A 56,944-nucleotide genomic window follows, 5' to 3' on the forward strand; every position below is an offset into this window, starting at 1 on the left:
GCACGCTTCCCGCGTTGTCGTCGGTCGACGACGCTCCGCGTCGCCTCCCTCCTCCGCCTTGGAACCGCACGCACCAGACCGCGTCCGCTTTTCCGGTCCGAGGTCACCCGACAGCCTCTAAGGCGTGGGGTGCGTCTCGTCGTAGTGCTCACGGGCCCGGAGCACCTCGGGCATCCGGCCCTCGACGAGCTCGATCAGCGCGAGCAGCCGCTCGGCCACCTGCCGGCCCAGCGGCGTCAGCTCGTAGTCGACGCGCGGCGGATTGGTCGGCTGGGCCTCGCGGTGGACCAGACCGTCCCGTTCCAGGGCGTGGAGCGTCTGGGAGAGCATCTTCTCGCTCACCCCGTCGACCCGGCGACGGAGCTCGTTGAAGCGGAAGCCGCCTTCGTACAGCGCTCCCAGCGTCAGGCTGCCCCAGCGCCCGGTGACATGCTCCAGCGTGCCGCGTGAGGGGCACTGTCTGGAGAACACATCGAAGGCGAGCGCGTCCAGACGGGTCTTCTCGTCCATATCGAGCAGCGTACGCCCGCACAGCGCTCACCGCAGGAGCGCGCTTTCCCCGGGTGAGCGCTGTCCGGGGTGCGGGTCAGAAGCCGAAGTCCTGGGTCCACCAGGGGCCGCCGGAGCCGTAGTGCACACCGACGCCGAGCGTCTTGTAGTCGCAGTTGAGAATGTTCGCCCGGTGGCCGGCGCTGTTCATCCAGGAGTCCATCACGGCCTGCGCGTCGGCCTGGCCGCGGGCTATGTTCTCGGCGGCGAGGCCCGGCATACCGGCCTTCGAGGCGCGGTCCCAGGGGGTCCGGCCATCGGGGTCGGTGTGGTCGAAGAAGCCGCGGGCGGCCATGTCCTCACTGAAGTCCTGGGCGAGCGAGGCGAGCGAGGCACTGGCGGTCAGCGGGCTGCAGCCGACCTTCGCGCGCTCCTGGTTGACCAGGGCGAGCACGGCGGACTGGGTGGTCGGGGCCGCGGCGCTGCGAGTGGCGGGAGCCGAGGAAGGGGCCTTCGGCGCGGCCGACGACGTCTCGGCGGCGGGGGCGGTGCTCTTCCCGGTCCCGGCCGAAGCCTGCTCCGACGGTGTCGAGGGGGACTGCTTCGTTCGCTCGGCCAGCCCGGACGTCTTCGAAGGGGACGCGGGGGAACCGGTGGGGGACTCCGCCCTCGTCGGGCCCTCGGCCCGTCCGATGCCGCGGCTGGCCGGGGCGGACGCGGTGCCGCGATCGGCCGGGGCGGTGGTGGAACCGCCCTGGGTCAGCAGATCCGGTGAGCCCTCGGCACGCACCTGGTCGGCGGCGCCACCGCCGCCCGTGAGGGTGTCGCCGCCGGGCAGCAGGCCGGAGGCCACCGCCACGGCTCCCACGGCAAGGGCCGCGGAGACGCCGACCAGTCCCGTACGGACCGGTGCCCCGGACCGCTTCCGGCGGTGCCCGCCCTGGTTCCGGCCCGCGCTCCCCGCCGCGTGGTCCTCCGCGGCCGGAGCTGCGGCGGAGCGTCGGTGGCGTCCCATCTGCTGAGCCCTTCTGACGGTCTGGGCGCCTCTTCGGGCGTCAACACGCCTCACCCGTTCGAGTGAGGCCATTGCGTCGGGACTGTACGCCATGGCCTCACGGCAGGAAGTGCTCCCAGAGCAATTGGCCGGTTAGCGTTCGGGCATGAACGAAGAAGTACGACTCACCGCCTGGGTACGCGGCCGAGTGCAGCAAGTGGGGTTCCGTTGGTTCACCAGGGCAAACGCTCTGGAGATCGGTGGCCTCACCGGCTTCGCCCTCAATCTCGACGACGGCAGGGTGCAGGTCGTCGCCGAGGGGCGGCGGGAGAATTGCCACCGTCTGCTGGACTGGCTGCGCTCGGACGACACACCCGGACGCGTCGACGGAGTCACTGAGATATGGGACACCCCGCGCGGTGGTTACGAGGGCTTCGCGATCCGCTGATCCAGGTCCCGCCCGGGGGTGCGAAACAGGCCGTGTTCGGACCGTGTTCGAAGTGTGGCGAGGCGTTGCCGGGCGGGGCGCTCATCTGCGTACACATGAAATGACCTGCGGAATGACCGGGTGGTTGCCAAGATTCGGTTACCGTGCCAGGCTGCGGCAGTAAGGATGATCTCCACGCCCCGCAGGGCCCCCGCAGGAGAGTCGCGCCGCATGATCGTCGAGCCGCGCGCCCCTGGGCTGCCCGCCTCTACAGGGCGTGATCGTGTTGACCGTCAAAGTTTTTGGTGAGACGCTGAAATCCCCGCGCACCTTAGCTGTTTGGCAGAGCTGTTTGGCAGCAGAACAGCAGTGACGACAGAGCACTGCCGAGCACCGCGGGTGCGATTCCCTCACGACCCACACCGCATCGGTCGGTCACTCAGTGTGGAGGACCATCCATCATGGCAAAGGCGCTTCTCGGTTACGTCGGCGGTTCCGACCCGCGACTCCTCGCCGAGATGCGACGGCTCCAGCAGCGCGTCCAGGATCTCGAATCCGAGCTCGTACGGATTCAGGACGAGAACGACGCGCTGAACGCCGCCGCCCAGCACCAAGAGTCGCTGCTCGACAGCATCGACATCGACGTACCTCAGGCGGAGCCTGCGCTGACCTGACCGATGGCCCCAGGGGCCGGTCGGGCTGTACGCGTCAGCCGTCCGAGATCATCACCCGGATCGTCGCCGGATCATTGAAGATCACTGCTCTTGATCTGTCACCTTCGTGACATGTCCTTGATCCGTCATGCGCAGCTGCACCAGCAACACCGCACGTAACGTAACACCGCACAAGATTTACAAGGGGCGCTTCGGCGTCCCTTCTTTCTTTTCCCGTCCGGATTCTTTACCGCCCGGACCTGTGTGGGACCCGCCCCCGGCGTACACCCCTTCCCTTAACGTCTGATGTGCCCTGCACCTTCATCAGCGAAACCGAGAGCGAAAGGTAGAGTCCGGCGGCGTGCACCTCAAGGCCCTGACCCTGCGTGGTTTCAAATCGTTCGCCTCCGCCACGACGCTGCGGTTCGAACCCGGCATCACTTGCGTCGTCGGCCCCAATGGGTCCGGCAAGTCCAATGTGGTGGACGCGCTCTCCTGGGTCATGGGGGAACAGGGCGCCAAATCCCTGCGCGGCGGCAAGATGGAAGACGTGATCTTCGCCGGTACCACCGGGCGGCCGCCGCTCGGCAGAGCCGAAGTATCGCTGACCATCGACAATTCCGACGGCGCACTGCCCATCGAGTACGCCGAAGTGACGATCACTCGGATCATGTTCCGCAATGGCGGCAGCGAGTACCAGATCAATGGCGACACCTGCCGGCTCCTGGATATCCAGGAACTCCTCTCGGACTCCGGCATCGGCCGCGAGATGCACGTCATCGTCGGTCAGGGGCAGCTGGACTCCGTGCTCCACGCCGATCCGATGGGCCGTCGCGCGTTCATCGAGGAAGCCGCGGGTGTGCTCAAGCACCGCAAGCGGAAAGAGAAGGCGCTGCGGAAACTGGACGCGATGGGGGCCAATCTCGCCCGGGTCCAGGACCTCACCGACGAATTGCGGCGGCAGCTGAAGCCGCTCGGCCGGCAGGCGGCCGTGGCGCGCCGGGCCGCCGTCATCCAGGCCGATCTGCGCGACGCCAAGCTGCGGCTGCTCGCCGACGACCTGGTGCGGCTGCGCACGGCGCTGCGCAGCGAGATCGCCGATGAAGCGGCGCTCAAGCAGCGCCGGGAGGCCGCGGAGGCGGAACTCAAGGCGGCCCTGGCGCGCGAGGCGGAGCTGGAGGACGAGGTGCGACGGCTGGCACCGCGGCTCCAGCGGGCACAGCAGACCTGGTACGAGCTGTCCCAGCTGGCCGAGCGGGTGCGCGGCACGATCTCGCTGGCCGACGCCCGGGTGAAGAGCGCCGCCGCTCCTGAGGAGGAGGAGCGGCGCGGTCGCGACCCCGAGGACATGGAACGCGAGGCGGCCAGGATCCGTGAGCAGGAGGCGGAGCTGACGGCCGCACTGGAGGCCGCGGAGCACGCGCTGGAGGACACCGCGGCCCACCGCGCCGATCTGGAGCGGGAGTTGGCGGCCGAGGAGCGCAGGCTCAAGGACGCCGCCCGCGCCATCGCGGACCGCCGTGAAGGGCTCGCCCGGCTGAACGGCCAGGTCAACGCGGCCCGCGGCCGGGCCGGTTCGGCGCAGGCCGAGATCGACCGGCTGGCCGCCTCCAGGGACGAGGCGCGGGAGCGGGCGGTCGCTGCCCAGGAGGAGTACGAACAGCTCAAGGCCGAGGTCGAGGGCCTGGACGCCGGGGACCAGGAGCTCGGCGAGCAGCACGATGCCGCCAAGCGGGAGCTCGCGGAGGCGGAGGCGGCGCTCTCCGCGGCCCGGGAGGCGGTCACCGCCGCAGAACGGAAGCGGGCGGCGGTCGCGGCCCGGCGTGAGGCGCTGGCCCTCGGCCTGCGCCGCAAGGACGGCACGGGCGCGCTGCTCGGCGCGCAGGACCAGCTGTCCGGCCTGCTCGGCCCGGCCGCGGAACTCCTGACGGTGGCGCCGGGGCACGAGGTGGCGGTGGCGGCGGCACTGGGCGCGGCGGCGGACGCGGTCGCGGTGACGGACCCGGCCACGGCGGCGGAGGCGATCCGGCTGCTGCGCAAGCAGGACGCGGGGCGGGCCGCGCTGCTGCTGGGCGGGGTGCGGCGCGCCGGAGTCCCTGATCAGGGAGGTGCCCATGGTGCCGGTGTTGCCGCCGTTGTTGGTGGTGGCGCTGGTGGTGGTACGGATGCGTCTGCTGGTGGTACCGATGCGGCTGCTGTGCACGTACCCGGACAGGTGCAGGGGTCGGGCGAGGTGGATGGGGCGCTCGTGTCCGCTCATGCCGCGGCCGTTGCCGTGAGCGGGGGGCCCGCAGCAGGACCGCCCGCCGTGGCCGATCTCGTCCGCGGGCCCGTCGAACTGATGGGCGCCGTACGCAGGCTGGTGCGGGACATGGTGGTCGTCGGCACCCTGGAGGACGCCGAGGACCTCGTCGCCGTACACCCGGAGCTGACGGCCGTGACCGTCGAGGGGGACACCCTCTCGGCCCACTTCGCACACGGCGGTTCCGCCGGGGCACCGAGCCTCCTCGAAGTACAGGCTTCGGTCGACGAGGCCGCCGCCCAGCTGGAGGAACTGGCCGTGCGGTGCGCCGGGTTGACCGAGGCGCAGCGACTCGCGGGGGAGCGGCGCCGGGCCGCTGCCGGGCTGGTCGAGGAGCTCGGGGAGCGGCGCCGGGCGGCCGAGCGGGAGAAGTCCGGGGTGTCCCAGCAGCTGGGGCGGCTGGCCGGGCAGGCCCGTGGCGCGGCGGGCGAGGCCGACCGGACGACCGCGTCGGCCGCCCGTGCCCAGGAGGCCCTCGACCGGGCGACCGAGGAGGCCGAGGAGCTGGCCGAGCGGCTGCTCGTCGCCGAGGAGATGCCGGTCGAGGAGGAGCCGGACACCTCCGTGCGGGACCGGCTCGCCGCCGACGGTGCCAACGCCCGCCAGACCGAGATGGAGGCCCGCCTCCAGGTGCGTACCCACGAGGAGCGGGTCAAGGCGCTCGCGGGCCGGGCGGACTCCCTCGACCGGGGCGCCCGCGCCGAACGGGAGGCCCGCGCCCGCGCCGAGCGGCGCCGGGCCCGGCTGCGGCACGAGGTGGCGGTGGCCACCGCCGTCGCGTCCGGTGCCCGTCAGCTGCTCGCGCATGTCGAGGTGTCCGTCGTACGGGCCGAGCGGGAGCGGGTCGTGGCCGAGGCGGCGAAGGCGGAGCGGGAACGGGAGCTGGCGGCCGAGCGCGGCCGGGGCCGCGGGCTCAAGGGCGAGCTGGACAAGCTCACCGACTCCGTCCACCGCGGCGAGGTGCTCGGTGCCGAGAAGCGGCTGCGGATAGAGCAGCTGGAGGCGAAGGCGCTGGAGGAGCTGGGCGTCGAGCCGGCCGGGCTGGCCGCCGAGTACGGCCCCGACCAGCTCGTACCGCCGTCACCGGGCGCGGAGGGCGAGGAGCTGCCGCAGGACCCGGAGCATCCGCGCAACCGGCCGAAGCCGTTCGTCAGGGCCGATCAGGAGAAGCGGCTGAAGTCGGCCGAACGGGCGTATCAGCAACTCGGGAAGGTGAATCCGCTCGCCCTGGAGGAGTTCTCGGCGCTGGAGGAGCGGCACAAGTTCCTCTCCGAGCAGCTCGAAGACCTGAAGAAGACCCGCGCCGATCTGATACAGGTCATCAAGGAGGTCGACGAGCGGGTCGAGCAGGTGTTCACGGAGGCGTACCGGGACACGGCCCGTGAGTTCGAGGGCGTCTTCTCGCGGCTCTTCCCGGGCGGCGAGGGCCGGCTCGTCCTGACCGACCCGGACAACATGCTCGCGACCGGTGTGGACGTCGAGGCGAGGCCGCCCGGCAAGAAGGTCAAGCGGCTCTCGCTGCTGTCCGGCGGCGAACGCTCGCTCACGGCGGTGGCGTTGCTGGTCTCCATCTTCAAGGCCCGGCCGAGCCCGTTCTATGTGATGGACGAGGTCGAGGCGGCGCTCGACGACACCAATCTGCAGCGGCTGATCCGGATCATGGAAGAGCTCCAGGAGAGCTCGCAGCTCATCGTGATCACGCATCAGAAGCGGACGATGGAGGTTGCCGACGCGCTGTACGGCGTCTCGATGCAGGGCGACGGTGTCTCCAAGGTCATCAGCCAGCGCCTGCGCTGAAGCCTTACTCAATCTTCAAGATTTCAACGTACTTTTTGGGTATCTCTGAGTGAATGTGCGAAAGGTCCCGGATATTGACTTCGGAACATGAATGAATAGTGTCTGCGACGTCGTTTTTACCTTCAAGTGGTGGCAGTAGAGAAGTTATGCGCCACTTGGAAGAGTTCGCCCCCCGCACCTGACGACGCGGCCAGGCATCAGGAGTTCATGTGACCAGCACATCGCAGGGACCGCCGTCCGGAGCCCGAGCGGCCCACCCGGACCACCTCGGCCATGTCATCTTCATCACCGCGGCCGCCGCCATGGGCGGCTTCCTGTTCGGTTACGACAGCTCGGTCATCAACGGCGCCGTCGAGGCGATCCGCAGCCGCTACGACATCGGCTCGGGAACGCTCGCCCAGGTCATCGCCATCGCCTTGATCGGCTGTGCGATCGGCGCGGCCACCGCGGGGCGCATCGCCGACCGCATCGGCCGTATCCGCTGCATGCAGATCGCCTCCGTGCTCTTCACCATCAGCGCCGTCGGCTCCGCGCTCCCGTTCGCGCTCTGGGACCTGGCGATGTGGCGCATCATCGGCGGCTTCGCCATCGGGATGGCCTCGGTGATCGGCCCGGCGTACATCGCGGAGGTCTCGCCGCCCGCCTACCGCGGCCGGCTCGGCTCCTTCCAGCAGGCGGCGATCGTCATCGGCATCGCCATCTCCCAGCTGGTCAACTACGGCATCCTGCAGCTCGCCGACGGCGACCAGCGCGGCAAGATCGGCGGCCTCGAAGCCTGGCAGTGGATGCTCGGCGTGATGGTCGTCCCGGCCCTCCTGTACGGGCTCCTGTCCTTCGCGATCCCCGAGTCGCCGCGGTTCCTGATCTCGATCGGCAAGAAGGACCGGGCCAGGAAGATCCTGGAGGAGGTCGAGGGCAAGGGCATCGACCTCGATGCCCGGGTGGCCGAGATCGAGACCGCCATGCACCGCGAGCACAAGTCCAGGTTCGCGGACCTGCTCGGCAGCCGCTTCGGCTTCCTGCCGATCGTCTGGGTCGGTATCGGTCTGTCGGTCTTCCAGCAACTCGTCGGCATCAACGTGGCGTTCTACTACTCGGCGACGCTCTGGCAGTCCGTCGGCATCGACCCGACCGCCTCGTTCTTCTGGTCGTTCACCACGTCCATCATCAACATCATCGGTACCGTCATCGCGATGGTCCTGGTGGACCGAGTGGGCCGCCGGCCGCTCGCGCTGGCGGGCTCCACGGGTATGGCCATCGCCCTCGCCTTCGAGGCCTGGGCCTTCTCCGCGGACCTGGTCGACGGCAAACTGCCCAGCACCCAGGGCGTCGTGGCGCTCGTCGCGGCCCATGTGTTCGTGCTCTTCTTCGCCCTGTCGTGGGGTGTCGTCGTCTGGGTCTTCCTCGGCGAGATGTTCCCCAACAAGATCCGCGCCGCCGCGCTCGGCGTCGCCGCCTCCGCGCAGTGGATCGCCAACTGGGCGATCACCGCGAGCTTCCCGAGCCTGTCCGACTGGAACCTGTCGGGCACGTACATCATCTACGCGTGCTTCGCCACGCTCTCGATCCCCTTCGTGCTCAAGTTCGTGAAGGAGACCAAGGGCAAGGCGCTGGAGGAGATGGGCTAGAGCCGGCGCACCCTAAGGGCTGTCCCGACCGCCTCGCAGAACAGCCGCAGACTGCGCCACCCCTCCTCGACCGGCATCCCGCCGCACAGCGGATGCAGCACCAGGCTGTCCAGCTCCGCGACCGCCGCGGCGCACTCGTCCGGGGTGAGGACCCGGTAGACCCCCTCGGCCCGCAGCTCCGTCACCGTCGTTGCCGCCGAACGTACGGCGGAGCGGATGTCCTTGGACTGCCAGGAGGCGTACGTGCGCGCCTCGTGCAGGAAGTACTCGCCGTACTCCGCCCAGGTCCGGTCCGGGTCCTCCGACACATGCAGCAGCGGTGTCTCGGCGGCGGGCATCATGCAGAAGCCGTCGGTCCCGAACTCGGTCCGCCGCTCCTGGTAGTACGCCTCCAGCTCCGGCAGATGCGCGCTCGGGAAGAACGGCAGCCCGAACCGGGCCGCCCGCCGCGCCGCCGCCCGCGAACTGCCGCCCACCAGCAGCAGCGGGTGCGGCCGGGTGTACGGGCGCGGCGTGACGCGGACCGTACGGCCCCGGTACGGGAACGGCTCGCCGGTCCATGCCTGCAGCAGCGTCTCCAGGAGCTCGTCCTGGAGCCTGCCGCGCCTGCCCCACTCGACGCCCGCCTGTTCGTACTCCTCGGGCCGGTAGCCGATCCCCGCCACCGTCACCAGCCGGCCGGCGCTCAGCAGGTCCAGGACCGCGATGTCCTCGGCCAGCCGCAGCGGGTCGTGCAGCGGGCCGATGATCGCCGAGACGGTGACCGCGATCCGGCGGGTGGTGCCGAAGACGGAGCCCGCGAAGACGAAGGGGGAGGGCAGCCAGGAGTTGGCGGCGCCGTGATGCTCCTCGGTCTGCACGGTGTCGACGCCGTGCTCGTCGGCGTACGCGGCCATCTCCAGCGCGGCGCGGTAGCGGGCCGAGAGCGACTCGGGGGTGGCGTCGGGATCGACGAGATTGAACCGGACCACAGTGAAGGCCATGAGACTTGTCCCCATCGACGGGCGGACTCGGCGAGCCGGGACAGTAGCTGACGCAGCGTCAGAAGTGTAGGGGTGCGTTGTCGCCGCTCTCGCCGCCGTCCTCCCGGGCCCGTCCGGCGGAACGCGGCAGGGCCGCGTACAGGGCGGCGGAGACGGCGGTCGTGGCCGCCCAGCCCAGCCCCTGGCGCCCGATCCAGGTGGTGGCGAGCGGCCCGGTGAACCACCGCACGCCGGTGAAGAGCAGCCCCGTCGCCAGACCCGCGGCCCACGCGGCCACGGCCGGCACGGCGAAGCCTCCGGTGTACCAGTAGGCACTGGTCGGCGAGGTGTCCAGGAGTGCCACCGGATCGTACGCGCGACCCCGCAGCAGATCCACGCCGAAGACCCCGATCCATGCGGAGAACGTCACGGCGAGGAGCGTCAGAAAGGAGATGAAGGAATCCAGGAAACCCGCGGCCGCGAGCATCAGTGACGCGCCCAGGAAAAGACTGATGGCGGCATTCACGCCGACCGCCCAGGTGCGGGGGACCGGGAATCCCAGTGTCTGCGCGGTGAAACCGGCCGAATACAACGACATCGCGTTGATCAGCACCATGCCGGCCACGACGAAGACCAGATACGGCACCGAGAGCCAGTCGGGCAGCAGAGGGCCGACGAATGCGACCGGGTCGCGGGCGACGGCCAGCCCCGGCTCGGCGACCGCCATCACGGCCCCCATCAGAACCATCGGCAGATACACGACCCCGGCGCCGCCCACGGTCGCCCCGACCATCGCCCGGCCTGACGCCGTGTGCGGCAGGTAGCGGGCGAAGTCGGGGCCCGAAGGGGCCCAGCTGATACCGCCCGCCGCCAGGGTGCCGACCCCGGCGATCATCATCGCCGTCGGTCCGGCGGGCCTGCCCAGCACGTCCCGCCAGTCGGTCGCGTCGATCAGATGGACCAGTACGAGCACGCTGACGCCGCCGAAGAGATACGCCGACCAGGTGCAGCACACCCGCAGCGCCCCCATGCCCAGCCCCGACACCAGCCAGCTGCACCCCACGAAGGCGAGCAGGGTCACCAGGGTCATGCGGTGGCTGCCCGTGATGCCGAAGAGCAGATTCAGTACGGCGAGTACCGCGTAGGTGCCGGTGACCGCGTTCACGGCCTCCCAGCCCCAGCGGGCGACCCAGGTCAGCGCGCCGGGCAGCAGATTGCCGCGCTGTCCGAAAACGGCCCGGGAGAGCGCCATGCCGGGCGCCCCGCCTCGCCTGCCCGCGATCGAGACCAGGCCGACCAGCCCGAAGCCGATCACCGAGGCGATGGCCGCCACCGCCAGCACCTGCCAGAGATTCAGCCCGTTGAAGACGACGAGCCCCGCGCCGACGGTGAGGAGGAGCACGGTCAGGTTCGCGCCGACCCAGGTGGGGAAGAGGGTCCGGACCCGGCCGGTGCGCTCGTTGTCGGGGACGGGCTCCAGGCCACGGGTCTCCACGGGCAGGATCGTACCTTTACCGCCAAAAGGTGCATAACGGCCAATGGGATACTCGGGTGATCCTTCGGGGCGGTCCCCTCGGGCGGACGTGACTGATACTGGGTGGGTTATGGAATTCGTCATCCTTGCTGTAGTCATCGCCCTGGTCGCGGTCGGCGTGATCAGCGGGCTCGTGGTCAGCAGCCGCAAGAAGAAGCAGCTGCCCCCGGCACCGTCGAGCACGCCGACCATCACTCCTCCCGCCGAGCCCCATGTCGGCGAGGAAGCCGAGACGCCGCGCGAGGAACCGCGCCGCACCATCGAGGAGGTCGGCCCCCCCGAGGCCGGGGCTCCCGCCGAGGAGGCCCCCGAGGCCGTCGAGCCGGAGGCGCCCGCCGCCCCCGCCCTCGAAGTGCCCGAGCCCACCGCCGGCCGTCTGGTGCGGCTGCGCGCCCGGCTCGCCCGCTCGCAGAATTCCCTCGGCAAGGGGCTGCTCACGCTCCTGTCCCGCGACAACCTCGACGAGGACACCTGGGAGGAGATCGAGGACACCCTCCTCACCGCCGACGTCGGCGTCGCGCCCACCCAGGAACTGGTGGAGCGGCTCCGCGAGCGCGTCCGCGTGCTCGGCACCCGTACCCCCGAAGGGCTGCGCGCGCTGCTGCGCGAGGAGCTCCTGAACCTGCTCGGCACCGACTTCGACCGTGCGGTCAAGACGGAGAGCGGCCTCGACACCCCCGGCGTCGTGATGGTCGTAGGCGTCAACGGAACCGGCAAGACCACCACCACCGGCAAGCTGGCCCGGGTGCTCGTCGCCGACGGCCGCAGCGTCGTGCTCGGCGCGGCCGACACCTTCCGGGCGGCCGCCGCCGACCAGCTCCAGACCTGGGGCGAGCGCGTCGGCGCCCGCACCGTGCGCGGCCCCGAGGGCGGCGACCCCGCGTCGATCGCCTTCGACGCGGTGAAGGAAGGCATCGCCGAGGGCGCCGATGTGGTCCTCATCGACACCGCCGGACGGCTGCACACCAAGACCGGGCTGATGGACGAGCTCGGCAAGGTCAAGCGGGTCGTCGAGAAGCACGGACCGCTCGACGAGATCCTGCTCGTCCTCGACGCCACGACCGGACAGAACGGTCTGGTGCAGGCCCGGGTGTTCGCCGAGGTCGTGGACATCACCGGCATCGTGCTCACCAAGCTGGACGGCACCGCCAAGGGCGGCATCGTCATCGCCGTCCAGCGCGAGCTGGGCGTGCCGGTGAAGCTGGTCGGTCTCGGCGAGGGGCCGGACGACCTGGCCCCGTTCGAGCCGGAGGCGTTCGTGGACGCCCTGATCGGCGACTGACGCCTCGCGCCGCACCCGAAGAGCCCGACCGCATGATGCAGCTGCGGCCGGGCTCTTCGGCGTTACGGGACGGTGCGGGCGTCGGCGTGCTCAGCCGCACAGCGGCGCGCGATGGCAGCTGTACGCCAGCGTGCCCAGCAGCAGTCGCGCCTGCGGCGGCGCGGCCGCCGTGTCCAGCACCGGCGGGCGCAGCCACCGGACCGGGCCGAGGCCGCCCTCGTCGGACGGCGGGGCGGTGATGTGGCAGCCGGGCCCCAGCGCCCGCAGATCCAGGCCCGCGTCGTCCCAGCCCATCCGGTACAGCAGCTGCGGGAGCTCGGCGGCGGCGCCCGGGGCCACGAAGAACTGCGCCCGTCCGGCCGGGGTCACCGCGACCGGGCCGAGCGGCAGCCCCATCCGCTCCATCCGCACCAGGGCCCGGCGCCCGGCCGCCTCGGCGACATCGAGGACGTCGAAGGCGCGGCCCACCGGCAGCAGCATCGAGGCACCCGGCACCTGCGCCCACGCGTCGGCCGCCGCGTCGAGCGTGGCGCCCGCGGGGACCTCGGGGGCGAAGTCCAGCGGATGGGCGCCGGGGGAGGGGCAGTCCGCCTCTCCGCACGAGCAGCGGCCGGCCGCGGCCCGCGCTCCCGGCGCGACGGCCCAGCCCCACAGCCCCGTGTACTCCGCCACTGCCGTGCACCCGGCCGCCCGGCCACGGCGCCGTGAGCCGGTGCGCATCTCGCGGATGCCGCCGATCGTGAAGCCCATGCCCCCTCCAACGGGTCCGACTCGCCGGTGGTTACGACGGGGGGCGGAGTGGTGACGTTCCGCCGTCGCCGTCGATCCGGAGTGCGCCGGTGGTATTTGGGGTTGTGCGACATTGCCCGCGCGCCCCGATGCGCATCACTGCGCCCCCTGTTGATCGCCGTGTGTCAAGTGAATCGCGCCCGACGGTGGTGGCGTTCATTCGAAGGGGTGGCGAATGGTGGCGTTTCCGCAATCGCCCTCGCCCGGGGGGTGATCGTAGGATTACCGTCGGTACACGAACCATGGAAGTATGTGCGCCCATGGGTATGCCGGAGGCAACCCGATTTCCTGTTTGATGGTGCGCACCCTCCGCATGGGCGGCATCGGCTCAGGGCATTCTGGTAATGGTTCGCGCGACAGGTATTCAGCGGGATGGGGGCGTTCCAGTGAGTGGCAGCGGCGCAGGCGATTCGAATGCCGGCAAGCGGCCCAACGGGCAATTGAGCTCATGGTTCGTGCGAAGCGGCTGGTCGAAGGGCGAGCTCGCGCGCCAGGTGAACCGCCGGGCGCGCCAGATGGGTGCCCACCACATCAGCACCGACACGTCCCGGGTGCGGCGCTGGCTCGACGGCGAGCAGCCGCGCGAGCCGATCCCGCGCATCCTCTCCGAGCTCTTCTCGGAGCGCTTCGGCGCCGTCGTCGCGATCGAGGACCTCGGACTGCGCTCCGCGCACCAGTCGCCGTCCGTGGCCGGTGTCGACCTGCCCTGGGCGGGCCCGCAGACCGTCGCACTGCTCAGCGAGTTCTCCCGCAGCGACCTGATGCTCGCCCGCCGGGGATTCCTCGGCTCCTCGCTCGCCCTGGCCGCCGGACCCGCACTCATCGAGCCGATGCAGCGCTGGCTGGTGCCCGTCTCCACCGCCGGCTCCGCGCAACCGGAACCGCCGGCCGCGACCCACCGCCCCTCCAGGCTCTCCAGCCCCGAGCTCGATCTGCTGGAGTCCACCACCGCGATGTTCCGCCAGTGGGACGCGCAGTGCGGCGGCGGACTGCGCCGCAAGGCCGTCGTCGGACAGCTCCACGAGGTCACCGACCTGCTCCAGGAGCCGCAGCCGGAGGCCACCGCCAAGCGGCTCTTCCGGTGCGCCGCCGAGCTGGCCGAGCTGGCCGGCTGGATGAGCTACGACGTCGGCCTCCAGCCCACCGCGCAGAAGTACTTCGTCCTCGCGCTCCACGCCTCCAAGGAGGCCGGTGACAAACCGCTGGGCTCATACATCCTGTCCAGCATGAGCCGCCAGATGATCCACCTCGGACGGCCCGACGACGCCCTCGAACTGATCCACCTCGCGCAGTACGGCAGCCGGGACTGCGCCACCCCGCGCACCCAGGCCATGCTGTACGCGATGGAGGCCCGCGCGTACGCCAACATGGGCCAGCCCAGCAAGTGCAAACGAGCCGTCCGGATGGCCGAGGACACCTTCCTCGACGTGGGGATCGACGGCGAGCCCGAGCCCGACTGGATCCGCTTCTTCTCGGAGGCCGAGCTCAACGGCGAGAACTCCCACTCCTACCGCGACCTCGCCTATGTGGCGGGCCGCAGCCCCACGTACGCCACGCTCGCCGAGCCCCTGATGGAGAAGGCCGTCCAGCTCTTCGGCGAGGACGACGAGCACCAGCGGTCGTACGCGCTCAACCTGATCGGCCTCGCCACCGTCCACCTCCTCAAGCGCGAGCCCGAACAGTCCACGGTCCTGGCCGAGCAGGCCCTGCGCGTCGCCAGGAAGATCCGCTCCGAGCGCGTCAACACCCGGCTCCGCAAGACCGTCGACACCGCCGCCAGGGACTTCGGGGCCATCCCCGATGTCGCCAGGCTCACCGATCTCCTCACCGAGCAGCTGCCGGAGACCGCGGAAGTGGTCTGAGCAGCACCCCCGGCCCCGGCCACGGCGACCACCCCGCACAGACCGACTTCGGCTCCCCCAATTGCCAGGTCAGCGGGTGGTCGGCGTGGCCGGTTCGCATTGCCGTGCCCGTACGGAAGAGTCGTAACCGCACCGTATGCGGCCACGGCCGCAGGGCAGGCCCGGCGCCGGTCGCGCCACCGCCGGTTCATGGCGACGTAACACACCGGACCTCTTCGTCACTGCCGTGAAACACCGTGCGGCATCGGCGGAAACCGCGCTGGGTGAATCTCATGGCCATAACCGGCCCGCACTTTTTCCCCAGTGGTCCCGCACGTGGTGCCGCTACCGATCGCCCGCACGCGGCCGCACCGACGACGAGGAGACGCCGATGCCCCCAGGCATCACGACGCTTGCCGCAGACACCCCGACACTGTCTGCCGCCAACACCGGGTTCATGCTCATCTGCTCCGCCCTGGTGATGCTCATGACGCCGGCCCTGGCCTTCTTCTACGGAGGCATGGTCCGCGTCAAGAGCACCCTCAACATGCTGATGATGAGCTTCATCAGCCTCGGGATCGTCACGATCCTGTGGGTGCTCTACGGATTCAGCGTCGCCTTCGGCACCGACATCGGCTCCGTCGTCGGCTGGAGCTCGGACTACCTCGGCCTCAGCGGGATCGGCATCACCCAGCTCTGGGACGGCTACACGATCCCCGTCTACGTCTTCGCCGTCTTCCAGCTGATGTTCGCCGTCATCACCCCGGCACTGATCAGCGGCGCCCTCGCCGACCGGGTCAAGTTCACCTCCTGGGCCCTGTTCATCACGCTCTGGGTCACCGTCGTCTACTTCCCCGTCGCCCACTGGGTCTGGGGCGCGGGCGGCTGGCTGTACGAGATGGGGGTCATCGACTTCGCGGGCGGTACGGCCGTCCATATCAACGCCGGTGCGGCGGCGCTCGGCGTGATCCTCGTCATCGGCAAGCGCGTCGGCTTCAAGAAGGACCCGATGCGGCCGCACAGCCTGCCGCTCGTCATGCTCGGCGCCGGTCTGCTCTGGTTCGGCTGGTTCGGCTTCAACGCCGGCTCGTGGCTCGGCAACGACGACGGCGTCGGCGCGGTGATGTTCGTCAACACCCAGGTCGCCACCGCCGCCGCGATGCTCGCCTGGCTCGGCTACGAGAAGCTCCGCCACGGCTCCTTCACCACCCTCGGCGCGGCCTCCGGCGCGGTCGCGGGACTCGTCGCCATCACCCCGTCCGGCGGCGCGGTCAGCCCGCTCGGCGCCATCGCGGTCGGCGCCATCGCCGGTGTGCTCTGCGCCATGGCCGTCGGCCTGAAGTACCGGTTCGGCTACGACGACTCCCTGGACGTGGTCGGCGTCCACCTCGTCGGCGGTGTCGCCGGTTCACTCCTCGTCGGCCTCTTCGCCACCGGCGGCGTCCAGTCCGAGGCCAAGGGCCTCTTCTACGGCGGCGGCCTCGAACAGCTCGGCAAGCAGGCCGTCGGCGTCTTCGCAGTCCTCGCGTACTCTCTCGTCGCCTCCGCGGTCCTGGCCTTCCTCCTGGACCGGACGATCGGGATGCGGGTCACCGAGGACGACGAGATCTCCGGCATCGACCAGGTCGAACATGCCGAGACCGCGTACGACTTCAGCGGAGCGGGCGGCGGTGCGGCCCCGCGCACCACGAGCTCCGCCCCGGGCAGCACGGCAGCAGCGAAGACGAAGAAGGTGGACGCATGAAGCTCATCACCGCAGTCGTGAAGCCACACCGGCTGGACGAGATCAAGGAGGCCCTCCAGGCCTTCGGCGTCCAGGGCCTCACGGTCACGGAAGCCAGCGGATACGGACGTCAGCGCGGCCACACCGAGGTCTACCGGGGCGCCGAGTACACCGTCGACCTCGTACCCAAGATCCGTATCGAGGTCCTGGTCGAGGACGAGGACTCCGAAGAGCTCATCGACATCGTCGTGAAGGCCGCCCGGACCGGCAAGATCGGTGACGGCAAGGTCTGGAGCGTGCCGGTCGACACCGCGGTCCGGGTACGGACGGGCGAACGCGGCCCGGACGCACTCTGACCGACGCCCCCGAACGAAAGGCAGCCGGGTGACGCGCACCGGAACGACCACCGAATCCGCAGACCCGGAGCCCGGCGGCTACGCGGCGGCCCGGCTGCGCCTCCTCCAGGAGGGGGCGCGGTCCGGGCCGCCGCGCCGTGCGGCCCTCGCGGCGCTCACCGACGACTGGCTCACGGCGCTGTTCACCGCCGCCGCGGGACAGACGGGCGTCCACGGCGCCGCCCTCGTCGCCGTCGGCGGCTACGGACGCGGCGAACTCTCCCCGCGCAGCGACCTCGACCTGCTGCTCCTGCACGACGGGAACGCCGACCCCGCGGCCGTCGCCGCCCTCGCCGACCGCGTCTGGTACCCGGTCTGGGACCTCGGCCTCGCCCTCGACCACTCCGTACGCACCCCCGCCGAGGCCCGCAGGACGGCCGGCGAGGACCTCAGGGTCCAGCTCGGACTGCTCGACGCCCGGCCCGTCGCCGGGGACCTCGGACTCGTCGCCGCGATGCGCACCGCGATCCTCGCCGACTGGCGCAACCAGGCCCCCAAGCGCCTCCCCGCACTCGACGAGCTCTGCCGCGAACGGGCCGATCGCCAGGGCGAGCTCCAATTTCTCCTCGAACCCGACCTCAAGGAGGCCCGCGGCGGACTGCGGGACGCCACCGCCCTGCGCGCCGTCGCCGCGTCCTGGGTCGCCGACGCGCCCCGCGAAGGGCTCGCCGAAGCCCGCCGCGTCCTCCTCGACGCCCGTGACGCCCTCCACCTCACCACCGGCCGCGCCACCGACCGCCTCGCCCTCCAGGAACAGGACCAGGTCGCCGGCGAGCTCGGCCTGCTCGACGCGGACGCCCTGCTCCGCCAGGTCTACGAGGCCGCCCGCACCATCTCGTACGCCACCGACGTCACCTGGCGCGAGGTCAACCGCGTCCTGCGCGCCCGGTCCGTGCGCCCTCGGCTGCGCGCCATGCTGGGCGGCGGCAGGGCGGCCGCCCCGGAGCGCACCCCGCTCGCCGAGGGCGTCGTCGAGGCCGACGGCGAAGTGGTCCTCGCCCGCACCGCCCGCCCCGAGCGCGACCCGGTGCTCGTGCTGCGCGCCGCCGCCGCGGCCGCCCAGTCCGAGCTCCCGCTCTCCCGCCACGTCGTACGCCGGCTCGCCACCGCCGCGCACCCGCTGCCGGTGCCCTGGCCCGCCGAGGCCCGCGAGGAACTGGTCACCCTGCTCGGCGCGGGCGAGGCCACCGTCCCGGTCTGGGAGGCACTCGAAGCCGAAGGGCTCATCACCCGGCTGCTCCCGGACTGGGAACGAGTCCACTGCCGCCCCCAGCGCAACCCCGTCCACACCTGGACCGTCGACCGCCACCTCGTCGAAACGGCCGTCCGCGCCTCCTCCCTCACCCGCCGCGTCCACCGCCCCGACCTCCTCCTCGTCGCAGCCCTCCTGCACGACATCGGCAAGGGCTGGCCCGGCGACCACTCCGCGGCCGGTGAGGTCATCGCCCGGGACATGGCCGCCCGGATCGGCTTCGACCAGCACGACGTGGGCGTCGTCGCCACCCTCGTACGCCACCACCTGCTGCTCGTCGAGACCGCCACCCGGCGCGACCTCGACGACCCGGCGACCGTCCGCTCCGTCGCCGCCGCCGTCAGGAGCGCCGCCACCCTGGAGCTTCTGCACGCGCTCACCGAGGCCGACGCCCTCGCCACCGGGCCCGCCGCCTGGTCCGCCTGGCGCGCCTCCCTCGTCGCCGACCTCGTGGGGCGCGTCGCCGCCGTGCTCGCCGGCCAGGCCCCGCAGGAGCCGGAACCCGCCGCGCCCGGTGCCGAACAGGAGCGCCTCGCCGTCGAGGCCCTGCGCACCGGCGGACCCGTTCTCGCCCTTCGCGCCCAGGCCGAGGCCCCGAACGAGGACGGCGGACCGGAACCCGTCGGCGTCGAGCTCCACATCGCCCTGCCGGACCGGCCCGGCGTGCTGCCCGCCGCGGCGGGCGTCCTCGCCCTGCACCGCCTCACCGTGCGCGCCGCCGACCTGCGCGCCGTGGAGCTCCCCACCGAGCTGGGCGAGCCCGCGGACCTGCTGCTGCTCAGCTGGCGGGTCGCGGCCGAGTACGGCTCGCTGCCGCAGGCCACCCGGCTCCGCGCCGACCTCGTACGCGCCCTGGACGGCTCACTGGACATCCGGGCCCGGCTCGCCGAACGCGAGGCCGCCTACCCGCGCCGCCGCGGGGTGAAGGCGCCGCCGCCGAGGGTGACCGTCGCGGCGGCCGACTCCCGGCTGGCCACGGTGATCGAGGTGCGGGCCCAGGACGCCCCGGGACTGCTGCACCGGATCGGCCGGGCGCTGGAACAGAGCGGGGTACGGGTGCGCAGCGCGCATGTGTCGACCCTGGGGGCGAACGCGGTGGACGCCTTCTACGTCACGGACACCGACGGGAAGCCGCTGCCCGAGGAGCGGGCGCTCGCGGTGGCGAACGCGGTGGAGGCCGCGCTGCGGGCGTGACGAGGAAAGCACGCGACGCGGACTGCGCCCGGGATTTCCCGGGCAGGGGTCATCGTTTCTTCCGAGCCGGATACCCTGGGGTACCGAATCCACTTTGCCCCCGACCCTGAGGACCGACGAGCGCCGTGTTCGATACTCTCTCCGACCGCCTTGCCGCGACTTTCAAGAACCTCAGGGGCAAGGGCCGCTTGTCCGAGGCGGACATCGACGCCACGGCTCGCGAGATCCGTATCGCCCTGCTCGAAGCGGATGTCGCGCTGCCCGTCGTCCGCGCCTTCATCGCCAACGTCAAGGAGCGGGCGCGCGGCGTCGAGGTCTCCCAGGCGCTGAACCCCGCCCAGCAGGTCGTCAAGATCGTCAACGAGGAGCTCGTGGGCATCCTCGGCGGCGAGACCCGGCGGCTGCGGTTCGCCAAGACCGCGCCCACCGTGATCATGCTCGCCGGTCTCCAGGGTGCTGGTAAGACGACCCTCGCCGGAAAGCTCGGCCTCTGGCTCAAGGGCCAGGGCCACTCCCCGCTGCTCGTCGCCTGTGACCTCCAGCGGCCCAACGCCGTCAACCAGCTCAGCGTCGTCGCCGACCGCGCCGGTGTCGCGGTGTATGCGCCCGAGCCGGGCAATGGGGTCGGTGACCCGGTCCAGGTCGCCAAGGACTCGATCGAGTACGCCCGCACCAAGCAGTTCGACGTCGTGATCGTCGACACCGCCGGCCGCCTCGGTATCGACCAGGAGCTGATGCAGCAGGCCGCGGACATCCGCGACGCCGTCAGCCCCGACGAGATCCTCTTCGTGGTCGACGCGATGATCGGCCAGGACGCGGTCAACACCGCCGAGTCCTTCCGCGACGGCGTCGGCTTCGACGGCGTGGTGCTCTCCAAGCTCGACGGTGACGCCCGCGGTGGTGCGGCCCTGTCGATCGCCCACGTCACGGGCAAGCAGATCATGTTCGCGTCGAACGGTGAGAAGCTCGAGGACTTCGACGCCTTCCACCCCGACCGCATGGCGTCCCGCATCCTCGACATGGGTGACCTGCTCACCCTGATCGAGCAGGCGGAGAAGACCTTCAGCCAGGAAGAGGCCGCCAAAATGGCCTCCAAGCTGGCGTCCAGCAAGGGCAAGGACTTCACGCTCGACGACTTCCTGGCCCAGATGGAGCAGGTCCGGAAGATGGGCTCCATCTCCAAGCTGCTCGGGATGCTGCCCGGCATGGGGCAGATCAAGGACCAGATCAACAACATCGACGAGCGCGACGTGGACCGCACCGCCGCGATCATCAAGTCGATGACCCCGAAGGAGCGCGCCGAGCCGACGATCATCAACGGCTCGCGCCGGGCCCGCATCGCCAAGGGTTCCGGTGTCGAGGTCAGTGCGGTGAAGAACCTGGTGGAGCGGTTCTTCGACGCCCGCAAGATGATGTCGAAGATGGCCCAGGGCGGCGGCATGCCGGGGATGCCCGGGATGCCGGGCATGGGCGGTGGCCCCGGCCGGCAGAAGAAGCAGGTCAAGCAGGCCAAGGGCAAGCGCAAGAGCGGCAACCCGATGAAGCGCAAGGCCGAGGAGCAGGCCGCGGCGGCCCGTCGCGAGCAGGCGGCGCAGGGCGGCGCCTTCGGTCTGCCCGCGCAGGAGGACCAGAACTTCGAGCTGCCGGACGAGTTCAAGAAGTTCATGGGCTGATCGCCCGACGACATGCGCAGGGGGCGCCCACCGGTGGTGGGCGCCCCCTGCGCATGTTCCTATGCGGCGAGCCGTCCCGGCCGCAGTGCCGTGCCGTTGGCCAGCCCCGCCGGGTCCAGGGACAGCGATACGGCCGCGGTGGCGCCCACATCCGCGAGGCTGTCCGCGTCCGGCAGCAGTTCCACGCCGTCCGTGCCGGGCCGGTGGATCAGCACCGGCACGTACTCGCGGGTGTGGTGGGCGTGCCCGATCGTGGGGTCGTTCCCGTGGTCGCCGGTGACGATCAGCCGGTCGCCGGGGCTGTCGAGCAGCGCCACGAGCCCGGCGAGCCCGGCATCCACCTGTTCCAGGAGGTGTCCGTAGCGCTCGGTGTCCTGCTGGTGCCCCGCCAGGTCGGTCTCCTGGACGTTGGCGACGACGAGCGCGTCGCCGGGGGCGCGTACCGCTTCGAGGGTGTACGAGAGCACGTCGGCGCTCTTCACGGCCGGGTGCCGCCGCGCCGCCTCGCAGGCCAGGATGTCGGCGGCCTTGCCCACCAGGGTGACCGGGATGCCGGCGCGGGCGGCCAGACCGGGGAGCTGGCGGGTGTGATCGAGCTCGGCGCCCAGGTGCTGAACTTCCAGACCGCCGTTGCGGTAGAAGCCGGTGGCGGGGGTGTCGAGGCCGACGGTTCCCGCGTCGCCGGGACGCACGAACTGCCTCAGCGGGCCGTCCGCGTGGCCGCCGACCGCGATGACCCGGGCGACGGGCGCGACCGCGCGGACGGTACGGGCGATGGCGAGGATCCCGCCGGGGCCGTCGAAGGACAGGTCCTCCAGGCGGCCGGAGGCGTTCCAGTTGATCCCGGGGTCGGCCTCCAGGTTGTCGTGGACGAGGACCGTGCCGTCGACGACGAGGAGCGGCTTGCCGTCCAGCGGTTCGACGCGGTGGCCCTCCGCTTCGAGGGCGGCGGCCACCTCGGCCAGATGGTCGGCGAGCCGGGCCACGGTGACCCGGCTGAAGTCGGCGCCCATCATCGTCTGGTGGCCCGCGAAGGTGTCGGCGCCGGGATAGCCGAGCGCGGCGCGGCCCGCGGCGACGGGCAGACGGGTACGGCGGGCGAGGTCCTGGTGCGGGTGGACCAGGCCGAGACCCAGTGCACCGAGCATCGGCAGGCGCAGCGGCCGGCCGAGGGCCGCGCGGCAGTGGTCGAGGACGTGTCCGCAGGTGTCGGCGGTGAGATCGCCGGGGCGCAGGGTGCCCGCGTCGGGCATGGCGCCGATGCCGAATCCGTCGATGACGACGATGACGGTCTTGGCCATGGGTGCCTCCTATTCAGGGGGGGTCGGCCCTACAGGGCCCGGCCCTGGGCGTCGTACAGCCCGCTCAGCCGGGGCGTGCCGGAGTCGAGTCCGGAGACGACGGCGACGGTCGAACGGGTGACGAAGATCTGGGTACGGAAGGCGAGCAGTGCGGTGTCGCCGAGCCGGACGTCCTGGCCGTCGGCGGGAGCGTCGAGCAGCCGGTAGTAGTCGATGTTCTCGGCGGGTGCGTCCTGCACGCCGAGGCGTGCGTCGGTGCGCGGCAGCAGGGCACTGCGGATGTGGGACCTGGCGTAGAAGCCGCCGCCGCGGATCGCCGGGCGGCCGTCGTCGAGGGTGTGGGCGACCTCGCTGACGTACACGTACGCGGGCTTCTCGGGCTGCTGCGGGTCGAGGGCGTGCAGTGGGGTGGTGCCGGTGAGCGCGTGGCCGGGTTCGCCGTGGGTGGCGCCGAGTTCGGCGAGCAGCGGGAGGGAGGCCACCGAGGTGGCGCTGGGGGCGCTCAGTTTGAGGTGCTCGTGTCCCCGGGCGGCCAGGACTTCGCGGGCCTTGAGGGCGAGCGCGAAGTTGGGGGTGGCGTGGGGGATGCCGGTCGCCGGGTCGCACAGGACGCAGGGGAAGGCGGTGACGCCCGCGATCCGGATGCCGGGCAGTTGCTCGGCCGCTTCGGCGAACGCGTCGAGGCGGCCGAGCGGGATGCCGCCCTCCTGGCCGGGGTAGACGGTGCCCTCGGCGCCTTCGAGCCGTACGAGAACGTCCTGGACGAAGCCGAGCCGCTGGGCGGTCTCGGACACGGCCCGGGCGTTGGCGAGGTCGAACACGGTGACGGTCTCGGGGCGCCAGGCCAGCATTTCGGGCAGTGCGCGGCGGGGGATCTGGACCAGGTGGCCGAGGTTGCCGGCCCGTGCGCCCGCAGCGTGCAGGGTGCGGGCCTCGGGCGGATCGATGGCGGCGAACTTGGGGATGTGCCGGGCGACGGCCCGGATCAGCTCGGGGTTGCGGCCCAGCTGTTTGACGACGAACCAGAGGCCGATGCCGACCCGTTCGGCCTCGGCCGCCAGCAGCGCGGCGTTGGCCTCGACGGCGTCGAGGTCCATCACATAGGTGTCGGGCGGGATCTCGCCGCGCCGGTGAAGGGTGGCCGCGGCGTCGACGAGCTCGGGGTTGCGGGCGAGCACGGTGTCGAGAAACACGGTCAGTCGTCCTCCGGGTCGTTCAGCGCGTCGAGCGAGCGGCGCAGGATGTCGATGACGAGATCCGCGCCCGCCCGCATCGGGTTGATGCGTACGGTCCAGTCGGCCAGCTCGGGGGAGTCGTCGAGGGCGGAGCTGGACATCCGGTAGAAGAGCGGCGCGATCTCGTAGCGCGAGTTGGAGCCGACGGGGTAGGGGGCGGCTCCGAAGCGGGCGGCGACGGTGGGCAGTTCCTTCGCGACCGGCCGGTCGAGGCGGACGAGCAGGCAGCGGTCCTGGGCGTTGGCGATCCGTACCTCGGCGACGCCGTCCACTTCGCCCGCGGCCAGCCGCTCGGCGACCTCGGCGCCGACCCGGGACTGCACGGACCACATGACCGGTACATGGGTGAGGGCGCGCAGGGCGTCGAGCGCCTGATGGCCCTGGACCTGTCCGCCGCCGGAGTAGTTGTCGCGGCGGATGTGCGCGACCAGATCGCGGGCGCCGACCACGATGCCGACGCCTTCGGGGCCGTGCAGTTTGAACAGTGAGAAGCAGGAGGCATCGGCACCCAGCTCCACTCCCGCGGCGGGGGTGCGCATGACGGCGTAGTTGTCGTCGACGAGGGTGCGGACTCCGGCGGCCCGGCAGGCGGCGAGTACCTCCGCGGGGTCGTAGGAGTCGGCGAGCCGCTGCCGGGTGTGCTGGACGTAGGCCCACCGGAACCGGCCGGACTCCAGGGCCTCGCGCAGCGCCCGCGGGTCGTTGAAGTCGACCTCGACGGTCCGTACACCGATGCCGCGCAGCGTGACCTCGGTGGTGCGGTAGACGGGGGCCCGGTGGATGAGCAGCGGGTCGCCCGCCCGTACGGCGGCGCCCAGGGCGGCGCGGATCGCGCCGGTGCCCGCGCCCTGGACGAAGGCGGCGTCCTCGGCGCCGAAGAAGTCCGCGAGTACGGCTTCGACGCGGGCGGTGGTGCGGGGGCGGCCGAGACCGGGGACGACTCCGGCGTCCGCGTCGAAGAGCTGGGGCCCCTCGAAGTGCGCGGCGGTGGCCTCCAGAAGCCGGAACTGTCTGGCGATCGCTTCGTCCAGCTCCACCGTCGCGAGCGGGAAGGTCTGCGGAAGTACAGGGCTCATGGTCAGAATTCCTCCACGCGCGCGCCGGTCAGGAAGCGGAGCGGATTACGGCGGGTCATCAGGTCGATCAGGTCGTCGTCGACACCGGCCGCACGGGCCGTGGGCAGGAAGCTCCGGAAGAGATGTCCGTATCCCCGGCCGCCTTCGTCCAGGAGGTAGCCGTGGCGGGAGATGTCGCAGCTGAGCAGCACCCGGTCGGCGTGCCCGGCCTCGACGAGGGCGAGCAGCAGCCGCAGCCGGGTGTCGTCGCTCTGGTAGCCGTCCTTGCCGACGGTGTCGAACGCGACGTACGCCCCGCTCGCCGCCAGCTCCTTGTGGACGGCGGGGTCGTCGAGCAGATCCTGGTGGCCGATGCTGATGCGGTGGGGCGGCAGGCCCTCGCCGGTCAGCAGTTGCAGCTGGGCGATTCCGCCGCGGCCGAGCTGGGCGTGGGTGGCGACGGAGAGGCCGGTGGCGAGGGCGGCCCGCGCACTGGCGCGCAGCACCTTGGCCTCGGGCGCGGTCGGGGTGTCGCCGTGGCTGCCGATCTCGCCGAGAACACCGGGGCGGATGCCGGTGGCGCCGATACCGCCGACGATCTCCTGGACGAGCGTGCCGGTGAGCTCTTCGACGCTGCTGTCGTCGATCTCGGGGGTGTGGAACGGCTCGTAGTACCAGCCGGTCGCGGCTACGACGGCGATCCGCGCGTCCCGGGCGATGCGGGCCAGCGCGCGGACGTCGCGGCCCATGCCGCGGCAGGTCAGTTCGACGACGAGGGAGAGGCCGAACTCGGCGCGCAGGGCGGCGAGTTCGGCGGTGACCGCCGCGGAGTGGAGGCCCGGGTCGAGGACGGCCGCGCCGTCGCCCCTATGGTCCAGGTCGAGGACGAGGTGTTCATGGGCGAGGGCGGGGCCGGCCACGGAATCGGCTGCGAGATCGCCGACGACGGTGCGCAGGACGGGCGGTGCGGGGTGGTTCATCGTGGGGGGTTCCTTCTTCGTGTACGTACCCGGCCTCAGCCCTTGATCGGGGTGAACAGGTCGAGCCAGTACAGGACGTTGAGGAGGATGCCGCCGACGATCACCGCGGCGGGAGCGGCGGCCATCTTCACGACCGGCCGGCCCATCGCCTCGTTCAGCAGGTAGAGCCCGCCGACGACGAGGATGCCGAGTCCGCCGCCCATGGCATTGGCGGCCATCAGCGAGCCGAAGAGGATCGCGAGCTGCAGGGTGTCCCCGATCGCGCTGCGCAGGTGTTCCGAGGAGTCACGGACGCTGGGGAGCTTGCCGAGGACCTTGCCGATGTACGAGAGGGCCAGGACCTCGGCGGCGAAGACGGCGGCGCCGACGGCCGCTGCCAGGAACGGGTTCGGCATCAGGTAGCCGATCGGGTACACCAGCGTGAATCCCGCGATGCCGTACGCGCCGGAGGCCAGCGCGGTCGTCGCGATCAGCGGGATGAAGCCGAAGACCCGGTAGAAGTCGACCTGGGCGGCCTCGGAGTACTGCCCCTTGGCGATCAGGAAGCTGGTCGCTTCGCCGCCGCCGAATATGTGCATCTGGGCCAGCACACAGACTCCGGCGCCGAGCACCATGAACAGCGGGAGGTACTTGCGCAGGCGGGCCGCGCTGGCGCTGAAGAGCGAGGCCATCGGGTCGTCCTCCAGGACGACCTCGGTGACACCCGCGGCCCGGTCGGCCCTGCGCTGCTTCATGTCCTTGGCGACGGCCAGGGCGATCAGCATCAGCACGCCGACGGCCATGGCCAGCGCCCCGGCGAACATCTTCGGCCAGACCTTCATGGTCATGACCACCAGAGCGAGTTCCAGGACTCCGGCGATGCTGCCCCACTTGCGGCCGAACTGCTTGGTGATGGCGAGCACCGGGAACAGCGTGAAGAGGAAGAGGATCGGCGTCGACATCTGCTGCATGGCGGTGATGAAGTCGACGGGCAGGTCGTGGGCGACGTTGTTGGCGCCGTTCAGTCCGAAGACGACGACCGCGCCCCAGCCGCCGCCGAGGATCGGCGCGAGCCACTTCTTCGGCGCCAGCATGCCGAGGATGTCGGTGGGCAGGAAGACGAGCCACGGGTTGAGCACGCCGGTGGAGAGTGCCATCGGGGCGCCGAGTCCGAAGATGAACCCGGCGGAGAGGCCGAAGGAGACCGCCGTCGTCGCGCTGCGGGTGGTGCGCCCCTGGATGAAGTCCAGCAGGAACGGACGTACGCCGTCGTTGAAGACGGCCAGAGCCATGTGCGAGATGTACGCCGTCAGCGCACAGAGGGCTATCACGGTCAGTTGCTGGGCCAGCGTGAAATCAAGGCTGGTGCCGGCGGCGAGTGTGGTGCTCACGAATCACTCCTTCGTGCCCGGGAGGGGGAGAGGCGGCCGGATCAGCCGCGGGCGGCGATGGCGCGCGCCATGAGTGGGGCGATGGCGTCGATCTGGTCCATCGAGAAGCCGAAGACCTTCTTGCCGTCGGCGATCAGGGCGCTGATCTCCTCCTCGGTGGGCACGCTGCGGCCGAAGGTGTGGCAGGCGGCGCTGCCCATGAGGCCGACGAGGACGCCGAGGGAGGCACCGGCACCCGTGCGGCACGTGCCGAGGTAGTAGTCGGCCTGCCCGACCCGGAGCTTCATCGCGGCGTCCATGTCGCTGGAGGTGACGATGTCGAGGGAGTCGATCCCGAGCTTGCCGATCGTCTGGGCGACCTCGACCTTGCCGACTCCACCGGTGAGGATCTTCGTCATGGCTGTCTCTTCTCTGTGTGTCTGTTTCTGTGTGCCGGGACGTGTCTGTTCCACGCGCCGGGGCCGGTCAGGAAGCGGGGGTGGCCGGTGACTGCTGGGCCAGTACGGCGAGGTGCATGCCGAGGAAGTTGACCTCCGAGTCGGGGAGCGCGGCGCCGAGTTCCCGCTCGGCCCGCGCGGATACGGCGCGGGCGCGTTCGACGGCGTCGGGGTGTCCGGCCAGTTCGGCGGCGACCTGGTCGTCGGTGAGGAACTGTTCGATCGGTTCGCCGTCGAGGAGCCGGGTGAGCGCCATCATCAGATGGCTGGTCAGCATGCCCGCGGTCGCTTCGGTGACAGTCCGGCCGTCGGCTTCGAGGGCGGTCAGCTCGGCGGTGACGAAGTCGGCCACCTCGGGCCGGACCTGACCGCCTTCGCGGAAGAGCTGGATCCGCAGTGCGAGCTGGTCGTCCATGGTGATCCTCCTAAAATCAAACAGTAACCAGGATTCTGTATTTTGATGTCGGCGGGCGTCCCGCGCGGGCGAGATCCACATCACCCGACCCGCCGGTCAGTACGAGGGCACGCGCTCGCCCCGCAGTACTTCGCTCTGCAGCCGGGTCACCAGCGACAGATCGAGCGAGTCCCGGACCGCGGCGAGGGCCTTCGCCCCGTCGGTCCGGCCGATGACGGCGGCACTGGAGTTGCGCAGTGACAGCTCCCGGGTGACCTCGTCGCCGAGCGGGAGCACATCGACGCCGAGTCCGAGCCGGTCCTGCACCTCGTCCAGGTTCCAGACGGTGGCGTCGACCTCGTTGCGGGCGAAGAGATCGCGCAGCTGCATGTACGAGACCTCCAGCCACTCGATGTCCTTCCGGCCGGCGAAGACCCGCTCCACGAGCATCCGCAGATCCTCGGACGCGTGGTCGACGGCCACCCGCAGCCCGGGGGAGTCCAGGTCGACGCCGTGCCGCAGCAGCATGCCGTGCGCGCCGACGTAGGTGGCGGGGCCCAGGTCGGCGACCAGCTCCACCGGGTGTTCGGCGATCAACTGGTCGGCCGCGAAGCGGGACAGGACGACGAGGTCGACCTTGCCCTCCAGCAGGGCGGCGGTACGCGCCCCGGCGCCCCGCATGAACGTGATCGCGAACGGGGCGCCCGCCTCCTCGAAGGCGCTGCGCAGCCCGGTCGCCAAGCCTTCGTACCTGCGTGAGTACGGGAGCGGCATCGCGGCGAGCAGTGTGCCGAGTCCGGACAGGCGCCAGAGGATGGAGCGGTCCGAGCGGACAAGGAATGTGCCGAGATGGCCGCGGGCGGTCGTCTCGATCGCCCCGGAATCCTCCAGCAGTTGCAGGGCCGCCTGAACGGTTCCGTTTCCGCAGCCCAGCTCCTCGGCGAAGTCGCGCACGCGGGGCAGGCGGGTGTCCGGCTCGTGGTTGAGCAACAGGACGGCGAGCTGCCGGGCGGCGAGGCCGTTCCGAGTGAGGAAGCGGTCATCGAAATCGTTCACGAACCAAACAGTAAACAGGATTCTGGATATTGACAAGAAGTTCGTGAGGGGGCCATCCGCCGGGCGCGCTTCCCCCTGTGGGCCCACTGGATGGGCCCACAGGGGGCTTTGGGTTGGTTTCTCATCTAATGTCACATTCACTGGCTGTCGGCAGAGGAGCGCGCGTGACCAACCCCGTACCTCCCCGCGATCGAACCGATCAGCCGTGGCGCTCCGAGGGCGCCCCGCCGCCTCCGCCGCCGGGCCGAAAGATGCCGGGAGGCTGGGGCGGACTGCTGCTGACCGCGCTCGCCGTCTATCTGATCGCCAATCTGGTGCTGTCCTTCTTCAACGGGGAGGAGGAGCGGACGATCGCGTACACGGAGTTCAGCAAGCAGGTCACCGCGGGCAATGTCTCCAAGATCTACTCCAAGGGCGATGCCATCGAGGGGCAGCTCAAGAAGGAGGCGAAGGTACCGGGGAGCGACGACAAGTACACGAAGTTCGTCACCCAGCGGCCGGCCTTCGCGGACGACAACCTCTGGGCCGAACTGGTCAAGGACGACGTCACGGTCACCGCCGAACCGGTCGTCCAGCAGCGCAGCTTCCTCGCCAACCTGCTGATCTCGCTCGCGCCCATGCTGCTGCTCGTCGTGCTCTGGGTGTTCATCGCCCGGCGGATGTCCAGGGGCATGGGCGGCGGGATGGGCGGCTTCGGGCGCAAGGCCCCGCCCAAGCCCGTCGAGCTGGAGGGTGCCAAGCGCACCACCTTCAAGGACGTGGCCGGGATCGACGAGGTCGAGGGCGAACTCAACGACGTCGTGGACTTCCTGAAGAACCCGCAGGCGTACCGGAGGATGGGCGCCCGGATGCCCGGCGGAGTGCTGCTCGCGGGACCGCCCGGCACCGGCAAGACCCTGCTGGCACGGGCCGTCGCCGGTGAGGCCGGAGTGCCGTTCTTCTCGGCATCGGCCTCCGAGTTCATCGAGATGATCGTCGGCGTCGGCGCGAGCCGGGTCCGGGAACTCTTCGCGGAGGCGCGCAAGGTCGCCCCCGCCATCGTCTTCATCGACGAGATCGATACCATCGGCCGGGCGCGGGGCGGCGGCTCCGGCATGGGCGGCCACGACGAGCGCGAGCAGACGCTCAACCAGATCCTCACCGAGATGGACGGCTTCTCCGGCTCGGAGGGCGTCGTCGTGCTCGCCGCCACCAACCGCGCCGACGTGCTCGACCCCGCCCTCACCCGGCCCGGCCGCTTCGACCGGATCGTCCAGGTCAGCCCGCCGGACCGGACCGGCCGGGAGGCGATCCTGGAGATCCACACCCGGCAGATCCCGCTCGCCGACGATGTGAACCTGGCCCAGGTGGCCGGTACGACCCCCGGAATGACCGGTGCGGATCTGGCCAACCTGGCCAATGAGGCCGCGCTCCTGGCGGTCAAGCGCCAGCAGTCCGAGGTCACCCAGCCCGATTTCTCGGACGCGCTGGAGAAGGTCCAGCTGGGTGCGGAACGCTCACTGGTCATGTCCGACGAGGAACGCCGCAGGACCGCGTACCACGAGAGCGGCCACGCCCTGCTCGGCATGGTCCAGCCGGGCGCCGACCCGGTCCGCAAGGTCACCATCGTGCCGCGCGGCCGGGCCCTGGGCGTCACGCTCTCGACGCCGGACGCCGACAAGTACGCGTACACCGAGGAGTATCTGCGCGGCCGCATCGTCGGGGCGCTCGGCGGCATGGCGGCCGAGCAGGTGGTCTTCGACGTGATCACCACCGGCGCGGAGAGCGATCTGGAACAGGTCACCAATCTGGCCCGCGGCATGGTCGGCCGCTGGGGCATGAGCCACAAGGTGGGCCGGCTGACGGCGATCCCGAGCGACGCCCAGCAGGCGTACGGCCTGTCGGCGGCCCCCGCCACGCTCGACGCGGTGGACGGCGAGATGCGGCGGATCGTCGACGAGTGCTACGAGGTGGCCTGCCGGCTCCTGCGCGAGAACCGGGACCGGCTGGACTCGCTGTCCGCCGCGCTCCTGGCGAACGAGACGTTGGACGAGGCCGAGGCCTACCGGGCGGCCGGCATCACCCGCCTGGCCAAGTAGCGGCCGCCGCGCGGGCCACGCACGCGGGGCGGTCGCTCAGGCGGTGCGGACGAGCTGGTCGCTCAGGTGGTGCAGACGAGATAGCGGAAGACGTTCGGCATCCAGATCGTGCCGTCCCGGCGCCGGTGCGGATGAAGGGCCTCCGCGACCTCCTTCTCCACCTGGGCCCGGTCCGTCGCCCGTACCGCCGCGTCGAAGAGCCGGGTGGAGAGCAGCCCCCGCACCGCGCTGTCCATGTCCGCGTACCCGAACGGGCAGGCCACCCGGCCCGAGCCGTCGGGATTCAGGCCGGCCCGGAACGCCAGCTCCTCCAGGTCGTCCCGGCCCGACGGCCGCCAGCCGCCGGTGCGCGGGACCCGGTCCCGGTCCCGGTCCCGGTCCCGGTCCCGGTCCCGGTCGGACAGTCGCCCCGCCACCCGCAGCACGGGCGCCGTGGCACAGCGCTCCGGCGGACCCCAGCCGGTGAGCACCACGGTGCTGCCCCGGGCGGCCAGCGGCACCGCGGACCGCAGCGCGGCCACCAGCCCCTCGCCGTCGTCGGACGAGCAGCCGACCGGGGTGAACGCGGTGATCAGGGTGTACGGCGCTCCGTCGGACGGCCGGGCGGTGGACGGATCACCCTCCAGGAGCCGCGGGTGCCCGGCCACGGGCCCGGCGTCGCTTCCGGGACCGGGCAGCAGCCGGGTCCGGGCGAGCGCCAGCCGTTCGAGGTCGGTGTCCACGCCGGTGACGCCCGCCCCACGGGCGGCAGCGATCAGCAGCGCGAGACCGGAGCCGCAGCCGAGGGAGAGCAGCCGGGTACCGGATCCCACCTCGAGCCGCTCGTACACCGCTTCGTACAGCGGTGCCAGCATCCGCTCCTGGATCTCGGCCCAGTCCCGGGCACGGTTACCGGGTTCCACCCGGGTGGACGTTTCCGCGTGGCTGTGGTGCCGGACGAGCGTTGGTGTCATGGAAAGCGCCCCAATCCGCCGAGAGGTCGGCCGTGTCCGATCGGAAGTGCCCGAGTGAATGCTCCCCCCCGTGTACGTGTGCGCCCGCTTCCCCCGTATGTCAGAGAACTGCGCATCCGCGGTCGCGTCCAGGGGTCCGATGGCAATGGTTGTGTGCCGCGGTGGTGCGTCCGTGGGGAAGGCCCGCCGGACCGGGGCCCGTCGCCCCGTGCGGTGGGCGGTGTCGCCGTACGATGCGCGCCATGGCAAAGGCACCCGTTCTCACGCCCCAGGCCGAGGACTTTCCCCGCTGGTACCAGGATCTGATCAACAAGGCCGAACTCGCGGACAACGGCCCGGTGCGCGGCACCATGGTCATCCGGCCGTACGGATACAGCCTGTGGGAGCGGATGCAGCAGGAGCTGGATGCCCGGATCAAAAAGGCGGGCGCCCGGAACGCCTACTTCCCGCTCTTCATCCCCCAGTCTTACCTGACACGCGAGGCCGAGCACGTCGAGGGCTTCGCGCCGGAGCTCGCGACAGTCACCCACGGCGGCGGGAAAGAGCTCGAAGAGCCCGTGGTGGTGCGGCCGACCTCCGAAACGATCATCAACGAGTACTTCTCGAAGTGGGTGCAGAGCTACCGGGATCTGCCGCTCCTGATCAACCAGTGGGCGAACGTCGTGCGCTGGGAGATGCGCCCGCGGGTCTTTCTCCGTACGACGGAATTCCTCTGGCAGGAGGGCCACACCGCCCATGCCACCGATGAGGAGGCCCGGGACTTCGCTGCGTACATCCACCGTGACGTGTACGCCGACTTCATGGTCAATGTGCTGGGCATCGACGTGGTCCTCGGCCGCAAGACCCCGGCGGAGCGGTTCGCCGGGGCCGTCAACACGCTCACGCTCGAAGCGATGATGCGGGACGGCAAGGCCCTGCAGATGGGTACGAGCCACGAGCTCGGCACCAATTTCGCCAAGGCCTTCCACACCAGCTACCTCTCCAGGGAGGGCAGGCAGGAGCTCGTCCGGCAGACCTCGTGGGGCTCCTCGACCCGGATGGTCGGCGGTCTGATCATGGCGCACGGCGACGACCACGGGCTCCGGGTGCCGCCCCGGCTCGCGCCCGTCCAGGCGGTCGTCCTCGCGGTCAAGGAGGACGAGGCCGTGCTGGCCGCGGTCCGGTCCGTCGCGGAGCGGCTGCGCGCGGCGGGGATCAGGACCGAGGTCGACGACCGCACGGACACCCCGTTCGGCCGCCGCGCGGTCGACTGGGAGCTGAAGGGCGTGCCGGTGCGGATCGAGATCGGTCCGCGCGATCTGGCGGCCGGCACCGCGATGCTGGCCCGGCGTGTGCCCGGCGGGAAGGAGCCGGTCGCCGTCGAGGCCCTGCCCGCGTTGCTCCCGGCGGTCCTGGAGGAGGACCAGGCGGCGCTGCTGCGGGAGTCCCGGAGCCGGCGCGAGTCCGCCACCAGCGAGGTCGCGACCGTGGCGGAGGCCGTGGAGGCGGCCCTCGCGGGCGGCTGGGCCCGTATCGCCTGGTCGTCCCTCGGCCCGGCGGGGGAGGCCCGGCTCGCGGAGCACGGGGTGTCCGTACGGTGCCTGGTCGCCGGGGACGGGTCGGTGCCCGACGCGGACGACGCGCCCGGTAATGTCGCCCTGGTGGCACGCGCCTACTGACGCCCCACCCACCGTTCCGGGCGTTCGGCGCCCCGGCGTACGGTGGCCGCCTACGCGTCCGGCGTACGCGTCGCTACGTACCACCTTGGTGCGAGCTGTGAGGCTTCTCCGCAGTTCTGCGCACCCGCCCTCGTCGGGACACATCAATGGCAACTGACTGGTACGTGCAAATTATTTGGGATGGCCCGGAATCGGAACACCGGGGCACTCACGCTCGTTGTCACGACGTGAGCACGACACCACCTGTACTTGCCGCAGAGCTGGCACAGGCGTGGGCCGATATTCAGCGGTACCACCCCGAGCTGCCGGATCTAGCCGCGCCCGAGTCCCTGATCGGAGAGTCCTCGTCCGCCTGTGGCGCCGAGCTCTCCTTCGAGCGACTGCTGCACGAGGCAGTCCACGGCATCGCCGCCGCGCGAGGAGTCCGCGACACTTCGCGCGCCGGCCGCTACCACAACCGCAGATTCCTCGCGATCGCCGAGGAGCTGGGCCTCGACCACGCCGAGGAGCCCCACCCCAGCAGCGGCTTCTCGCTGGTCACCCTCAACCCCGAGGCCAAGCGCCGGTACCGCCCGACGATCGAGCGGCTGCAGCGCGCCCTCAAGGCGCACACGGTCGCCACCGCCGCCGACACCAAGCGCTCCTTCCGCGGGCCGGCCGCCCGGCACGGCTCCTCCGGCGGAGGCGTCCGCGTCAAGGCCGTCTGCGACTGCGGCCGCAATGTGCGGGTCGTCCCGTCGGTCCTGGCGCAGGCGCCGATCGTCTGCGGAGGCTGCGGAAAGCCCTTCCGTATCCCGGAAGCCGCGGTCGCGGTGGGGTGACCCGACGCGGTGTGGCACAATGGCTAGCTGTACTCGACAGTCGCATAGGACCCCTCTCTCCTCCGGCTGACGCGTCCATCGGGCACCCGAGTACCGCAACCCCACGTGGCATCTTCGTTGTGCCCAACCACGTCATAGACCAGGAGACACCACTTCCGTGGCAGTCAAGATCAAGCTGAAGCGTCTGGGCAAGATCCGTTCGCCTCACTACCGCATCGTCGTCGCCGACTCCCGTACCCGCCGTGACGGCCGGGCCATCGAGGAGATCGGCCTGTACCACCCGGTGCAGAACCCCTCGCGCATCGAGGTCAACTCGGAGCGTGCGCAGTACTGGCTGTCCGTCGGCGCCCAGCCGACCGAGCCGGTCCTCGCGATCCTGAAGCTCACCGGTGACTGGCAGGCCCACAAGGGTCTCCCGGCCCCCGCGCCGCTGCTGCAGCCGGAGCCCAAGGCTGACAAGCGCGCCCTGTTCGAGGCCCTGGCCAAGGACGGCGGCGAGGAGACCAAGGGCGAGGCCATCACGCAGAAGGCGAAGAAGGCCGACAAGAAGGCGGACGAGGCTGCTGACGCGGCTGCGCCCGCCGAGTCGACCGAGGCCTGAGCATGCTCGAGGAGGCTCTCGAGCACCTCGTGAAGGGCATCGTCGACAACCCTGACGATGTGCAGGTCGCCTCGCGCAACCTGCGCCGTGGTCGCGTGCTGGAGGTCCGGGTCCACCCCGACGACCTCGGGAAGGTGATCGGTCGCAACGGCCGCACCGCACGCGCGCTGCGTACCGTCGTGGGCGCCATCGGCGGCCGTGGCATCCGCGTCGACCTCGTCGATGTGGATCAGGTTCGCTGACAGAGTTGAACACCGGCACGGGCCGGGGAGGGCCATGCGCCCGCCCCGGCCCGTCGTCGTCCGACAGGAGAGACACAAGGTGCAGTTGGTAGTCGCGCGGATCGGCCGCGCCCATGGCATCAAGGGCGAGGTCACCGTCGAGGTCCGTACGGACGAGCCGGAGTTGAGGCTCAGGCCCGGGGCCGTACTCGCCACCGAACCGGCGGGCGCCGGACCGCTGACGATCGAGACCGGCCGGGTGCACAGCGGACGGCTGTTGCTGCGCTTCGAGGGCGTCCGCGACCGTACGGCCGCCGAAGCCCTGCGCAACACGCTCCTGATCGCGGAGGTCGACCCGGCGGAACTCCCGGAGGACCCCGAGGAGTTCTACGACCATCAGCTCATGGACCTCGACGTGGTCCTCGCCGACGGCACCGAGATCGGCCGGATCACCGAGATCACGCACCTGCCGTCCCAGGACCTCTTCATCGTCGAGCGGCCGGACGGCAGCGAGGTGATGATCCCGTTCGTCGAGGAGATCGTCGCCGAGATCGATCTGGCGGAGCAGCGCGCGGTGATCACCCCGCCGCCCGGCCTGATCGACACGAGCCAGGCCGTGATCGCCTCCGCGCGGGACGAAGAGGGCGACGGCGAGGCTCCCGCGGCCGGGAAGGACGCCTGATGCGCCTCGATGTCGTCACGATCTTCCCGGAGTACCTGGAACCGCTGAACGTCTCCCTCGTCGGCAAGGCCCGCGCACGCGGCCGCCTCGACGTCCATGTGCACGACCTGCGCGACTGGACGTACGACCGGCACAACACGGTCGACGACACCCCGTACGGCGGCGGCCCCGGCATGGTCATGAAGACCGAACCGTGGGGCGAGGCCCTGGACGACGCCCTGGCGGGCGGATACGAGGCCGGGGCGCACTCCCCGGTGCTCGTGGTGCCAACGCCCAGCGGCCGTCCGTTCACCCAGGAACTCGCCGTCGAGCTCTCCGAGCGGCCGTGGCTGATCTTCACGCCGGCCCGCTACGAGGGCATCGACCGACGGGTCATGGACGAGTACGCCACCCGGATGCCGGTCGTCGAGGTGTCCATCGGGGACTATGTGCTGGCCGGCGGGGAAGCCGCGGTGCTGGTGATCACGGAGGCGGTCGCCCGGCTGCTGCCCGGGGTGCTCGGCAACGCCGAATCGCACCGGGACGACTCCTTCGCCCCCGGTGCGATGGCCAATCTGCTGGAGGGGCCCGTCTACACCAAGCCGCCCGAGTGGCGCGGCAGGGAGATCCCGGAGGTGCTGCTCAGCGGCCACCACGGGCGGATCGCCCGCTGGCGCCGGGACGAGGCGTTCCGTCGTACCGCCCTCAACCGGCCCGATCTGATCGAGCGCTGCGACGCCGAGGGGTTCGACAAGAAGGACCGCGAGATGCTGTCCATCCTCGGCTGGTCACCGGAGCCCGGCGGCCGATTTTGGCGCAGGCCCGAGGCCGTGGAACAATAGGTCGCTGCTGTACGTCCGGCGTGCGCCCCTGCCACAGGGGGAACGACGCCCGCCCGACGCGATCAGCACCCCCATTTCTCACTATCTCCCGTCGATGACCTGTGGCATCGGCGAAGAAAGCAGACAACATGGCTTCCCTGCTCGATGGCGTCAACGCCGCATCGCTGCGTACCGACGTCCCGGCGTTCCGCCCCGGTGACACCGTCAACGTCCACGTCCGAGTGATCGAGGGCAACCGCTCCCGTATCCAGCAGTTCAAGGGCGTTGTCATCCGTCGCCAGGGTGCGGGCGTCAGCGAGACCTTCACGGTCCGCAAGGTCTCCTTCAGCGTCGGTGTCGAGCGCACCTTCCCGGTGAACAGCCCGATCTTCGAGAAGATCGAGCTCGTCACCCGCGGTGACGTCCGTCGCGCCAAGCTGTACTACCTCCGTGAGCTGCGCGGCAAGGCCGCGAAGATCAAGGAGAAGCGCGACAACTGAGCTGACTCCCAGGTCCACAGGACGGCCGGATAGGCTCTGGCCCCGATGGACACGGAAGCAAAGCCCTCGGAGCGCGACCGCTCCTCCGCACCCGCAACGGCGCCGGAGGAGGGGTCGCGCTCCTCGCGTATCCCGGACCGGCCCACCGCATCGATGTCCTGGCGGCGGACCGCCGCGCTCGGGGCAGCCTGCGCGGTCTTCGTACTGCTCCTGAGCAACTACGTGGTGCAGCCCTTCCTGATCCCCAGCGGCTCGATGGAGCCCACACTGCGGGTGGGGGACCGGGTGCTGGTGAACAAACTGGCCTACCGCTCCGGCTCCGTGCCGCAGCGCGGCGACGTCGTGGTCTTCGACGGCACAGGATCGTTTGTGCAGGAGCCCCCGCGGGAGAATCCCGTCACCGGTCTGATGCACTCGGTGGCCGCGTCCCTGGGCCTGGCGGAGCCCGCCGAGACCGACTACGTGAAGCGGGTGGTGGGCGTGGGCGGTGACCGGGTGGTCTGCTGCGACAAGCGGGGCCGGATCGAGGTGAACGGCCGGCCGGTCGCCGAGGGCTATCTGTATCCGGGGGACGCGCCCTCCCGGGCCCGCTTCGACATCGTCGTCCCCGACGGCACGCTGTGGATGATGGGTGACCACCGCAGCAATTCCCGCGATTCGCGTGACCACCTGGGAGAGCCGGGCGGCGGCATGGTCCCGGTCGACATGGTGATCGGCAGGGTGGACTGGATCGGCTGGCCGCCCAGCCGGCTGCGCTCGCTGCCGGACGGCGCCGCCTTCGCCACCGTACGGGCGCCGGGCGGGGGCCATGGGTAACCGCGGCCGCGGACGCGGCGGGTCCGAACCCGGGACACCGCTGACCGGCAGCGGACCGGCGGCCGAACGTTCACTGCCCACCAGGGCGGAGCGGCGGAAGCTGGCCCGCAAGGTCAGGCGCCGGCGGCGCGGGTCCGCCGTACGGGAGATCCCGCTGCTCGTCGGCGTGGCACTGCTGATAGCGCTCGTGCTCAAGACGTTCCTGGTGCAGGCCTTCGTGATCCCTTCGGGATCGATGGAGCAGACCATCCGGATCGGTGACCGGGTGCTCGTGGACAAACTGACACCCTGGTTCGGATCCAGGCCCGAGCGCGGCGACGTCGTCGTTTTCAAGGATCCGGGGCGCTGGCTGAGGCAGGAGAACGTCGGCAAGAAGGACTCGCCCGTCGTCGTCAAGCAGGCGAAGGAGGTGCTGACCTTCATCGGACTGCTGCCCTCCGACGACGAACAGGACCTGATCAAGCGGGTGATCGCGGTCGGCGGCGACACCGTGAAATGCTGCGGCAAGGACGGCCGGATCACCGTCAACGGAGTGCCGCTCGACGAGCCCTATCTGTATCCCGGGAACCCTCCCTCCCTCATCAAATTCGAGGTAAAGGTTCCGCCGGGCCGGATCTTCGTGATGGGCGACCACCGGTCCGATTCCGCCGATTCCCGCTACCACCTGGACGAGCCGGAACATGGCACGGTGTCCGAGGACGAGGTCGTGGGACGTGCTGTCGTGATCGCCTGGCCCTTGGGCCATTGGCGAAGACTGGAGGAGCCCGCGACTTTCGGCTCGGTCCCTGACGCGCGCGCCGGGTCGGCTGCCGGGCCGGGCCCGTCGAATAGTGTGTCGTCCCAGGATCTCAACGGAATGATCCCTCTCCCGACCCCTGCGGAACTCCCGCTCGTTATGGGAGTGGTGGGCCTGTACCGGCTAGGGCGCAGGCGGTGGCACGGAGTAAGGAGTGGATGTGGGGGATTTGGCCGTCGGCGCACGATCCGGACACGAGGAACCCGAGGACCGGCCGGACCGTTCGGGCAATGCCGAGTCTGCCGGGACGACGGGCCACGCGGGGAGTGACGGCGACACTCCGGACGGCGGTGGCAGGGCAGCGAAGAAGCCCCGCTCCTTCTGGAAGGAGCTGCCGCTGCTCATCGTCATCGCACTGGTTCTCGCGCTGCTGATCAAGACGTTCCTGGTGCAGGCGTTCTCGATCCCCTCGGACTCGATGCAGAACACGCTCCAGCGGGGCGACCGGGTGCTGGTCGACAAGCTGACCCCCTGGTTCGGCGCGGAGCCCGAGCGCGGCGAGGTCGTGGTCTTCCACGACCCGGGCGGCTGGCTCGACGACACCCCCGAGGTCCACCCGAATGTGGTCCAGAAGTTCCTCAGCTTCATCGGTCTGATGCCGTCCGCCGAGGAGAAGGACCTGATCAAGCGGGTGATCGCGGTCGGCGGCGACACGGTGGAGTGCAAGGAGAACGGCCCTGTCGTGGTCAACGGCAAGGCCTTGGACGAGAAGTCGTTCATCTTCCCGGGCAACACGCCCTGCAACGACGAGCCGTTCGGCCCGATCGAGGTCCCCAAGGGCCGGATCTGGGTGATGGGCGACCACCGTCAGGACTCCCGCGACTCCCGCTACCACCAGGAACTCCCGGGCAACGGCACGGTCTCCAACGACGAGGTCGTCGGCCGGGCCGTCGTCGTGGCGTGGCCGATCAACCGCTGGGCGACCCTGCCGGTCCCGAAGACCTTCGACCAGCCGGGCCTGAACGCCGCGATGGCCGTGGCGCCCGGTGCGATCGGCATCGCCGGAGCCGTGCCGATCGTGCTCTGGCGACGCAGGCGGGCCGGCCTGGAATCCGGCCGCCAGAAGTGACTGATGTTCCGTCATGATCCGTTGAATCGTGCCGATTCGGCAGGGTGCCGCGATGTCGTTGTGATCAAGGCATCGGCAAGATCGAGTAAATGCGAGGCGCTCGCCGGGCGTTCTTCATAGGATCTTGACGACCGATCAGTACAGCTGCACAGGGGGAAGACATGGCACGTATTTCTCGGGTGAAGGTCATGGGCGCTCTTGCCGCGGCCGTCGTGGGCGTGGCCGTTGCGAGCACTCCGGCCACCGCCGACACGGGGCACTCCTACGGCTACGGCTCCTGCACCCACACGTCCGACGGCTGGTTCATCAGCAACGGCGACACGCTGTACCTCAAGGACACGTGCGCGGACGGCTTCTCCGCCGCTCTCAAGGTCGATGTGGCGCCCATCAAGACGGGCGAGGGCTACGACTTCATGGTGTGGAACAGCGGCGGCAACGGCACCACGAAGAAGGAAGACAGCCACAATTTCCCGGAGGGTGTGAAGATCTGCATCAAGGCGGGCCTCGGCCACCCGTCCACCGGTGAGATCGGCGGGTTCGGCTCCAGCTGGGTGTGTGCGACGACCTGAGCCCGGGGCCCGTCTCCACCGGCCGGAGATGGACCGGCGGCCCAGGCCGTCCGGAACGCGATGAAGGATGCCGGTGCCCGTGACGCGGGCGCTGGATGGCACGGATGAACCGCCCTCCGGTGGCTCGGCGAGCACGCTGAGCAACCGGAGGGCGGTTGTCGGTGGTGGGCGGCCCGGAAATTGCCCGGCGGACGACAAGATGGTCGGGACGCAGTGGTCCTGCGGAACTCCCGTTCGTTGTTCGGGGCAGTGGGCTTCGAACGAATGGGGCCCGGAGCAGGCGTGGGCGCAGAGTGAGGACTGGATGTGAGTGACGTGGCTGCCGGTGCACGACCTGGACATGGAGAGCCCGCGAAGAGGCCGGGCCAGCCCGCTGAGCCTGCCTCCGGCCCACCGGAGGAGACACCGGATCCGGACGCGCAGGCTGTGGACGGGGACGGCAGGAAGGTCAGGAAGCAGCGCCCTTTCTGGAAGGAGTTGCCGCTGCTGATCGTCGTCGCGCTGGTTCTCGCGCTGCTGATCAAGACGTTTCTGGTGCAGGCGTTCTCGATCCCCTCGGATTCGATGCAGAACACGCTCCAGCGGGGCGACCGGGTACTGGTCGACAAGCTGACGCCCTGGTTCGGCGGGGAGCCCGAACGCGGTGAGGTGGTCGTTTTCCATGATCCGGACAACTGGCTGGCCGGGGAGCCGACTCCCGAGTCGAACGTCGTGCAGGACTTCTTGAGTTTCATCGGTCTGATGCCGTCGTCCAAGGAGAAGGACCTGATCAAGCGGACGATCGCGATCGGCGGCGACACCGTGGAATGCGCGAAGGGCGGTCCGGTCGAGGTCAACGGGAAGGCGCTCGACGAGCCGTACATCTTCCCGGGTGGCTCGGCGTGCGACGACAAGCCCTTCGGGCCGTTCAAGGTGCCCGAAGGTAAGATCTGGGTGATGGGCGACCACCGGCAGAACTCCTGGGACTCGCGCTATCACACCGAGGACGCGACCAAGGGCTTCGTGCCCGTCGAGGACGTCGTCGGGCGGGCCGTGGTGGTGGCTTGGCCGATCAACCGCTGGGCGACGCTGCCGGTCCCGGACACCTTCGACCAGCCGGGGATCGGCGCGGCAGCGGGGCTGGCCCCGGGCGCGCTCGGCGTGGCGGGTGCGCTGCCTCTCGCACTGTGGCGCCGCAGGAGGCTGACCAGCGGGCGTACCGCCGGGTAGGGTGCCGACTCGGATCAGCGATTGTCGATCTCCGAGGTGGGGGGACGCTGGGATGAGCGGAAAAGGACGTACGGGTGACGGTCACGGCCGGCTCGGCAGCGTGCTGTCGGGGCTGGCCGTGGCCGTCGGCTGTGTGCTCTTCCTCGGCGGGTTCGCCTGGGGGGCTGTGGTGTACAAGCCGTACACGGTGCCGACCGAGTCGATGACGCCGACGGTGCATTCGGGCGACCGGGTGCTCGCGCAGCGGATCGACGGCAGCGAGGTGCGCCGCGGTGACGTGGTGGTCTTCACCGATCCGGCGTGGGGCGACATGCCGATGGTGAAGCGGGTCGTCGGGATCGGTGGCGACAAGATCGCCTGCTGCGCGAAGGGCGGCTGGCTCACGGTCAACGGCAAGCCCATTGACGAACCGTATCTGCACACGAAGGGCCTCGCCTCGGCCCAGGACTTCACCGCGGAGGTGCCCGAGGGGCAGCTCTTCCTGCTGGGCGACGAACGCACCGCCTCACTGGACTCCCGGGTCCACCTGGACGACGCGGGGCAGGGCTCCGTCCCCCGCGACGCGGTGCAGGCCCGGGTGGATGCCATCGCCTGGCCGATGAACGGCATGGTCGAGCGTCCGCGGGCCTTCGCCGCCTTCCCCGGCGGGGTGTCGTCGCCCGGACCGCTGCGGTTGCAGCTCGGGGCCGTGATCGTGGGCGTGGTGCTCATCCTGGGCGGTGCGGCATACGGCCCGATCGCGGCACGGTCCGCGCGATCGGCACGGAACAAGCGCGGAAGGGTTCCCGCCGGTGCGCATTGAGAAGCGGAAGGTCGCCCGCGTAGTGCTCCTGGACCCCGACGACCGGATCCTCCTGATCCACGGGTTCGAACCGGAGGATCCGGAGAGCACCTGGTGGTTCACCCCCGGCGGCGGTCTGGAGGGCGACGAGACCCGGGAGGAGGCCGCGCTGCGCGAGCTCACGGAGGAGACCGGCATCACCGATGTCGAACTCGGCCCGCTGCTCTGGCAGCGGATGTGCTCGTTCCCGTTCGACGGCCGCCGCTGGGACCAGGACGAGTGGTATTTCCTGGCACGTACGACACGGACCGTCACCGATACCAGCGGGCTGACCGGGCTGGAGCAGCGCAGTGTCGCGGGTCTGAGGTGGTGGACCTCCGCCGAACTGTCGGCGGCGCGTGAGACGGTGTACCCGACCAGGCTCGCCGAGTTGCTGCGCACGCTGCTCGACGAGGGTCCCCCGCGTACGCCACTGGTTCTGGACCCCGAAATCGCCTAAGCGCCCAGGGGGCCCGGGGCCTGGCGCACAATGGGGGGACGCACGGCTGAAGGGGAACATGCCAATGAGCGCCGAGGACCTCGAAAAGTACGAGACCGAGATGGAGCTGAAGCTCTACCGGGAGTACCGAGATGTCGTCGGTCTGTTCAAATATGTGATCGAGACCGAACGGCGCTTCTACCTCACCAACGACTACGAGATGCAGGTGCACTCGGTCCAGGGCGAGGTGTTTTTCGAAGTATCGATGGCGGACGCCTGGGTCTGGGACATGTACCGGCCCGCGCGGTTCGTCAAGCAGGTACGGGTGTTGACGTTCAAGGACGTCAACATCGAGGAGCTCAACAAGAGCGATCTCGAACTCCCGGGTGGCTGAGCCCACTCCAAGGGGGGATTCGATTCCCACTTCCGGGTGGCCGGGTTATCCACAATTCCGGAGTTGTCCACCAAGATCCACAAGCCGGGACCTGACGCGTCAGAGTCGGTCCCGGAGGTGGTGCCGAAATGAACGCACGGGGGGCACTCGGGCGGTACGGCGAGGATCTGGCGGCACGGCTGCTGGCCGAAGCCGGCATGTCCGTACTGGAGCGGAACTGGCGCTGTCGCGCCGGTGAGATCGACATCGTCGCGATGGACGGCGACGCGCTCGTGGTCTGCGAGGTGAAGACCCGCAGGGCGGGCGCGTTCGAGCATCCGATGGCGGCCGTCACGCCGGTCAAGGCGGAGCGGCTGCGGCGGCTGGCCGGTATCTGGATGGACCGGCACGGCGGCCCGCCGTCCGGCGGGGTCCGGATCGACCTGGTCGGAGTGGTGCTGCCCAGGCGCGGAGCGCCCGTCGCCGAGCATGCGCGGGGGGTGGCCTGATGGGGTTCGCGCGGGCGTGCTCGGTGGCGCTCGTCGGCGTCGAGGGTGTGGTGGTGGAGGTCCAGGCGGACCTGGAGGCGGGGGTGGCCGCGTTCACCTTGGTGGGGCTGCCGGACAAGAGCCTGGTGGAGAGCCGGGACCGGGTCAGGGCCGCGGTGGTGAACTCGGGTGCCGAGTGGCCGCAGAAGAAACTCACGGTGGGCCTGTCACCGGCCTCCGTCCCGAAGGGCGGCTCCGGGTTCGATCTCGCTGTCGCCTGCGCGGTGCTGGGTGCGGCCGAGCGGATCGATCCGGCGTCCATCGCCGATGTGGTGATGATCGGTGAGCTCGGACTCGACGGCCGGGTGCGGCCGGTGCGCGGCGTGCTGCCGGCCGTGCTCGCCGCGGCGGAGGCCGGGTACCGCCAGGTCGTCGTGCCCGAACAGACGGCGGGGGAGGCGGCGCTGGTCCCCGGGGTCTCCGTCCTCGGGGTACGGAGCCTGCGGCAGCTGATCGCCGTGCTCTGCGAGGAGCCGGTGCCCGACGAGCGGGAGGCGCACGACGGGGGGCGCCCCGACACCATGCTGGCCGGGCTGATGGTGCCCGGCGCGGGCATCGGTACCGGGCTCGCCCGCGGGGCCGGTCAGGGCGAGGGGAATTCACCGGATCTGGCGGACGTGGCGGGGCAGGCGCGGCCCCGCAAGGCTCTGGAGGTCGCCGCGGCCGGCGGTCACCATCTGCTGCTCTCGGGACCGCCGGGCGCCGGCAAGACCATGCTGGCCGAGCGGTTGCCGGCGATCCTGCCGACGCTGACCAGGAAGGAATCCCTGGAGGTGACCGCGGTGCACTCGGTGGCAGGCATTCTGCCGCCGGGAGAGCCACTGGTCACCCGGCCTCCCTACTGTGCGCCCCACCACTCGGCGACGATGCAGTCGCTGGTCGGCGGGGGCAACGGGCTGCCGCGGCCCGGTGCGGTCTCGCTGGCCCACCGAGGGATTCTCTTTCTGGACGAAGCGCCCGAATTCTCCGTGCGGGCACTGGACGCGCTGCGCCAGCCGCTGGAATCGGGGCATGTGGTGGTGGCACGCAGCGCCGGGGTGGTACGGCTGCCCGCCCGATTTCTGATGGTGCTGGCCGCAAACCCCTGCCCGTGCGGCCGGCACAGCCTCAGGGGTGCCGGCTGCGAATGCCCGCCGTCGGCGGTCAGGCGCTACCAGGCACGACTCTCCGGCCCGCTGCTCGACAGGGTGGATCTGCGGGTGCTCGTCGACCCGGTCAGGCGCGAGGACCTGATGGGGCAGGGTGGCCGGGGCGAGTCGACAGCCTCCGTCGCGGCCCGGGTCCGGGAGGCCAGGGCGCGGGCCGCGGACCGGCTGGCGGGCACCGCGTGGTCCACCAACAGCGAGGTGCCCGGCCATGAGCTGCGGACCCGGCTGGCCGCGGCACCGGGCGCGCTCATGGAAGCCGAACGGGACATGGAACGGGGCATGCTCACCGCGCGTGGCCTGGACCGGGTGCTCAGGGTGGCGTGGACGGTCGCCGATCTGCGCGGCGCCGACTGTCCGGACGCGTCGGACATCGCGGTGGCGCTGGAACTGCGGACCGGTATTCCGCGGGGCGCCCTGACGAACGCCGGAGCGTCATGAGGCCGGGGGCGGACAGCGGGCAGGGAAAGGGGCGGGACCCGTCGGGGGACGCACGGCACCGGGTCCCGGAACAAGACCCGGGGGAGGCGCCCGGGACGGGGCCGGGGATGGCAGTGAGCAGCCGGGAGCGGCTGGCACGGGCCGCTCTGACCCGCATCATCGAGCCGGGGGACGAGCGCGGCGGCCGCTGGCTGCGCGAGTGCGGTGCCGTCGAACTGATACGGCGGATCACCACCAGGGACGGCACCGCGGAGCAGCTGAGCGGAATGACGCCGAAACGGCTCGCCGGGTACCGGCTGCGGGCCGAGAGCGCCGACCCCGGGCGCGACCTCTCGGTGGTCGCCGCGCTCGGCGGGCGGTTCATCTGTCCCGGGGACCGGGAATGGCCCAGCCAGCTCGACGACCTCGCGGACGCCAGGCCGACCGGCCTGTGGGTGCGGGGGCCCCGCGATCTGCGGCTCTGGGCGCTGCGCTCGGTCGCCGTGGTGGGCGCCCGTGCTTGTACGCCCTACGGATCGCACATGGCGGCCGGCCTCGGCGCGGGACTCGCGGAGCTGGGGTGGGTGGTCGTGTCGGGAGCCGCGTTCGGGATCGACGGAGCGGCGCACCGCGGCGCGCTCGCCGTCGGCGGGGCGACAATGGCGGTCCTGGCCTGCGGGGTGGACATCGCCTACCCCCGGGGACACGCCGAGCTGATCGGACGGATGACGGAACAGGGGCTCGTCATCGGCGAATTGCCACCGTCCGATCATCCCACCCGTAGCAGATTCATCCTCCGGAACCGGGTCATCGCCGCGTTGACGCGCGGGACGGTCGTGGTCGAGGCCCAATACCGCAGCGGTTCGCTGGTCACCGCGCGCTGCGCACAACAGCTCGGCCGCTTCACCATGGGCGTGCCGGGCCCCGCCACCAGTGGGTTGTCGGCAGGGGTCCATGAACTCCTGCGCGGAGAGGGCATCCTGGTGACCGATGCCTCGGAAGTCGCCGAACTGGTGGGGGACATCGGTGAACTCGCTCCGGCCAGACGCGGCCCCGTGCATCCCAGGGACCTGCTGGACGCGGTCTCCGCCAGGATCCTCGACGCACTGCCGTACCGGGGCACCGTCAGCGGGCGCGATGTGGCTCGCGCCGCCGGCACCAGTACCGACGAGGCGCTCGGCAGGCTGTACGAACTGCACTCACTGGGGTTCGTCGAACGGGATGGCGATGGATGGCAGTTGACGCCGCGACCGACTTGCAATGGCGACGCGCGGCGAGGCGGTACTTGACCTGGAGCATTCGGGTGAAAAGGTGATGCAGATGACCTCGGCGGATCCTTCAGTGACGCCTCCGGGGCCGACGCACGCGGCGACGGTCTCGGGCCTCAGTCATGTCGGATCGGCCGGATCCGCAGAGTACCGATCCCTTATCCTGCGCGGACCGCGACATCACAGTCACGCTACGCTCACGAGGATTCCGACTCAGACATACGTCCCAGCACTTCACAGCAGAACGGCTCAAGGCACCACATGCCCCAGCACACCTCCGGGTCTGACCGCGCGGCAGTACCACCGGCTGCGCGTGGCACTGTGCGCCCCTCTGCACCCTCCTCGCTCGACGAGTTGTGGCGTTCGTACAAGTCCACGGGCGACGAGCGGCTGCGGGAGCAGTTGATCCTGCACTACTCGCCGCTGGTGAAGTACGTCGCGGGCCGGGTGAGCGTGGGCCTGCCTTCCAATGTCGAGCAGGCGGACTTCGTCTCCTCGGGGGTCTTCGGCCTGATCGACGCGATCGAGAAGTTCGACATCGAGCGCGCGATCAAGTTCGAGACGTACGCGATCACCCGCATCCGTGGCGCGATGATCGACGAACTGCGTGCGCTGGACTGGATCCCGCGCTCGGTGCGCCAGAAGGCGCGCGCAGTGGAACGCGCCTATGCCACGCTGGAGGCGCAGCTGCGGCGCACCCCTTCCGAGGCGGAGGTCGCTGCGGAGATGGGGATCGCGCTGGAGGAACTGCACGCGGTTTTCAGCCAGTTGTCGCTGGCGAACGTGGTCGCGCTGGAGGAGTTGCTGCATGTCGGCGGCGAGGGCGGCGACCGGCTCAGCCTGATGGACACCCTGGAGGACACCGCCGCCGACAATCCGGTGGAGGTCGCCGAGGACCGCGAGCTCAGACGGTTGCTCGCCCGCGCCATCAACACGCTTCCGGAGCGCGAGAAGACGGTCGTGACGCTCTACTACTACGAGGGCCTCACCCTCGCCGAGATCGGCAATGTGCTCGGGGTCACCGAGAGCCGGGTCAGTCAGATCCACACCAAATCGGTGCTCCAGCTGCGCGCGAAACTGGCCGACGCCGGACGCTGAGTCCCACGCGAGGCCGGTAGTGGCCATGGCCGCTTCGGTCATGGATCAGGGGTGTACGCGCCCTCTCGAACACCGGTCGCCGTACAGTGGACGCGTGCCCAGGATTCGAGCGGCCTCGGTGGCCGAGCACCGGACCATGCAGCGCGGCGCCCTCCTGGACGCCGCACGCTCCCTGCTGTCCGAGGGGGGTACGGAGGCATTGACCTTCCCCGCCCTCGCCGAACGCACGGGCCTCGCCCGGTCCTCCGTGTATGAGTACTTTCGCTCCCGCGCGGCCGTGGTCGAAGAGCTCTGCGCCGTCGACTTCCCGGTCTGGGCGGCCGAGGTCGAGAACGCCATGGAGCAGGCCACGACGCCCGAGGGCAAGATCGAGGCCTATGTACGCCGACAGCTCGACCTCGTCGGGGACCGCCGCCACCGCGCGGTCGTCGCCATCTCGGCGAGCGAACTGGACGCCGGGGCGCGCGAGAAGATCAGGGCCGCACACGGCGGGCTGATCGCCATGATCGTCGAGGCGCTCGGCGACCTCGGCCACGCACAGCCGAGGCTGGCGGCGATGCTGCTCCAGGGTTCGGTGGACGCCGCGGTGCGACGTATCGAACTGGCCGTGGCCGAGGAGCCGTCCGTGATCGCGGACACCGCCGTCACCATGATCCTCCGAGGCGTGCAGGGCGTACGGGACTGACGCGGTCGCCGCGTCGCGGCGACCGCGAGCAGAACGCCGGGGGCGGCGAGTCCGTCCCCGGTCCCCCCGGCCGAATTCGCGGGCTCGGGCACGCCGAACACCGGAAGCAGCCGGGACGGACCCCGCCGCAACAGCGGCGGCGGCAGCGACAGCGGATTCAGATACGTGTCACCACGCCGCAGTCCCCAGTGCAGACAGCCCGACGTGCAGTGGAAGGGCCCCGCCTCCACGATCGCCACCACCTGCCCCGCCGTCACCTTCTCGCCCTTCGCGACCAGCGCGCGCACCGGTTCGTACGTGGTCCGCAGCGGCGGATCGCCGCTGTCGGCCACCTCGATCGCCATCACCCCGCGCCCCGCCACACGCCCTGCGAACGAGATCTGTCCCGAGGCGGCGGCGAGCACCGCCGCCCCCGGCTCCGTGGCGAGGTCGACCCCGCGGTGGCCCCGCGCGTAGGGGCCGGCCGGGGGCTCCCATCCCCGTACGACCGCCGGCCGTCCCGCAAGCGGCCAGCCCCGGTCGCCCACCGACGTCGGCGTCGGCGCGGGAACGGGTCCGGGGGCCGGTGCTCCGGCCGTGGCGGCCGATGGGCCGCACAGCGCGGCCAGCAGGGCCACCACCGCCGCCACGAGCGCCCTCCGCACGCGAAGGGAAGCGGGCTCTGCCGGGTAGGCCGGGCAGGTCGGATCAGCCGGGTCGGTCGGGCCGGTCGGGCCGGTCGGGTAGGTCGGATCAGTTGTGCATTGCATGGCAGAACCGTCCCGCAGCCCACCCGGTCCGCAGGGATCATGAACCGGATCTGTGGACAGCCAACCGGTTGTGGACAGCGCCGTCACCCGGCACCCGGGCCGTCCCGTACACTTCCTATGGCGATCCGGGTCACCGGGTCGACTTCGCACGCCCCGCCACCTCCCTCTCTGCGGAGGGTGGCCGCGCTCCTCGGTCCCTCGTGGCACGGCGCGTCGGGGCGTCAGGCGCGACAGCAATCCTGCGGTCGCGACAACCGAGCACCTCAAGGAGTACGGCCATGGCCGTCGTCACGATGCGGGAGCTGCTGGAAAGCGGCGTCCACTTCGGTCACCAGACCCGTCGCTGGAACCCGAAGATGAAGCGCTTCATCTTCACCGAGCGCAACGGCATCTACATCATCGACCTGCTCCAGTCGCTGTCGTACATCGACCGCGCCTACGAGTTCGTCAAGGAGACCGTCGCCCACGGCGGCTCCATCATGTTCGTGGGTACGAAGAAGCAGGCCCAGGAGGCCATCGCCGAGCAGGCGACGCGCGTCGGCATGCCGTACGTCAACCAGCGTTGGCTCGGTGGCATGCTCACCAACTTCTCCACCGTCTACAAGCGCCTTCAGCGTCTGAAGGAGCTCGAGCTCATCGACTTCGAGGACGTGGCCGCCTCCGGCCTCACCAAGAAGGAGCTCCTGGTTCTCTCCCGCGAGAAGGCCAAGCTGGAGAAGACCCTCGGTGGTATCCGCGAGATGCAGAAGGTGCCGAGCGCCGTCTGGATCGTCGACACCAAGAAGGAGCACATCGCCGTCGGTGAGGCGCGCAAGCTCCACATCCCGGTCGTCGCGATCCTCGACACCAACTGCGACCCCGACGAGGTCGACTACAAGATTCCGGGCAACGACGACGCGATCCGCTCCGTCACCCTGCTCACCCGCGTGATCGCCGACGCCGTCGCCGAGGGCCTCATCGCCCGTTCCGGTGCCGCCACCGGTGACTCGAAGCCGGGCGAGAAGGCCGCCGGCGAGCCGCTCGCCGAGTGGGAGCGCGACCTGCTCGAGGGCGACAAGAAGGCCGACACCGAGGTGCAGACCTCCGCCGAGACCGAGAAGGTCGCGGACGCCGCCGAGACGCCGGCCGAGGCCGAGGCCGATGCCGCTGCCGAGGCCCCCGCTGCCGAGGCCGAGGCCGCTGTCGAGGCCCCGGCCGCGGACGCCGAGCAGGCCTGACACCCGTCACGGCTGATGACGGCGGGGGCCGGTGCCACAAGCACCGCCCCCGCCGTTCACCCGTAGATCTTTCAGACTTCGAGAGAGAAATACAGACTCATGGCGAACTACACCGCCGCTGACGTCAAGAAGCTCCGCGAGCTGACCGGCGCCGGCATGATGGACTGCAAGAAGGCGCTCGACGAGGCCGACGGCAACGTCGACAAGGCCGTCGAGGCGCTCCGTATCAAGGGTCAGAAGGGCGTCGCCAAGCGCGAGGGCCGTTCTGCCGAGAACGGTGCCGTCGTCTCCCTCATCTCCGAGGACAAGACCTCCGGCGTTCTGCTCGAGCTGAAGTGCGAGACGGACTTCGTCGCCAAGGGTGACAAGTTCCAGACCGTCGCCAACACGCTCGCCGCCCACGTCGCCGCGACCTCCCCGGCCGACCTGGCCGCGCTGCTCGCCTCCGAGATCGAGGCCGGCAAGACCGTCCAGGCGTACGTCGACGAGGCCAACGCCAACCTCGGCGAGAAGATCGTCCTGGACCGCTTCGCGCAGTTCACCGGCGGTTACGTGGCTGCGTACATGCACCGCACGATGCCCGACCTCCCGCCGCAGGTCGGTGTCCTGGTCGAGCTCGACAAGGAGAACGCCGAGGTCGCCAAGGACGTCGCGCAGCACATCGCCGCCTTCGCCCCGAAGTACCTCAACCGCGACGAGGTCCCGGCCGAGACGGTCGAGAACGAGCGTCGTGTCGCCGAGGCCACCTCTCGCGAGGAGGGCAAGCCCGAGGCCGCCCTTCCGAAGATCGTCGAGGGTCGCGTCAACGGCTTCTTCAAGGACGTCGTCGTCCTGGAGCAGGCCTTCGCCAAGGACAGCAAGAAGTCCGTCCAGAAGGTTCTGGACGAGGCCGGTGTCACCCTGAAGCGCTTCTCGCGCATCAAGGTCGGCATCTGAGTCCGTCCGCGAACAACGGTGGACCCCGATAGGGTCTAGTGCAGTCGTCGGCCGCACTCACGCCGTACGACCGCAGATCTGACGAGGAGGCCATTGCCGCTGAGGGACACCAGACCCACCGGCAATGGCCTTCTTCGTATGTGCACGAGGAGAATCTCCATGAACAAGGGCGCGGACGCCGCACAAGGTGACCACAAGCGCGACGACGGCAAGGTGGCCGGACGCTTCATGCTGAAGCTGTCCGGAGAGGCGTTCGCCGGCGGCGGGGGTCTCGGTGTCGACCCCGACGTCGTACACGCCATCGCCCGGGAAATCGCGGCGGTCGTCCGCGACGGCGCGGAAATCGCGATCGTCATCGGCGGCGGCAACTTCTTCCGCGGTGCCGAGCTCCAGCAGCGCGGCATGGACCGGGCCCGGTCCGACTACATGGGCATGCTCGGCACGGTCATGAACTGCCTGGCGCTCCAGGACTTCCTGGAGAAGGAAGGCATCGACTCGCGCGTCCAGACCGCCATCACCATGGGGCAGGTCGCGGAGCCGTACATCCCGCTGCGCGCCGTGCGCCACCTGGAGAAGGGCCGCGTCGTCATCTTCGGCGCCGGTATGGGGATGCCGTACTTCTCCACCGACACCACTGCCGCCCAGCGCGCCCTGGAGATCGACGCAGAGGGCCTTCTGATGGGCAAGAACGGGGTGGACGGGGTCTACGACTCCGACCCGAAGACCAACCCCGACGCGGTGAAGTTCGACGCGCTCGAGTACAGCGAGGTTCTCGCCCGTGATCTCAAGGTCGCCGACGCCACCGCCATCACGCTCTGCCGTGACAACGACCTGCCGATCCTCGTCTTCGAGCTGACCGCCACCGGCAATATCGCCCGCGCGGTCAATGGTGAGAAGATCGGCACGCTCGTGAGTGACCGGAGCACCCGGGCCTGAGGACCGGGGGACCTTCCCGGAGTACCGCGGGGAGGTCCGGGCCCCCGGGGAAACCCCCAGGACCGGCCCCGAAGGATGGACAACGGCCTGCCGGTCGGACACCGTGCAGGTGAGGACGCGACGCAGGACCCGCCGGGCTCGAGCACGACGGGCCCACTCAAGACACGCAGGAGCACGTGGTGATCGAAGAAACCCTCCTCGAGGCCGAGGAGAAGATGGAGAAGGCCGTCGTCGTCGCGAAAGAGGACTTCGCCGCGATCCGTACCGGCCGTGCGCACCCGGCGATGTTCAACAAGATCGTCGCCGACTACTACGGCGCGCTGACCCCGATCAACCAGCTCGCCTCGTTCTCGGTGCCCGAGCCGCGCATGGCCGTCGTGACGCCGTTCGACAAGACCGCGCTGCGCAACATCGAGCAGGCCATCCGCGACTCGGACCTCGGCGTCAACCCGAGCAACGACGGCAATATCATCCGGGTGACCTTCCCGGACCTCACCGAGGAGCGCCGCCGCGACTACATCAAGGTCGCCAAGGCGAAGGCCGAGGACTCCAAGATCTCCATCCGCGCCGTGCGCCGCAAGGCCAAGGAGACCCTCGACAAGCTGGTCAAGGACAAGGAGTCGGGCGAGGACGAGGTGCGTCGCGCCGAGAAGGAGCTCGACGACACCACCGCGAAGTACGTCGCGCAGGTCGACGAGCTGCTCAAGCACAAGGAAGCCGAGCTGCTCGAAGTCTGATGAACGACTCTTCCTGGGGCGCCCCGCAGGGAGCCGGCCATTGGGGTGCGCCCGAGATGCGGGCTGCTCCGGCGGGTCCTGCTTACGATGTGTATGACGCCCAGCAGACTCGGCCCATGCCCATCGTGCCGGACGTTCCCGACGCAGGTAGAGACGCTGACGACCGTGATGACCGGGACCAGGGGGCCGGACGCCTGAGCGGCGGCCCCCTGTTCCGTGACGAGAAGCCGCAGGAGCCCATGTCCACCGCGCCGCCGCCCCCGCAGAAGAAACGTGCGGGCCGTGATCTGCGAGCCGCCATAGGGGTCGGTGTGGGGCTCGGCGCCGTCATCGTCGCCTCGCTGTTCATCGTGAAGGCCGTCTTCGTCGGTGTGGTCGCCGTCGCCGTCGTCGTGGGACTGTGGGAGCTGACCTCCCGGCTCCAGGAGCGCAAGGGCATCAAGGCACCCCTCATCCCGCTGGCGGTGGGTGGCGCGGCGATGGTGGTCGCCGGTTACGCGCAGGGCGCCGAAGGCGCCTGGGCGGCGATGGCGCTGACCGCGCTGGCGGTGCTCGTCTGGCGGATGACCGAGCCGCCCGAGGGCTACCTCAAGGACGTCACGGCCGGTGTGTTCGCGGCGTTCTACGTACCGTTCCTCGCCACGTTCGTCGCCATGCTCCTGACCGCCGACGACGGGCCGCAGCGGGTGCTCACCTTCCTGCTGCTGACCGTGGTCAGTGACACGGGCGCGTACGCCGTCGGCTGGCGCTTCGGGAAGCACAAGCTCGCGCCGCGCATCAGCCCCGGAAAGACCCGGGAGGGCCTGTTCGGGGCCGTCGCCTTCGCGATGGTCGCCGGTGCGCTGTGCATGCAGTTCCTGATCGATGGCGGTTCCTGGTGGCAGGGGCTGCTGCTCGGGTTCGCGGTCGCGGCCACCGCCACCCTCGGCGACCTGGGCGAGTCGATGATCAAGCGGGACCTCGGGATCAAGGACATGGGCACGCTGCTGCCGGGGCACGGCGGCATCATGGACCGGCTGGACTCGCTGCTGCCGACCGCCCCGGTGGTTTGGCTGCTGCTGGTGCTGTTCGTCGGTTCCGGCTGAGGTCAGGCCCCTGACCTGGGATTTTACGAGTGAGGGCCCGCTGTCCACAGGACGGCGGGCCCTCACTGTTCTGTCTGCGACACTGGATGAACCATGCCTAAGCCAGGAGAACTCACTTTCGTCGCGCCCCGCGGAGCCAAGAAGCCGCCGCGGCACCTCGCCGACCTCACGCCCGCCGAGCGCAAGGAAGCCGTCGCCGCGATCGGCGAGAAGCCGTTCCGCGCCCAGCAGCTCTCGCAGCACTACTTCGCGCGGTACGCGCACGACCCGGCCGAGTGGACCAACATCCCGGCCGGATCGCGGGACAAGCTCGCCGAGGCGATGTTCCCCGACCTGATGTCGGTGGTCCGCCACATCAGCTGTGACGACGACACCACCCGCAAGACGCTCTGGAAGCTGCACGACGGGACGCTCGTCGAGTCCGTCCTGATGCGCTACCCGGAGCGGGTGACGATGTGCATCTCCTCGCAGGCGGGATGCGGGATGAACTGCCCGTTCTGCGCGACGGGGCAGGCCGGTCTCGACCGCAATCTGTCGACCGCCGAGATCGTCCACCAGATCGTCGACGGAATGCGGGCGCTGCGCGACGGGGAGGTCCCCGGAGGTCCGGCGCGGCTCTCCAACATCGTCTTCATGGGCATGGGCGAGCCGCTCGCCAACTACAACCGGGTGGTCGGCGCGATCCGCCGGCTGACCGACCCCGAGCCGGACGGGCTGGGGCTCTCGCAACGCGGGATCACCGTCTCCACCGTGGGCCTGGTGCCCGCAATGCTCCGCTTCGCGGACGAGGGCTTCAAGTGCCGTCTCGCCGTCTCGCTGCACGCGCCGGACGACGAGCTGCGCGACACCCTCGTTCCCGTGAACACGCGGTGGAAGGTGGGCGAGGTGCTGGACGCCGCATGGGAGTACGCGGAGAAGTCCGGTCGCCGCATCTCCATCGAGTACGCGCTGATCCGTGACATCAACGACCAGGCGTGGCGCGGTGACCGGCTCGGCCGGCTCCTCAAGGGCAAGCGGGTGCACGTCAACCTGATCCCGCTGAACCCCACGCCCGGTTCCAAGTGGACCGCCTCGCGCCCCGAGGACGAGAAGGCGTTCGTCGAGGCGATCGCGGCCCACGGGGTGCCGGTGACCGTGCGGGACACCCGGGGCCAGGAGATCGACGGGGCCTGCGGGCAGCTGGCGGCGGCCGAGCGCTGAGGCCACTCCCGGACAGGCGCCGAGGCCCGTGTAGCCTGGGCCTGAAATCAACTTCATATTCCGACAGGGGAGCGCCACAGCGCTGAGAGTGCGGCACCGAGGACAGGTCGGCCGCAGACCCTCTGAACCTCGCCCGGGTCATTCCGGGTAGGAAGTTCGGTCATCAACTCATGCTGTTGCGCCCTGCCCGCTTTTCGCGGGCGGGGCCGCGTCTCTTCCTGGCCAAAACCCAGGAGGAATCCACAATGAGCACCACGCGCAGGACCAGGCAGCTCGCGGCATCGGCCGTCGCCGCCGCACTCGGCGTCACCGCACTCGCCGGGTGCGGGAGTTCCGACGACTCGGCCTCCGGTTCCGGCGGCACGAAGGGCTCGGGCTCCAAGACCGTGACCCTCGTCAGCCATGACTCCTTCAACGCCTCCAAGGACGTACTGAAGGAGTTCACCAAGGAGACCGGCTACACCGTCAAGGTGCTGAAGAGCGGCGACGCGGGTGTCGCGCTCAACCAGGAGATCCTGACCAAGGGTTCCCCGCGCGGTGACGTGTTCTTCGGCGTCGACAACACGCTGCTCTCCCGCGCCCTCGACAGCGGGCTCTTCACGCCGTACGAGGCGAAGGGCATCGACCGGGTCGCGGCAGACACCCGGCTCGACGCGGACGGGCACCGGGTCACCCCGATCGACACCGGCGACATCTGCGTCAACTACGACAAGAAGTACTTCGCCGACAAGAAGCTCGCGCCGCCGCAGTCCTTCGACGACCTGGCGAAGCCCGCGTACAAGGACCTTCTCGTCACCGAGAACGCCGGGACCTCGTCGCCCGGCCTCGGCTTCCTCCTCGGCACCATCGCCACGTACGGAGAGAAGGGCTACCAGGACTACTGGAAGAAGCTGGAGAGCAACGGCGTCAAGGTCGTCGACGGCTGGGAGCAGGCGTACAACGAGGAGTTCTCCGGCTCCGCGGGCGGCAAGAAGGCCAAGGCCGACCGGCCGCTCGTCGTCTCGTACGCCTCCAGCCCGCCCGTCGAGGTGCTGTACGCGAAGCCGCAGCCGGCGAAGGCGCCGACCGGCGTCGCCACCGGGACCTGCTTCCGCCAGATCGAGTTCGCGGGCCTGCTGAAGGGCGCGAAGAACGAGGCGGGCGGCAAGGCCCTGCTGGACTTCCTGATCAGCAAGAGGTTCCAGGAGGACATGCCGCTCAACATGTTCGTGAACCCGGTCGCCAAGGACGCGAAGCTGCCGGAGCTCTTCACGAAGTTCGGCGCGACGGTGGACCGGCCGACGACCGTCGCCCCGGACCTGATCGCCAAGAACCGTGAGCAGTGGGTCCAGTCGTGGTCCTCGCTCGTAGTGAAGTAACGAAGAGTCCCGTACGCGGACCGGACGCGAGCGGGAACGACGAGGGCGGGAAGGCTCCTCGGGACCGGTCGGCGCACGCGCAGTCGGCCCGTGCGAAGGCCCGGCGCGGGAACGCGGTGCGGCTCGGCCTGATGGCCGTGCCCGTCGCGTTCTTCGCGCTGTTCTTCGCCTACCCGGTCGCCGCGATCGTCGGCCGCGGCCTGAAAGCCGACGGCGTCTGGCAGTTCGGCCGGATCGGCGAGGTGCTGACCCGGCCGGACATCCGCGACGTCCTCTGGTTCACCAGCTGGCAGGCGCTCGCCTCGACCGCGCTGACCCTGCTGATCGCGCTGCCCGGCGCCTATGTCTTCGCCCGCTTCGACTTCCCCGGCAAACAACTGCTGCGGGCGGTCGT

53 protein-coding genes, 1 pseudogene and 1 riboswitch (1 of these 55 cut by a window edge) are annotated in these 56,944 nt (G+C 70.4%); of the genes and pseudogenes, 39 read left to right on the forward strand and 15 right to left on the reverse strand.

Annotation, left to right across the window (positions count from 1 at the left end):
• Positions 1-117: 117 nt before the first annotated feature.
• On the reverse strand, positions 118-510 hold the full coding sequence (locus tag ACFVX4_RS30075) for a winged helix-turn-helix transcriptional regulator (protein ID WP_389983053.1): 393 nt from the start codon (positions 508-510) through the stop codon (positions 118-120).
• Between the two features lie 76 nt (positions 511-586).
• Positions 587-1,504: a CAP domain-containing protein gene (locus ACFVX4_RS30080; protein ID WP_389983056.1), complete on the reverse strand. Its 918-nt coding sequence runs from the start codon at positions 1,502-1,504 to the stop codon at positions 587-589.
• A 145-nt stretch (positions 1,505-1,649) separates the two neighbouring features.
• On the opposite strand from ACFVX4_RS30080, the gene ACFVX4_RS30085 reads away from it, so the two are divergent.
• The 4 genes from ACFVX4_RS30085 (at position 1,650) to ACFVX4_RS30100 (ending at position 8,290) form a co-directional block, all read left to right on the forward strand.
• On the forward strand, positions 1,650-1,931 hold the full coding sequence (locus tag ACFVX4_RS30085; protein WP_189545860.1) for an acylphosphatase: 282 nt from the start codon (positions 1,650-1,652) through the stop codon (positions 1,929-1,931).
• A 440-nt stretch (positions 1,932-2,371) separates the two neighbouring features.
• Positions 2,372-2,584, forward strand: a complete 213-nt coding sequence (locus ACFVX4_RS30090) for a hypothetical protein (RefSeq protein WP_018551753.1) — start codon at positions 2,372-2,374, stop codon at positions 2,582-2,584.
• Between the two features lie 340 nt (positions 2,585-2,924).
• Entirely contained in the window at positions 2,925-6,662 is a 3,738-nt protein-coding gene (locus ACFVX4_RS30095; protein WP_389983059.1) for an AAA family ATPase, read from the forward strand.
• 209 nt (positions 6,663-6,871) lie between these two features.
• Positions 6,872-8,290, forward strand: a complete 1,419-nt coding sequence (locus tag ACFVX4_RS30100) for a sugar porter family MFS transporter (protein ID WP_389983062.1) — start codon at positions 6,872-6,874, stop codon at positions 8,288-8,290.
• On the opposite strand, the gene ACFVX4_RS30105 is transcribed toward ACFVX4_RS30100, so the two are convergent.
• Positions 8,287-9,273 (reverse strand): LLM class flavin-dependent oxidoreductase, encoded by a 987-nt coding sequence (locus ACFVX4_RS30105; protein WP_389983065.1) that lies wholly within the window; start codon positions 9,271-9,273, stop codon positions 8,287-8,289. The genes ACFVX4_RS30100 and ACFVX4_RS30105 overlap by 4 nt on opposite strands.
• Before the next feature lie 58 nt (positions 9,274-9,331).
• Positions 9,332-10,747: a purine-cytosine permease family protein gene (locus tag ACFVX4_RS30110; protein ID WP_389983068.1), complete on the reverse strand. Its 1,416-nt coding sequence runs from the start codon at positions 10,745-10,747 to the stop codon at positions 9,332-9,334.
• Positions 10,748-10,856: 109 nt separating this feature from the next.
• Here ACFVX4_RS30110 and ftsY point away from each other — a divergent pair, with 109 nt between their 5' ends.
• Positions 10,857-12,068, forward strand: coding sequence for a signal recognition particle-docking protein FtsY (gene ftsY, locus ACFVX4_RS30115; RefSeq protein WP_389983071.1), 1,212 nt, complete (start codon positions 10,857-10,859; stop codon positions 12,066-12,068).
• A gap of 90 nt (positions 12,069-12,158) precedes the next feature.
• Here the strand turns inward: ftsY and ACFVX4_RS30120 are convergent, their stop codons facing one another.
• Complete coding sequence (locus ACFVX4_RS30120) at positions 12,159-12,818, reverse strand: bifunctional DNA primase/polymerase (RefSeq protein WP_389983074.1); 660 nt, start codon at positions 12,816-12,818, stop codon at positions 12,159-12,161.
• Positions 12,819-13,243: 425 nt separating this feature from the next.
• Here ACFVX4_RS30120 and ACFVX4_RS30125 point away from each other — a divergent pair, with 425 nt between their 5' ends.
• The 5 genes from ACFVX4_RS30125 to ffh all read left to right on the forward strand — a co-directional run bounded on the left by ACFVX4_RS30125 (position 13,244) and on the right by ffh (position 20,935).
• Positions 13,244-14,719 carry a hypothetical protein gene (locus tag ACFVX4_RS30125; RefSeq protein WP_389983077.1) on the forward strand — a complete coding sequence of 492 codons (1,476 nt, stop codon included), beginning with the start codon at positions 13,244-13,246 and terminating at the stop codon, positions 14,717-14,719.
• A gap of 370 nt (positions 14,720-15,089) precedes the next feature.
• The gene (locus tag ACFVX4_RS30130) at positions 15,090-16,442 is read left to right on the forward strand and encodes an ammonium transporter (protein WP_389983080.1); all 1,353 of its coding nucleotides are present in this window, start codon (positions 15,090-15,092) and stop codon (positions 16,440-16,442) included.
• A complete protein-coding gene (locus ACFVX4_RS30135) occupies positions 16,439-16,777 on the forward strand; it encodes a P-II family nitrogen regulator (RefSeq protein ID WP_266427193.1) in 339 nt (112 codons plus the stop codon). Before ACFVX4_RS30130 ends, ACFVX4_RS30135 begins: the two co-directional genes overlap by 4 nt.
• A 28-nt stretch (positions 16,778-16,805) precedes the next feature.
• Positions 16,806-19,262 (forward strand): [protein-PII] uridylyltransferase, encoded by a 2,457-nt coding sequence (locus ACFVX4_RS30140; protein ID WP_389983084.1) that lies wholly within the window; start codon positions 16,806-16,808, stop codon positions 19,260-19,262.
• Between the two features lie 125 nt (positions 19,263-19,387).
• Positions 19,388-20,935 carry a signal recognition particle protein gene (ffh, locus tag ACFVX4_RS30145; protein ID WP_389983087.1) on the forward strand — a complete coding sequence of 516 codons (1,548 nt, stop codon included), beginning with the start codon at positions 19,388-19,390 and terminating at the stop codon, positions 20,933-20,935.
• Positions 20,936-20,994: 59 nt separating this feature from the next.
• On the opposite strand, the gene ACFVX4_RS30150 is transcribed toward ffh, so the two are convergent.
• The 8 genes from ACFVX4_RS30150 to yhfZ form a co-directional block, all read right to left on the reverse strand.
• Entirely contained in the window at positions 20,995-22,236 is a 1,242-nt protein-coding gene (locus tag ACFVX4_RS30150) for a phosphopentomutase (protein ID WP_389983090.1), read from the reverse strand.
• A 29-nt stretch (positions 22,237-22,265) separates the two neighbouring features.
• Positions 22,266-23,429: an alanine racemase gene (locus tag ACFVX4_RS30155; protein WP_389983093.1), complete on the reverse strand. Its 1,164-nt coding sequence runs from the start codon at positions 23,427-23,429 to the stop codon at positions 22,266-22,268.
• Between the two features lie 2 nt (positions 23,430-23,431).
• Positions 23,432-24,547, reverse strand: coding sequence for an aminotransferase class V-fold PLP-dependent enzyme (locus ACFVX4_RS30160; RefSeq protein WP_389983096.1), 1,116 nt, complete (start codon positions 24,545-24,547; stop codon positions 23,432-23,434).
• Between the two features lie 2 nt (positions 24,548-24,549).
• Entirely contained in the window at positions 24,550-25,506 is a 957-nt protein-coding gene (locus tag ACFVX4_RS30165; RefSeq protein WP_389983099.1) for a phosphotriesterase, read from the reverse strand.
• A gap of 35 nt (positions 25,507-25,541) precedes the next feature.
• Positions 25,542-26,876, reverse strand: a complete 1,335-nt coding sequence (locus tag ACFVX4_RS30170) for a YhfT family protein (RefSeq protein WP_389983102.1) — start codon at positions 26,874-26,876, stop codon at positions 25,542-25,544.
• A 41-nt stretch (positions 26,877-26,917) separates the two neighbouring features.
• A complete protein-coding gene (locus tag ACFVX4_RS30175; RefSeq protein WP_389607084.1) occupies positions 26,918-27,274 on the reverse strand; it encodes a DUF2620 domain-containing protein in 357 nt (118 codons plus the stop codon).
• Positions 27,275-27,341: 67 nt separating this feature from the next.
• On the reverse strand, positions 27,342-27,728 hold the full coding sequence (locus ACFVX4_RS30180; RefSeq protein ID WP_389983105.1) for a PRD domain-containing protein: 387 nt from the start codon (positions 27,726-27,728) through the stop codon (positions 27,342-27,344).
• A gap of 96 nt (positions 27,729-27,824) precedes the next feature.
• Positions 27,825-28,763 carry a GntR family transcriptional regulator YhfZ gene (gene yhfZ / locus ACFVX4_RS30185; protein WP_383966322.1) on the reverse strand — a complete coding sequence of 313 codons (939 nt, stop codon included), beginning with the start codon at positions 28,761-28,763 and terminating at the stop codon, positions 27,825-27,827.
• Positions 28,764-28,927: 164 nt separating this feature from the next.
• Between yhfZ and ftsH the strand changes: the two genes are divergently transcribed.
• Positions 28,928-30,841, forward strand: coding sequence for an ATP-dependent zinc metalloprotease FtsH (gene ftsH / locus ACFVX4_RS30190; RefSeq protein WP_389983108.1), 1,914 nt, complete (start codon positions 28,928-28,930; stop codon positions 30,839-30,841).
• Between the two features lie 62 nt (positions 30,842-30,903).
• On the opposite strand, the gene ACFVX4_RS30195 is transcribed toward ftsH, so the two are convergent.
• On the reverse strand, positions 30,904-31,794 hold the full coding sequence (locus ACFVX4_RS30195) for a class I SAM-dependent methyltransferase (protein WP_389983111.1): 891 nt from the start codon (positions 31,792-31,794) through the stop codon (positions 30,904-30,906).
• Between the two features lie 242 nt (positions 31,795-32,036).
• Here ACFVX4_RS30195 and proS point away from each other — a divergent pair, with 242 nt between their 5' ends.
• The 20 genes from proS (at position 32,037) to ACFVX4_RS30295 (ending at position 48,332) form a co-directional block, all read left to right on the forward strand.
• Positions 32,037-33,452, forward strand: coding sequence for a proline--tRNA ligase (gene proS / locus ACFVX4_RS30200; protein ID WP_389983114.1), 1,416 nt, complete (start codon positions 32,037-32,039; stop codon positions 33,450-33,452).
• Positions 33,453-33,679: 227 nt separating this feature from the next.
• Positions 33,680-34,273, forward strand: coding sequence for a hypothetical protein (locus ACFVX4_RS30205; protein ID WP_030928573.1), 594 nt, complete (start codon positions 33,680-33,682; stop codon positions 34,271-34,273).
• Positions 34,274-34,430: 157 nt separating this feature from the next.
• Positions 34,431-34,874: a 30S ribosomal protein S16 gene (gene rpsP, locus ACFVX4_RS30210; RefSeq protein ID WP_385334236.1), complete on the forward strand. Its 444-nt coding sequence runs from the start codon at positions 34,431-34,433 to the stop codon at positions 34,872-34,874.
• Between the two features lie 2 nt (positions 34,875-34,876).
• Entirely contained in the window at positions 34,877-35,116 is a 240-nt protein-coding gene (locus ACFVX4_RS30215) for an RNA-binding protein (protein ID WP_005311361.1), read from the forward strand.
• A 79-nt stretch (positions 35,117-35,195) separates the two neighbouring features.
• The gene (gene rimM / locus ACFVX4_RS30220; RefSeq protein ID WP_389983117.1) at positions 35,196-35,777 is read left to right on the forward strand and encodes a ribosome maturation factor RimM; all 582 of its coding nucleotides are present in this window, start codon (positions 35,196-35,198) and stop codon (positions 35,775-35,777) included.
• Entirely contained in the window at positions 35,777-36,598 is an 822-nt protein-coding gene (gene trmD / locus ACFVX4_RS30225; RefSeq protein WP_389983120.1) for a tRNA (guanosine(37)-N1)-methyltransferase TrmD, read from the forward strand. The genes rimM and trmD overlap by 1 nt, the downstream gene beginning before the upstream one ends.
• A 128-nt stretch (positions 36,599-36,726) precedes the next feature.
• On the forward strand, positions 36,727-37,077 hold the full coding sequence (rplS, locus tag ACFVX4_RS30230; protein WP_266427228.1) for a 50S ribosomal protein L19: 351 nt from the start codon (positions 36,727-36,729) through the stop codon (positions 37,075-37,077).
• Positions 37,078-37,122: 45 nt separating this feature from the next.
• Positions 37,123-37,893: a signal peptidase I gene (gene lepB / locus ACFVX4_RS30235; protein WP_389983123.1), complete on the forward strand. Its 771-nt coding sequence runs from the start codon at positions 37,123-37,125 to the stop codon at positions 37,891-37,893.
• The gene (gene lepB, locus ACFVX4_RS30240) at positions 37,886-38,959 is read left to right on the forward strand and encodes a signal peptidase I (RefSeq protein WP_389983126.1); all 1,074 of its coding nucleotides are present in this window, start codon (positions 37,886-37,888) and stop codon (positions 38,957-38,959) included. The genes lepB (ACFVX4_RS30235) and lepB (ACFVX4_RS30240) overlap by 8 nt, the downstream gene beginning before the upstream one ends.
• Positions 38,859-39,758, forward strand: coding sequence for a signal peptidase I (lepB, locus tag ACFVX4_RS30245; RefSeq protein ID WP_389983210.1), 900 nt, complete (start codon positions 38,859-38,861; stop codon positions 39,756-39,758). The genes lepB (ACFVX4_RS30240) and lepB (ACFVX4_RS30245) overlap by 101 nt, the downstream gene beginning before the upstream one ends.
• Before the next feature lie 161 nt (positions 39,759-39,919).
• Entirely contained in the window at positions 39,920-40,327 is a 408-nt protein-coding gene (locus ACFVX4_RS30250; RefSeq protein WP_266427240.1) for a hypothetical protein, read from the forward strand.
• Positions 40,328-40,642: 315 nt separating this feature from the next.
• On the forward strand, positions 40,643-41,536 hold the full coding sequence (lepB, locus tag ACFVX4_RS30255; protein ID WP_389983213.1) for a signal peptidase I: 894 nt from the start codon (positions 40,643-40,645) through the stop codon (positions 41,534-41,536).
• A 52-nt stretch (positions 41,537-41,588) separates the two neighbouring features.
• Positions 41,589-42,338, forward strand: coding sequence for a signal peptidase I (gene lepB / locus ACFVX4_RS30260; RefSeq protein ID WP_389983129.1), 750 nt, complete (start codon positions 41,589-41,591; stop codon positions 42,336-42,338).
• Positions 42,328-42,816: an NUDIX hydrolase gene (locus tag ACFVX4_RS30265; protein WP_266427245.1), complete on the forward strand. Its 489-nt coding sequence runs from the start codon at positions 42,328-42,330 to the stop codon at positions 42,814-42,816. Before lepB (ACFVX4_RS30260) ends, ACFVX4_RS30265 begins: the two co-directional genes overlap by 11 nt.
• Before the next feature lie 64 nt (positions 42,817-42,880).
• Positions 42,881-43,189, forward strand: a complete 309-nt coding sequence (locus ACFVX4_RS30270) for a DUF2469 domain-containing protein (RefSeq protein ID WP_003965949.1) — start codon at positions 42,881-42,883, stop codon at positions 43,187-43,189.
• A gap of 128 nt (positions 43,190-43,317) precedes the next feature.
• Positions 43,318-43,677, forward strand: a complete 360-nt coding sequence (locus tag ACFVX4_RS30275; protein WP_385334251.1) for a YraN family protein — start codon at positions 43,318-43,320, stop codon at positions 43,675-43,677.
• Entirely contained in the window at positions 43,677-45,302 is a 1,626-nt protein-coding gene (locus ACFVX4_RS30280; RefSeq protein WP_389983133.1) for a YifB family Mg chelatase-like AAA ATPase, read from the forward strand. The genes ACFVX4_RS30275 and ACFVX4_RS30280 overlap by 1 nt, the downstream gene beginning before the upstream one ends.
• Positions 45,303-45,409: 107 nt before the next feature.
• On the forward strand, positions 45,410-46,570 hold the full coding sequence (dprA, locus tag ACFVX4_RS30285; protein ID WP_389983136.1) for a DNA-processing protein DprA: 1,161 nt from the start codon (positions 45,410-45,412) through the stop codon (positions 46,568-46,570).
• 240 nt (positions 46,571-46,810) lie between these two features.
• On the forward strand, positions 46,811-47,647 hold the full coding sequence (gene whiG, locus ACFVX4_RS30290) for an RNA polymerase sigma factor WhiG (RefSeq protein WP_385334257.1): 837 nt from the start codon (positions 46,811-46,813) through the stop codon (positions 47,645-47,647).
• A gap of 118 nt (positions 47,648-47,765) precedes the next feature.
• Positions 47,766-48,332 carry a TetR/AcrR family transcriptional regulator gene (locus ACFVX4_RS30295; RefSeq protein WP_385334329.1) on the forward strand — a complete coding sequence of 189 codons (567 nt, stop codon included), beginning with the start codon at positions 47,766-47,768 and terminating at the stop codon, positions 48,330-48,332.
• A gap of 80 nt (positions 48,333-48,412) precedes the next feature.
• Here the strand turns inward: ACFVX4_RS30295 and ACFVX4_RS30300 are convergent.
• Positions 48,413-49,081: pseudogene (locus ACFVX4_RS30300) on the reverse strand (murein hydrolase activator EnvC family protein); the annotation flags it as partial.
• A 278-nt stretch (positions 49,082-49,359) separates the two neighbouring features.
• Between ACFVX4_RS30300 and rpsB the strand changes: the two are divergent.
• From rpsB to ACFVX4_RS30340, 8 genes are all read left to right on the forward strand, one after another.
• Positions 49,360-50,298: a 30S ribosomal protein S2 gene (gene rpsB / locus ACFVX4_RS30305; RefSeq protein WP_389983139.1), complete on the forward strand. Its 939-nt coding sequence runs from the start codon at positions 49,360-49,362 to the stop codon at positions 50,296-50,298.
• 99 nt (positions 50,299-50,397) lie between these two features.
• A complete protein-coding gene (gene tsf / locus ACFVX4_RS30310; protein ID WP_266427310.1) occupies positions 50,398-51,234 on the forward strand; it encodes a translation elongation factor Ts in 837 nt (278 codons plus the stop codon).
• 159 nt (positions 51,235-51,393) lie between these two features.
• Positions 51,394-52,170 carry a UMP kinase gene (gene pyrH / locus ACFVX4_RS30315; protein ID WP_385334261.1) on the forward strand — a complete coding sequence of 259 codons (777 nt, stop codon included), beginning with the start codon at positions 51,394-51,396 and terminating at the stop codon, positions 52,168-52,170.
• Positions 52,171-52,349: 179 nt separating this feature from the next.
• On the forward strand, positions 52,350-52,907 hold the full coding sequence (frr, locus tag ACFVX4_RS30320; protein WP_266427315.1) for a ribosome recycling factor: 558 nt from the start codon (positions 52,350-52,352) through the stop codon (positions 52,905-52,907).
• On the forward strand, positions 52,907-53,992 hold the full coding sequence (locus tag ACFVX4_RS30325; protein ID WP_389983141.1) for a phosphatidate cytidylyltransferase: 1,086 nt from the start codon (positions 52,907-52,909) through the stop codon (positions 53,990-53,992). Before frr ends, ACFVX4_RS30325 begins: the two co-directional genes overlap by 1 nt.
• 93 nt (positions 53,993-54,085) lie before the next feature.
• Positions 54,086-55,192, forward strand: coding sequence for a 23S rRNA (adenine(2503)-C(2))-methyltransferase RlmN (gene rlmN, locus ACFVX4_RS30330; RefSeq protein WP_093899078.1), 1,107 nt, complete (start codon positions 54,086-54,088; stop codon positions 55,190-55,192).
• 55 nt (positions 55,193-55,247) lie between these two features.
• Positions 55,248-55,364: riboswitch (TPP riboswitch) on the forward strand.
• A 73-nt stretch (positions 55,365-55,437) separates the two neighbouring features.
• Positions 55,438-56,550 (forward strand): thiamine ABC transporter substrate binding subunit, encoded by a 1,113-nt coding sequence (locus ACFVX4_RS30335; RefSeq protein WP_389983144.1) that lies wholly within the window; start codon positions 55,438-55,440, stop codon positions 56,548-56,550.
• Positions 56,551-56,681: 131 nt separating this feature from the next.
• Positions 56,682-56,944 carry the 5' portion of an ABC transporter permease gene (locus ACFVX4_RS30340; RefSeq protein ID WP_389983216.1) on the forward strand. It continues 1,351 nt past the right edge of the window, so 263 of the gene's 1,614 nt are visible here — the first part of the coding sequence; the start codon lies at positions 56,682-56,684; the stop codon falls past the right edge of the window.

The sequence above is a fragment of the Streptomyces sp. NPDC058240 genome (assembly GCF_042882135.1).
Classification (GTDB): Bacteria; Actinomycetota; Actinomycetes; order Streptomycetales; family Streptomycetaceae; genus Streptomyces.

Bases quoted from the DNA above. Each gene is read 5' to 3' on its own strand.
- ACFVX4_RS30090 (WP_018551753.1), top strand. From the start codon at position 2,372: ATGGCAAAGGCGCTTCTCGGTTACGTCGGCGGTTCCGACCCGCGACTC.
- dprA (WP_389983136.1), top strand. From the start codon at position 45,410: ATGGCAGTGAGCAGCCGGGAGCGGCTGGCACGGGCCGCTCTGACCCGC.
- ACFVX4_RS30075 (WP_389983053.1), bottom strand. From the start codon at position 510: ATGGACGAGAAGACCCGTCTGGACGCGCTCGCCTTCGATGTGTTCTCC.
- proS (WP_389983114.1), top strand. From the start codon at position 32,037: ATGGCAAAGGCACCCGTTCTCACGCCCCAGGCCGAGGACTTTCCCCGC.
- ACFVX4_RS30120 (WP_389983074.1), bottom strand. From the start codon at position 12,818: ATGGGCTTCACGATCGGCGGCATCCGCGAGATGCGCACCGGCTCACGG.
- rlmN (WP_093899078.1), top strand. From the start codon at position 54,086: ATGCCTAAGCCAGGAGAACTCACTTTCGTCGCGCCCCGCGGAGCCAAG.
- lepB (WP_389983129.1), top strand. From the start codon at position 41,589: ATGAGCGGAAAAGGACGTACGGGTGACGGTCACGGCCGGCTCGGCAGC.
- ACFVX4_RS30085 (WP_189545860.1), top strand. From the start codon at position 1,650: ATGAACGAAGAAGTACGACTCACCGCCTGGGTACGCGGCCGAGTGCAG.
- ACFVX4_RS30275 (WP_385334251.1), top strand. From the start codon at position 43,318: ATGAACGCACGGGGGGCACTCGGGCGGTACGGCGAGGATCTGGCGGCA.
- ACFVX4_RS30195 (WP_389983111.1), bottom strand. From the start codon at position 31,794: ATGACACCAACGCTCGTCCGGCACCACAGCCACGCGGAAACGTCCACC.
- ACFVX4_RS30080 (WP_389983056.1), bottom strand. From the start codon at position 1,504: ATGGGACGCCACCGACGCTCCGCCGCAGCTCCGGCCGCGGAGGACCAC.
- ACFVX4_RS30270 (WP_003965949.1), top strand. From the start codon at position 42,881: ATGAGCGCCGAGGACCTCGAAAAGTACGAGACCGAGATGGAGCTGAAG.
- ACFVX4_RS30180 (WP_389983105.1), bottom strand. From the start codon at position 27,728: ATGGACGACCAGCTCGCACTGCGGATCCAGCTCTTCCGCGAAGGCGGT.
- ACFVX4_RS30250 (WP_266427240.1), top strand. From the start codon at position 39,920: ATGGCACGTATTTCTCGGGTGAAGGTCATGGGCGCTCTTGCCGCGGCC.
- lepB (WP_389983123.1), top strand. From the start codon at position 37,123: ATGGACACGGAAGCAAAGCCCTCGGAGCGCGACCGCTCCTCCGCACCC.
- ACFVX4_RS30325 (WP_389983141.1), top strand. From the start codon at position 52,907: ATGAACGACTCTTCCTGGGGCGCCCCGCAGGGAGCCGGCCATTGGGGT.
- ACFVX4_RS30150 (WP_389983090.1), bottom strand. From the start codon at position 22,236: ATGGCCAAGACCGTCATCGTCGTCATCGACGGATTCGGCATCGGCGCC.
- tsf (WP_266427310.1), top strand. From the start codon at position 50,398: ATGGCGAACTACACCGCCGCTGACGTCAAGAAGCTCCGCGAGCTGACC.
- ACFVX4_RS30335 (WP_389983144.1), top strand. From the start codon at position 55,438: ATGAGCACCACGCGCAGGACCAGGCAGCTCGCGGCATCGGCCGTCGCC.
- rpsB (WP_389983139.1), top strand. From the start codon at position 49,360: ATGGCCGTCGTCACGATGCGGGAGCTGCTGGAAAGCGGCGTCCACTTC.
- ACFVX4_RS30215 (WP_005311361.1), top strand. From the start codon at position 34,877: ATGCTCGAGGAGGCTCTCGAGCACCTCGTGAAGGGCATCGTCGACAAC.
- lepB (WP_389983126.1), top strand. From the start codon at position 37,886: ATGGGTAACCGCGGCCGCGGACGCGGCGGGTCCGAACCCGGGACACCG.
- ACFVX4_RS30135 (WP_266427193.1), top strand. From the start codon at position 16,439: ATGAAGCTCATCACCGCAGTCGTGAAGCCACACCGGCTGGACGAGATC.
- ACFVX4_RS30105 (WP_389983065.1), bottom strand. From the start codon at position 9,273: ATGGCCTTCACTGTGGTCCGGTTCAATCTCGTCGATCCCGACGCCACC.
- whiG (WP_385334257.1), top strand. From the start codon at position 46,811: ATGCCCCAGCACACCTCCGGGTCTGACCGCGCGGCAGTACCACCGGCT.
- ACFVX4_RS30160 (WP_389983096.1), bottom strand. From the start codon at position 24,547: ATGAGCCCTGTACTTCCGCAGACCTTCCCGCTCGCGACGGTGGAGCTG.
- ftsY (WP_389983071.1), top strand. From the start codon at position 10,857: ATGGAATTCGTCATCCTTGCTGTAGTCATCGCCCTGGTCGCGGTCGGC.
- pyrH (WP_385334261.1), top strand. From the start codon at position 51,394: ATGAACAAGGGCGCGGACGCCGCACAAGGTGACCACAAGCGCGACGAC.
- ACFVX4_RS30175 (WP_389607084.1), bottom strand. From the start codon at position 27,274: ATGACGAAGATCCTCACCGGTGGAGTCGGCAAGGTCGAGGTCGCCCAG.
- ACFVX4_RS30280 (WP_389983133.1), top strand. From the start codon at position 43,677: ATGGGGTTCGCGCGGGCGTGCTCGGTGGCGCTCGTCGGCGTCGAGGGT.
- ACFVX4_RS30130 (WP_389983080.1), top strand. From the start codon at position 15,090: ATGCCCCCAGGCATCACGACGCTTGCCGCAGACACCCCGACACTGTCT.
- ACFVX4_RS30165 (WP_389983099.1), bottom strand. From the start codon at position 25,506: ATGAACCACCCCGCACCGCCCGTCCTGCGCACCGTCGTCGGCGATCTC.
- rplS (WP_266427228.1), top strand. From the start codon at position 36,727: ATGGCTTCCCTGCTCGATGGCGTCAACGCCGCATCGCTGCGTACCGAC.
- trmD (WP_389983120.1), top strand. From the start codon at position 35,777: ATGCGCCTCGATGTCGTCACGATCTTCCCGGAGTACCTGGAACCGCTG.